Genomic DNA, 57,671 nt, shown 5'->3' on the forward strand with positions numbered 1-57,671 from the left:
AAAACACCCTTCAGTAGTCCGCATCTGCCAACCAAAAAATTCATAAGTTCATGGAGATCGCACAATGAAGCGTCGTAGCTTGATCAAGGCTTTCACACTCTCGGCAAGCATTGCCGCGATGGGCATGACCTGGACCGTCCAGGCCGCCGAGACCATCAAGGTCGGGATTCTGCATTCGTTGTCCGGCACCATGGCGATCTCCGAAACGTCGCTCAAAGACATGGCGTTGATGACCATCGACGAGATCAACGCCAAGGGCGGCGTCAACGGCAAGATGCTGGAACCGGTGGTGGTGGACCCGGCCTCGAACTGGCCGCTGTTCGCCGAAAAGGGCCGGCAGTTGCTGACTCAAGACAAGGTTGCGGTGGTGTTCGGTTGCTGGACGTCGGTGTCGCGTAAATCGGTGTTGCCGGTGTTCGAAGAACTCAACGGCTTGCTGTTCTACCCGGTGCAGTACGAAGGCGAAGAGATGTCGCCAAACGTGTTCTACACCGGCGCCGCGCCGAACCAGCAAGCGATCCCCGCTGTTGAATACCTGATGAGTGAAGAGGGTGGCAGCGCCAAGCGCTACTTCCTGCTCGGCACCGACTACGTCTACCCGCGCACCACCAACAAAATCCTGCGCTCGTTCCTGCATTCCAAAGGCGTGGCGGACAAGGACATCGAAGAGGTCTACACCCCGTTCGGCCACGCCGATTACCAGACCATCGTTGCCAACATCAAAAAATTCTCCGCCGGCGGCAAGACAGCCGTCATCTCGACCGTCAACGGCGACTCCAACGTGCCGTTCTATAAAGAGCTGGCCAACCAGGGTTTGAAAGCCACCGACGTTCCGGTGGTGGCTTTCTCGGTGGGTGAAGAAGAACTGCGCGGCATCGACACCAAACCGCTGGTGGGCAACCTCGCGGCGTGGAACTACTTCGAGTCGGTCGAGAACCCGCAGAACGCGAAATTCGTCGCGGACTGGAAAGCCTACGCCAAGAAACACAACCTGCCGGGCGCCGACAAAGCGGTGACCAACGACCCGATGGAAGCCACCTACGTCGGCATTCACATGTGGGCGCAAGCGGCGGAAAAAGCCAAGTCCACCGACGTCGACAAAGTCCGCGAAGCCCTCGCCGGCCAGACCTTTGCCGCACCGTCCGGCTACACCCTGACCATGGACAAGACCAACCACCACCTGCACAAACCGGTGATGATCGGCGAGATCCAGGCCGACGGTCAGTTCAACGTGGTGTGGCAGACCGAAGGCCCGATCCGCGCCCAGCCGTGGAGCCCGTTTATCGATGGCAACGACAAGAAGCCGGATTATGCGATGAAGAGCAACTAAGCCACTGGATGTCGGGCCTAACACGTCACTCGGGACCGACACATATCCCTGTGGGAGCGGGCTTGCTCGCGAAGACGGCGGCACATCCAACATTAATGTGACTGACACACCGCTTTCGCGAGCAAGCCCGCTCCCACATTTAGTCCGCGCAAGGCCTTACATATGCCCACCGCCCTTTACCGCTTTATCTTTGCACTCGCGCTTTTACTGCCGATGGCCGTACAGGCCAGCGACACCGATGACTTCGTCGCCGCCAACCCAATGCAGCAAGCCAAACTGCTGGAAGCCTGGGCCGCGCAGCCCGAGCCGGCCCGTATCGAGCTGATCAACGCCCTGCAACAAGGCGAACTGAGCGTCGACGGCCAAACCAAAACCCTGCGCCTGAATAACCGCCTGCGCGGCCTGATCGACACCGCGCTGGCCAGCCATCAACTGCTCGCCGTCGACCCAAAAACCCGTGTGGCCGCCGCGCAGCAACTGCAGAAAAGCGCCAAACCCGCACAGCTTAAATTCCTCGACCAGCAACTGGCCGGCGAAAAAGACGACAGCGTCCACGCCGCCCTCAGCCTCGCGCTGGCCAATCTGCAACTGGTCGACACCGACCCCGCCGTGCGCCTCGCCGCGGTGCGTTTGCTCGGTGAAACCGGCGACCCACTCGCCCGCACCCGCCTCGAAAGTTTGCTGGAGCCGGGCGTCGAAGCCGACACCGCCGTGCGCACCGCTGCCGAAACCAGCCTCGCCCAAGTCAAACGCAAACTGTTGATCGGCGAGTTGCTCGGCCAGGCCTTCAGCGGCATGTCGCTCGGCTCGATCCTGCTGCTCGCCGCCCTCGGACTGGCGATCACTTTCGGCCTGCTCGGTGTGATCAACATGGCCCACGGCGAGATGCTGATGCTCGGCGCGTACTCGACGTACGTGGTGCAGATGATGTTCCAGCGCTACGCCCCGCAAGCCATCGAGTTCTACCCGCTGCTCGCGTTGCCGGTAGCGTTTTTCGTCACCGCCGCCATCGGCATGGCGCTGGAGCGCACGGTGATTCGTCACCTCTACGGCCGCCCATTGGAAACCTTGCTCGCCACCTGGGGCATCAGTTTGATGTTGATTCAGCTGGTGCGCCTGGTGTTCGGTGCGCAAAACGTTGAAGTGGCCAACCCGGCGTGGTTGTCAGGCGGGATTCAGGTGCTGCCCAACCTCGTGCTGCCGTACAACCGCATCGTGATCATCGCGTTTGCGCTGTTCGTGGTGGTGCTGACCTGGCTGCTGCTGAACAAGACCCGCCTGGGCCTGAACGTGCGCGCCGTCACCCAGAACCGCAACATGGCCGCCTGCTGCGGCGTGCCGACCGGGCGCGTGGACATGCTCGCCTTCGGCCTCGGCTCGGGCATCGCCGGCCTCGGTGGCGTGGCACTGAGCCAGATCGGCAACGTCGGCCCGGACCTCGGCCAGAGCTACATCATCGACTCGTTCCTGGTGGTCGTACTCGGCGGTGTCGGCCAGTTGGCCGGTAGCGTGCTCGCCGCGTTCGGCCTCGGTATCGCCAACAAAATTCTCGAACCGCAGATCGGCGCCGTGCTCGGCAAGATCCTGATCCTCGCGCTGATCATTCTGTTCATCCAGAAGCGTCCGCAAGGCCTCTTCGCACTGAAAGGACGGGTGATCGACTGATGAACCAGCCCCTGCTCGTTACCGCTACCCAAAAAGCCGGCCCAAAAATCACGATCGCAGTGGGCGCGGTGATTCTCGCGCTGCTGCTGGCGTTGCCGCTGCTGTCGCTGTTATCGCCGATCAGTGTGTTTCACGTCTCGGCCTACACCCTGACGCTGGTCGGCAAGATTCTGTGCTACGCCATCGTCGCTCTGGCGCTGGATCTGGTCTGGGGATACGCCGGTCTGCTGTCCCTAGGTCACGGTCTGTTCTTCGCCCTCGGCGGTTACGCGATGGGCATGTACTTGATGCGCCAGGCCTCGGGCGATGGCTTGCCGGCGTTCATGACCTTCCTGTCGTGGACCGAATTGCCGTGGTACTGGACCGGCACCAGTAGCTTCCTCTGGGCCATGTGCCTGGTGGTATTGGCGCCGGGATTGCTGGCGTTGGTGTTCGGCTTCTTCGCCTTTCGCTCGCGGATCAAGGGCGTGTATTTCTCGATCATGACCCAGGCGCTGACCTTTGCCGGGATGCTGTTGTTCTTCCGCAATGAGACCGGGTTTGGTGGCAACAACGGCTTCACTAACTTCCGCACCATTCTCGGTTTCGGCATCACTGAACCTGGCACCCGCGCCGTGCTGTTTTTCGCCACGGTGGTGTTGCTGGTGGCAAGCCTGTTCATCGGCTGGCGTCTGGCGCAGAGCAAGTTCGGTCGGGTGCTGACCGCGCTGCGTGATGCGGAAAATCGCCTGATGTTCTGCGGCTACGACCCGCGCGGTTTCAAGCTGTTTGTCTGGGTGTTGAGCGCGGTGTTGTGCGGCCTGGCCGGGGCGTTGTACGTGCCGCAAGTCGGGATCATCAACCCGAGCGAAATGTCGCCGACCAACTCGATTGAAGCGGCGGTCTGGGTGGCCCTTGGTGGTCGCGGCACCTTGATCGGCCCGCTGCTCGGCGCCGGCGTGGTCAACGGCATGAAGAGCTGGTTCACCGTGGCGTTCCCGGAATACTGGCTGTTTTTCCTCGGCGCCTTGTTCATCGTCGTGACCTTGTACTTGCCTAAAGGCGTGATCGGCCTGCTGAAAAAAAGAGGTGAACAATGAGAGTCACAGCGACGGCGGAATTCATGCTCGAACCGGCCTTTTTCCCTGTGGAGCCGAATAAAGACGCCGGCACCAGCCGCGACGCCATCAGTCACGGCCAACGCGTCGGCCCCGGCCTCGACACCCGCCACGGCACGATCCTGACTCTGGAAGACATCAGCGTCAGCTTCGATGGCTTCCGGGCGCTGAACAATCTGAACCTGTACATCGGCGTCGGCGAATTGCGCTGCATCATCGGCCCCAATGGCGCGGGCAAGACCACGTTGATGGACGTGATCACCGGCAAGACTCGCCCGAGCCACGGCAAGGCCTGGTTCGGTGAAACGCTGGATTTGACGCAAATGAGCGAAGTGCAGATCGCCCAGGCCGGTATCGGCCGCAAGTTTCAGAAGCCGACGGTGTTCGAAGCGTTGAGCGTGTTTGAGAACCTGGAGCTGGCGCAGAAAACCGACAAGTCGGTGTGGGCCAGCCTGCGGGCGCGCCTGACTGGTGAGCAGAAAGATCGCATCACTGACGTGCTGGAAACCATTCGCCTGACCACGTCGGTCAATCGGCCGGCGGGGTTGTTGTCCCACGGTCAGAAGCAGTTTCTGGAGATCGGCATGCTGCTGATGCAAGACCCGCAACTGCTGCTGCTCGACGAGCCGGTGGCGGGCATGACTGACGCTGAAACCGAATTTACCGCTGAACTGTTCAAGAGCCTGGCCGGCAAGCATTCGTTGATGGTGGTGGAACACGACATGGGGTTTGTCGGTTCGATTGCCGACCACGTCACCGTGTTGCATCAGGGCAGCGTGCTGGCGGAAGGGTCACTGGAACAGGTGCAGGAGAATGAGCGGGTGATTGAGGTGTACCTCGGTCGCTGAGAGCTGCGAACACCTATCCAATGTGGGAGCGGGCTTGCTCGCGAATGCGGGGTATCAGTCGACGGATATGTTGAATGTCAGTCCGCTTTCGCGAGCAAGTCGAATCGTCGCACCGCCGCTCCCACATTAGGGTTGAGGAGAATTTAAGAATGCTGCAAGTCGACAAGCTGCACCAGTACTACGGCGGTAGCCACATCCTGCGCGGCCTGACGTTTGACGTGAAGGTCGGCGAAGTCACCTGCCTGCTCGGGCGCAACGGCGTCGGCAAAACCACCCTGCTCAAATGCCTGATGGGCTTGCTGCCGGCCAAGGAAGGCGCGGTGAACTGGGAAGGCAAACCGATCACCGCGTTCAAGCCACACCAGCGCGTTCATGCCGGGATCGCCTATGTGCCGCAGGGCCGCGAGATTTTCGCTCGACTGACCGTCGAAGAAAATTTGCTGATGGGCCTGTCACGCTTCCCCGGCAGCGAAGCCAAGGAAGTCCCGGCGTTCATCTACGAGCTGTTCCCGGTGCTGCTGCAAATGAAGCAACGGCGCGGCGGTGACTTGTCGGGCGGCCAACAACAGCAACTGGCAATCGGCCGTGCGCTGGCCAGCCGTCCTCGCCTGTTGATCCTCGATGAACCCACCGAAGGTATCCAGCCGTCGGTGATCAAGGAGATCGGCGCGGTGATCAAGAAGCTCGCGGCCCGCGGTGATATGGCGATTCTGCTGGTGGAGCAGTTCTACGATTTCGCCGCCGAACTGGCCGATCAATACCTGGTGATGTCCCGGGGTGAGATCGTGCAGCAAGGTCGCGGTGAAAACATGGAAGCCGAAGGTGTGCGCGGTCTAGTCACGATATAAGGCTACGATCTAACCTGTAGCGTCCTAACGATAATTAAAAATATGAATCTACCGCTTCCTACTGTCCTGTTTACCCCGAGCTGGCACGCCGAGCTGGAGCTGGGCTACGCCCGCTTCGGCGAGAGCACGCGCCCGGTCCAGCGCCGCCACAAAGGCCCGCTGCGGGTGCAGAAGCATCTGTATGCCGAAGGCCCCGAGGTCTGCCAGCACATCATCGTTCACCCGCCGGGCGGAATTGCCGGTGGTGATCGGCTGGACATTTCGGCCAGTGTCGGCACGCATGCCTGGGCGCAAATCACCAGCCCAGGCGCGGCCAAGTGGTATCGCGCGGCAGGCCCGGCCTACCAGCAACTGGATCTGAAAGTAGCGGCTGGCGGAACGCTGGAATGGTTGCCGCAAGAGACGATTATCTTCAGCGATGCGCAGGCTCAGCTGAGCACCTCAATTGAGCTGGAAGGTGATGCGCGGTTGTTCTACTGGGACGTTGTGGCGCTGGGCCGTCCGGCCAGTGGCGAGCGCTTTGACCTCGGGCATTTTCAGGCGCGGCTGGACATTCGCCGCGACGGCCAGTTGCTCTGGCACGAACGCCAGCGCATTGTCGGGAATGACGGGTTGCTGGATTCGCCGATTGGTCTGGACGGGCAACCGGTGTTTGCGACGTTGCTGGTCACCGGGGAGATCGACAGTGAACGGCTGGAAGCCTGTCGGTCGCTGCCCAATGCCGTGCGTGGGGATTTGACTCAATTACCGGGGCTGTTGGTGGCCCGGTGCCTGGCCAGTGAAGCGCTGTTGGCGCGCGGCTGGTTGATTGATTTATGGCGATTGCTCAGGCCGGCATTGCTGGGCCGGGAAGCAGTCCCACCGAGAATATGGAGCACCTGAAACACAATTCAAATGTGGGAGCGGGCTTGCTCGCGAATGCGGTGTGTCATTCAAAATTGATGTGACTGACCCAGCGCATTCGCCAGCAAGCCCGCTCCCACAAGGGGTTTTGTGTTTACAGGTTCAAATACTTTTTATCTGCCCAGATGGATTCCAACGATGGACCTGACACCACGCGAAAAAGACAAGCTGCTGATCTTCACCGCCGGCCTCGTGGCCGAGCGGCGTTTGGCGCGCGGCGTGAAACTCAATTACCCGGAAGCCATGGCCTACATCTCCGCCGCCCTGCTCGAAGGCGCGCGTGATGGCCAGACAGTGGCCGACTTGATGCACTTCGGCACCACGCTGCTGACCCGCGAACACGTCATGGAAGGCATCCCGGAAATGATCCCGGAGATCCAGGTGGAAGCGACGTTCCCCGACGGCACCAAACTGGTCACCGTCCACCAACCCATCGCCTGAGGAGCCGCCATGACTTTTCACATCCGTGACGCGGTCCATGCCGACTTGCCGGCGGTGCGCGACATCTACAACGACGCCGTGCTCAACACCACGGCGATCTGGAATGAACAGGCCGTTGATCTCGGCAATCGCCAGGCCTGGTTCAGCGCCCGGCAAGCCCAGGGTTATCCGATTCTGGTGATCGTCGACGGTGAGAACAACGTGCTGGGCTACGCTTCATTTGGTGACTGGCGGCCGTTCGATGGTTTCCGCCACACCGTCGAGCACTCGGTGTACGTGCGCAGCGACCAGCGCGGCAATGGCCTCGGCCCGCAACTGATGACGGTGCTGATCGAACGCGCCAAAGGTTGCGACAAGCACGTGATGGTCGCCGCCATCGAAAGCGGTAACGCCGCTTCCATTCGCCTGCATGAACGAGCCGGGTTCGTTACCACCGGGCAAATGCCCCAAGTGGGCACCAAGTTCGGTCGCTGGCTGGACCTGACCTTCATGCAACTGACCCTCAATCCTGGCGCGGAGCCGCCTGTCGCCAGCAAGGAGTAACGCCCGATGAACGCCGCCCAACTGCGACGCGTCAATGTTGAAAGCTTTGCGCACTACCGCCAGGGTTTGATTGATTTGCTGCTCGACGCCGTGGGTTATGGCGCCAGCGTCGGCTTTATGGCCAATCTGGACGCGACCCAGGCCCGCGTCTATTTCGATGAAGTCCAGGAGAACCTGAACAAGGGCAACGTGCTGCTGTGGGTGGTGGTTCGCGACGAACAAGTGGAAGCCAGTGTGCAACTGACCCTGTGCCAGAAAGCCAACGGCCTGAACCGCGCCGAAGTGCAAAAACTGCTGGTGCGTGAACACGCGCGTCGTCGCGGTCTGGGGCAACAGTTGATGAGCGCTCTGGAACAGGCCGCGCTCCAGCACAAGCGCGGCATGCTTTTCCTCGACACCGAGGCCGGCTCCCCCGCCGAAGATTTCTACAAGGCATTGGGTTACATCCGGGCGGGCGAGATCCCCGACTACGCCTGCGACCCGAGTGGGCGCTACAAACCGACTGCGCTCTATTACAAGATTCTGCAAGGAGCCCATTGATGATTCCCGGTGAATACCAGATCCAGCCCGGCGACATCGAACTCAACGTTGACCGCCGCACGGTCAGCCTGAAAGTGGCCAACAGCGGCGACCGGCCGATCCAGGTCGGCTCGCATTACCACTTTTTCGAAACCAACGACGCCCTGACCTTCGACCGCGCCGCCAGCCGCGGCATGCGCCTGAACATCCCGGCCGGTACCGCCGTGCGCTTCGAGCCGGGGCAAAGTCGGGAAGTTGAGCTTGTCGACCTGGCCGGGCATCGCCGGGTGTTCGGGTTTGCCGGGCGGATCATGGGTGATCTGTAACTGCGGTGTCTGCACTGGCCCCTTCGCGAGCAAGTCGAATCGTCGCACCGCCGCTCCCACATTGAACCGTGTTTCTTCAATTGGAATGCGGACGAATGTGGGAGCGGGCTTGCTCGCGAATCTGTGAGCGAAGCGAACAGTCTCAAAAACAATTGAATCTCAAGGCGTACACATGAAGATCTCCCGTCAAGCCTACGCCGACATGTTCGGCCCCACCGTCGGCGACAAGGTTCGCCTCGCCGACACCGAACTGTGGATCGAAGTCGAAAAAGACTTCACCACCTACGGCGAAGAAGTGAAATTCGGCGGCGGCAAAGTCATCCGCGATGGCCAGGGCCAGAGCCAACTGTTGGCCGCTGAAGTCGTCGACACGGTGATCACCAACGCGCTGATCATCGACCACTGGGGCATCGTCAAGGCCGACGTCGGCCTCAAGGACGGCCGTGTCGCCGGCATCGGCAAGGCCGGCAACCCGGACGTGCAGCCGAACGTGACCATCGCCATCGGCGCCAGCACCGAAGTCATTGCGGGTGAAGGCATGATCCTCACCGCTGGCGGCATCGACACCCACATCCACTTCATCTGCCCTCAGCAGATCGAAGAGGCGCTGATGAGCGGCGTCACCACCATGATCGGCGGTGGTACCGGCCCGGCGACGGGCACCAACGCGACAACCTGCACCTCCGGGCCCTGGCATCTGGCGCGTATGCTTCAGGCTGCCGACGCGTTCCCGATGAACATCGGCCTCACCGGCAAAGGCAACGCCAGCCTGCCGGAGCCCTTGATCGAACAGGTCAAGGCCGGCGCCATCGGCCTCAAGTTGCACGAAGACTGGGGCACCACCCCAGCGAGCATCGACAACTGCCTGAACGTCGCCGACCAGTACGACGTGCAAGTGGCGATCCACACCGACACGCTCAACGAATCCGGCTTCGTCGAAACCACCCTCGCCGCGTTCAAGGGCCGCACCATCCACACTTACCACACCGAAGGTGCGGGCGGCGGTCATGCCCCGGACATCATCAAGGCCTGCGGCTTTGCCAATGTGCTGCCGAGTTCGACCAACCCGACCCGGCCGTTCACCCGCAACACCATCGACGAACACCTCGATATGCTGATGGTCTGTCACCACCTGGACCCGAGCATTGCCGAAGACGTGGCCTTCGCCGAAAGCCGCATCCGCCGCGAAACGATTGCCGCCGAAGACATCCTCCACGACCTCGGCGCGTTCTCGATGATCAGCTCCGACAGCCAGGCCATGGGCCGCGTCGGCGAAGTCATCACGCGCACCTGGCAAACCGCCGACAAGATGAAAAAACAGCGCGGCCCGCTACCCGGTGATGGCGAGGGCAACGACAACTTCCGCGCCAAACGCTACATCGCCAAGTACACGATCAACCCGGCGATCACCCACGGCATCAGCCATGAAGTGGGTTCGATTGAAGTGGGTAAATGGGCCGATCTGGTGCTGTGGCGACCGGCGTTTTTCGGGGTCAAGCCGACGCTGATCCTCAAGGGCGGCGCCATTGCAGCCAGCCTGATGGGCGATGCCAACGCCTCGATCCCGACGCCGCAACCGGTGCATTACCGCCCGATGTTTGCCAGCTACGGCGGCTCATTGCATGCCACCAGCATGACCTTCATCAGCCAGGCCGCGCAGGAGGCCGGGCTTCCCGAAGCGCTGGGCCTGAAGAAGAAAATCGCCGTGGTCAAAGGCTGTCGCGAGGTGCAGAAAACCGATTTGATCCACAACGACTACCTGCCGACGATCGATGTCGACCCACAGACCTATCAAGTCAAGGCCGATGGCGTGCTGCTCTGGTGTGAGCCCGCGGATGTGCTGCCGATGGCCCAGCGATATTTCCTGTTTTGACGAACTCGAAGAACCTCACTTGCCGGCGAGGGCGATCTTGATGACGCCTTCGCCGGCAAGCCTGGCTCCTACATAAAACTTCAGCAATCAGGTGCTTTTTTCGACCGTAAAGGGAATGTCCACCCTTTGCAGTTTCGCCCGATCCATCGCCTGCTGGGTAAGGGTTTTCAGCAGCGTTTTCATCTCGGTGTCGATCACGTTCAACTCGGCCGCATAGGCCTCGTCGGTCATGACCTGCCCCGGGGCAATTGCGCTTTCAGGTTTACCCAGTTCGGCGGCGAGTACCCTGAGTTCCTGCTTGAGATCGGCTTTCGCCTCAAGCGAAAGATCCGGTTCGGTCGCCCGCCTATCAAGTGCCATGTATAACTCCGTTGTCGCATCGATTCGGCGCCTGAAAACCTTGAACGCGCTTCGATTCGAGCCCTGGATGTAAGTCTCCCAGAAGGGCTGTTCGATGATCGAATCACGCAATAAATCGCCGTTTTCCAGTTCCACGACCCGCTGATACGCACTCTCGATCATCTCGGGAGTCACACCAGTGTGCGTGCGAAACTGCAAATCACGGGACTGCCAGGGCAGGTCCAGCCGCTCGGCCAGATCCGTCATGTACGCCAGGTGGACCTCGACCTCATCGATACTTCCCGAGACTCGGCCGTTTGCATCGAGCACCCTGAATTGCTCACCGTTCGCCAGGCGCTCGGCGACCACTTTACGGGCGATCCGGCTCAACTCATCAAGCCGGGACTTGCCTCTGGCCAACTGCACCAGTTCGGCCTCCACCAGGCCTGGGCTGGCCAACGCGTAGGCCTCATGGATCAGCACCTCTACGCCCATCGCATTGAACAACTGCGCCCCGGCATCAACGCATTGGGTGACCTCATCCCTGCCCATGACAAACAGATTGCGTCGCAGCTCACTGTCCTTGGACATGGCTTCCAGCATTCGCCAGAGCTTTTGGGTCATGTCCACCCTGAAGACTCTGTCGGTCATGAAATGGGTTGATTGAGTGAGCTTCCTGATCTGATTGAAAAAGGGCACCGAGCCGAACTCGTCCTCCACCTCATTCCATATGCCCTGCCGGGCAACCCATTCGGGCCGCGTCAATCCTTCCTCCCAGTCAAGACTGTCACGCACGCCTCGGGGTGGATAAGGTCGATCAGGGTCCAGACCGACGGACCTGATATGGCCTCTTAGCGTGTCCAGATTCTCGGGTGACAGCCATGGCTGCTCACGATTCAATACCGTTCGCGCCACCAGCTCCGCCTCCACAGAGCCGGCCGTAACCTGAGGGATGACCGTCAGCTCATTGCGCTGCAAGTTCAAGTAAAAATGCCTGAATCGGGGTTGAGAAAACAATCCGTCCGGCCAGGTATTGATACCGGTCTCACCCAGCATCACCGTATGCAGCATGCGCATACCGCCGATATCCGGCACTCGCCCTAACGGGTTTCCCTGAAAATCGAGACTTTGAAGTCGGGTAAGCCATCTCAAGTACGAAGCACCCTGCATATCCAGCACAATCCGGTTGTCGCCGAGATACAACTCCGTCAACCCCCGCATTTTCCCCACGGCACGAGGAAATCTCGTCAGCTTGTTACGGGTGAGATTCAGCAGACGGAGCTTTGGGAAATGGTCAAGAAAAGACACCTGTACATCGATCAGTCCGGTGTCAAGCAGGTTCAGGCTGGTGACATGTTCGAAATTGGCTTCAAGAGTGGGCAGGGTCCCCAGATGCCTGTCCAGGGGGATATTGCTCAGGTCCAGCGCCGCACCTTGCAGCTGTCCGAAAGAGTCCACGTCTCTTGGCCCGGTGTGCTGCCAGCACTGCCGAATGGCCTTGTAGAGTTTGTTTCTGGACTGCCATTCGGCAATGCCGGCAGAGCTGAACCTGAACGTTTCGGTCGGCAGTTTCAGCCAGCGCTGGAAGTTGGCGTTAAGGCGGTTGAATTCCGCTTCCAGTGCGCTTGCCCGCTGCTCCGGATCAGCTTCGCTGCCACCACCGTCCAGATAAGCCTGGGCCTCAATCTCCGTCCACCCAGGCCGCACACTCCTGACCCGCTCCTGTGGCGTCAGTCGTCCGGTGAGCTGTCGAATGCCTTGAGTTAACGGCATACCGCCGCGCAACTTCATAGTATCGGGATCATAGACGGGCTTGCGCATCGGGTTGTCCGCCAGCAGCGGGCGCAGCGTGTCTCGCGCCAACGGTGCATTTAGAACGGTGCGCTTGAGTGTCGCGCCTTGATTGATCTCATACCCCAGCGCTTTGCGTTCGGCGTCAGGCAGGGCATGCAAAACCGAGGAAAACAGGTCATCGGCACCCTGCAGATGATGGTCTTCAGCATTGCGCGCTTCATAACCCTCATCCATGCTGACCAGGATTTTGCGTATGGACGCGTCCTCGGCACCAATGCTGTCACGCAGGTGGCCAGTGAACGAATGTTCGCGAATTTCGATGCGCACATCGCTGGGCCAGTTTGGCAAGGTTTCCAGCGTGTGCAGCGCCAGCCTTTCCGTATCTGCAGCCCGCAGGGAATCAAGGAACAGCCCTTCATAGGCTCGCGCCAGGCGCACCTCCAATAAGGCGGTGCGTACCTGTTGCCTGAGGTGCAGGCCAATACGCTTGTGTTCGGCAAGTACTCGCAAATCAGCCGGATCAGCGGCGGCCAACAGCTCCTCGGCGACGCGAGTGGGCAATTGCGCAAAAGTATTCTGAAGCACCAGCACGCCGGCGTTGTTTGAACGAGGCACACCGTTCTCAGGCAGCTTCCCCGCATCCGCCCATGCCTTGAACCGGTCGATTGTGTCGACCAGCAACGCCGGTGGTACTTCGTTTTCGACGTGCAGGCGCCGCAATACGTCGGCTTCGACCCCACTGGTGATGCGGATGCGTTCAAGCGTCGCCTCATCGAACGTTTCGCCCTTCGCACTGAATCGGCGCATGAGTTCGGCAGTGGTCCATTCAACAGGACGGTCGAGTTCGGTGTGCCAGGCACCGGCATTGTTATGCTCGAGTTTCGGCTGGTAAGCCGTCGGGCGCTGCGGATGACGGATTCGCGGTTCGCCCGTGAGTGGATCGTCTTGCACCGCGAAGGCCTTACCGTCGCGCGACAGGAACGCCTGATCGTTGTGCAGGTGAAGGCCTCGTTCGTTTGGCTTCGAATCAGGACTCAAATTGACGGGATGCTCGTAAGCGCTCAGGTCCGGGTTCCAGAGACGGGTGTTGCCGTCAGAGAGCACGACCGGCTTCAACTGGTCGACAAAAGGCGAAGGCTTGACCGCTGCCGCTGCGCCTGCCGGCAACACATGCCCTGCCGCCATGATTGCCAACTGGGCAGCATTGATCAGGACACCGGTCAGGAGTGCCGCCGCCTCTTCCTTGTCACCTTTGCTCCAGTCTTCAATGCCCTCCATGGTTTCAAGCAGCATTTGCCCGACCATGATGCCCAGCATGGCCTCTCCCAGGCCCGGCACCAGCATCGCGCCGAAGTTGAACACGTTCCAGCCGATGTTCAGATAGCTGCTCAGTCGCCTCCAGCGAGCATTGGCATCTTCATCATCAGTGGGAACGGCAATGTGTCGTGCATCCGCGATGACCTTCTCGCAGCGCCATCGACTGAGCTGAGGCCAGAGTGCGCCCTCAATCACATTGGTGATCGGCTCCGCATTGGGGTTTTCAACTGCAGTTTCCCGCCACCAGGGCCCCATGCTCAACGGTTCGCGCTGATGCCAGGTAAAGGTAGTGAAGCGCTCCCTGACGCGAGCGAAAAACACGCCCTTGTCTTTTTGCGGTACGAATCGGCTGAAAAATTGTTGATAGTCCGCCGAGCGAAGCTGGCTCGTCAGCGCCTTCATGAAATCGGTGAAGGAGGCATATTCTTTCAAGGGATGATCGGGGTCGTCGGGCACGTAGGCGATCAAGGTTCCGTCTAGTCGAATTTGTTTGTCGATATCGTCCCTGCGCAGCATCTCATCGACGACACCGGAAGGTCCGTTGGAAAAAAACGCCTTGAGCAGTTTGAACTGATCAAACTCCTGCCCGTGCAAAATAGTCAGTTTGCGCGACCACTCCAGCATGGTTTGTTGATGTGCCGGAGCCAGATCATCGTAAATTTGTTTGATTAGCGATGGATCAGCCACAGCACTGAACAACACAACGCCCGACAGTCTTACACCCAACAGGGACAATCGATGAGTGTGTAACGGGCGATTGTTCAGCGTGATGTTCGCCTGGTTATCCCGCAGTTGCTGTAATTTGCCATACGCATAAGAAGTGATATCGCCCTTCAAATACGCAATCATCGCTGACTCATTGAACGCGGCCTTTTCGGTGCCGATGAAATGCCGCTCGAGGGACGCCTTTGCAGCAACCCCGGCAGGGTCCAGCAAACCGCTAATGTGCCGCTGATATTGCGCACCGAGATCCAGACTACGGCAGAGGCTCGCAAAGCGCTCGATGGTCAACGGATGGCGCTTCAGGGCCCCTTCGCCATCGGTGGTGAAAACACCGGAGCCATCGCGAAAGGCGCCTGCACGGGTTTCAGCCTCCTCGAAGTTGTGCAGCGCAGCCTCCAGCAGGGTGGACTGCCTGAGCCGGCTGGCATGGGTGTCGATACCAAAACCCAGAAGCGCGGGAATATAAAGCCGCACCGTCGTTGCGTGGACATCCAGTGTCAGGTTCAGCTTTTCTTTCAGCGCCTTGACGAGCAAGGGTTCAGCGAAGGCATTGATGTCCTTTTGAAAATCACCCAGGGTGTCATCCAGAGTGTCTTGCAATCGCCAACGCTCACCGATGAGTTCCTTGAGATAGTGACGATCGATACCGCTGGCCTTTACGTACCACTCGGGAAAGTCCGGCTTCAGATCTGCAATCAATACCTGTCTTGCTACAGACTGTTTTTTAATGACAGCGGGGACTTTAGTTGCAAGATAATTCGCATAAACGTTCTCACTGGTGTTTACTTCCGGATAAACATCAACAAGTGGATTTTCTGATAACTCATTCATTGCGCATATCCTTATGCGGCCAAAAGAGCACCCAGCTTAGTCAATACCAACAAAAACAAAAGTTTAAATTACTGCTGGAAAACAGATACAAAACATACAACAACATCCAGATTCAGAATGTAAAAAACAACTAAATACCACCCACACAAAGCGCAGGCATGATCCGGTTTGTCAGCGGTAGTTCTTACCCGTCGGTAAAGGGGATAAGATGCCCAGAATTTCCAGCCAGGTAACGGCCATGCGCTTATCCGAATTCATCAGGCAACACGTGGACCGTATCGTCGATGAATGGGAACAGTTCGCCAGAACGATCACCCCAGCCGCCGAAAACATGGACCGGCTCGCCTTGCGCGATCACGCCAAGGCCATTTTGTTGGCCGCGGCGCGAGACATGACCACTGCGCAAACCGCCAGCGAACAGCGCGCCAAGGCCAAAGGTGAAGGCCCGGAAAAGACCCCGAGCCTGGACGAAGCCGGCGCCAGCCATGGCGAACTGCGGCATACCGTGGGATTTGACCTGGTGCAGATGACCTCGGAATTCCGCCATCTGCGCGCCTGCGTGATCCGTTTGTGGGTCGACACCCTCGAATCACCGGACCTGAATTACTTCCAGGACATGATCCGCTTCAACGAAGCCATCGACGAAGCCCTCGCCGAGTCCACCGCAGCCTATGCCGAACAGGTCAATCACTCACGGGACATCTTCCTGGCGATTCTCGGGCATGACCTGCGCGCGCCCTTGCAAGCGGTGAGCATGTCCACTGAAATGCTGATGCGAAAAATTGCGCTGGAAGGCGAAGCACTGGCCTGTGCGAATAACATAAAGCGTGGCGCCCGGCACATGGCGGTGATGGTCAGCGATTTGCTGGAGCTGGTGCGCAGCCGTTTGGGCAAGAGCCTGCCCATCGAGCCTGCGCCCATGGATTTGGCTGACGCGGCGCACGCGGCGATTGCCGTAGCCTGCGCCGGTAACCCGGAGTGCGATCCCACTGTGAACGTGGTGGGCGATACCCGAGGCGTCTGGGATGCCGGGCGAATTGATCAGTTGCTGCAAAACCTGATTGGCAATGCGTTGCAGCACGGTTTGAACAAACGGGATGTCAACGTCACCGTGAGCGGCGAGTTGGACGCAGTTCGTCTGACGGTGCACAACTTTGGCGTGCCGATTCCCGAGGAGGCCATCGGCACCCTCTTCGACCCGCTGGTGCGCAGCGCTGACGAAGAACTCGGCCAGCCAACGACCAGCCTTGGCCTGGGGTTATTTATCGTCAAGGAAGTGGTGGATGCCCATGGCGGGACGATAGAGGTCAGTTCGAACGAGACTGACGGGACGCTGTTTACGGTGGTGTTGCCCCGCAACGGATAGGCAGGGATACCGCGTTATCGTTCTTCGCGAGCAAGCCCGCTCCCACATTCGACTGCATTCCCACTGGAAGAGCTCGATTGAATGTGGGAGCGGGCTTGCTCGCGAAGAGGCCTTGCCAGGCAATACAAAAACCTCAGAAAACTACTCGACCACCAACCGCCCCAACCGCTGCTTCAACATCCGGTTCTCGGCCCGCAGCTGCTGCACTTCTTCCAACAGGTCCAGCGCCAAAGCAACGCCTTCCCACTCCAGCTCCAGATCGCGCCGCAACTTGGCGGCGCGCTTGGCCAGTGCCAGTTCGTAATCGTTGAAACGCCAATCCTTGGGCTGCTTGCCCTGAGGTTCGAGGATGCCGTGTTCGACGATCTCGATCACGTAGACGTCCGACAGGTCGGTCGCCTCACAGAATTCTGCCAGGTCCAGGTGAACGATCAGGGGGGTGCTCATGATGGGCTACTCCGTCTCGTGGATCAGAAGTTTTCTCTTGGGTTGAACTCGGCTTTTTTCGCCAGTTCCTGCCATAACGCCTTGACCTCATCGTTCGACGCTTTTGGCATGACGGCTTTCAACTGTACGAACAGGAAGCCACGCTCGCCCGCCTTGTTCAGCAGGCCGTGGCCCTTGGCGCGCATGCGCTGGCCGTTCTGGCTGCCGGCCGGGACCTTGAGATTGATCTTACCGGTCAGGGTCGGCACCGCCACTTCGGTACCCAGCGCCAGCTCCCACGGTGCCAGCGGCAACGTGATGATCAGGTTCTCGCCTTCGACGTCGAATTTAGGGTGCGGCGCAAAGCGGATGATCAGGAACAGGTCGCCATTGGCGCCGCCACCAACACCCGGAGCACCCTGCCCCTTGAGGCGTATACGCTCGCCGTCCGCCACACCGGCCGGAATCTTCACGTTCAGGCTTTTAGGGGTGTTGCTCACATGCTGGCCGGCCGCGTTGTATTGCGGTACCTGAAAGGTGACCTTCTTCGATTCGTTCGAGAGGGTTTCTTCGAGAAAAATCCCTAGTTCCATTTCCACGTCTTGCCCTCGACGTCCAGCACTGCGATGCGACTCTGCACCGCCAAAACCAGGCCCACGGTTACCGAAGATCGAACTGAAGAAGTCCGAGAAATCGCCCGTGTCCTGACCACCACCAAAACCACCGGCACCACGCCCCTGCCAACCCGGCGGGCCCTGGAACGGTTGGCCGTGCTGGCCGTATTTGCGCAAGTCGTCGTATTCGGCGCGCTTGTCGGCGCTTTTCAGTGCTTCATAGGCTTCCGAGGCGTCCTTGAACTTGGCCTCGGCGTCCTTTTCCTTGCTGACATCGGGGTGGTATTTGCGCGCCAGCTTGCGATAGGCAGCCTTGATTGCCTTGTCGTCAGCGGTCGGTTCCACACCGAGAATCTTGTAATAGTCTTTGAAGTCCATCTAAGGATCACCATCCGTTATCAATTCGCGCAGCCACGCACAGCATGCTCTTGTTTGCAGCATTTGGATTGACCGATCTCAATTTTGTGACCGGGCGGCGCGTCAGAAGTTTATCGGCAGCGGGCGGCGGTTCTTGCGACCGCCGGTTGGCTACCAGGCCCATGCCAGCAAGTTTGGGGCAAAGCTGAGTGTTTCAAGCGCTAATGCCAGCAAATTAGCGGATAGTCGGCCTTCGATTATTCGTCGCTCTGACATACACTGCGCGGCCGTTTTTTAACCGGAACCTGAAAGTCATGAAAAACGCATCTCCAGCCCGTGCCTGTGGTATCGACTTCGGCACGTCCAACTCCACCGTCGGCTGGCTACGCCCCGGCATGGAAACGCTGATCGCGCTGGAGGACGACAAGATCACCCTGCCCTCGGTGGTCTTCTTCAACATGGAAGAACGCCGCCCGGTTTACGGCCGTCTGGCGCTGCACGAGTACCTGGAAGGCTACGAAGGCCGGTTGATGCGCTCGCTCAAGAGCCTGCTGGGCTCCAAGCTGATCAAGCACGACACCAGCGTTCTCGGTACGGCGATGCCGTTCAAGGACCTGCTTGGGCTGTTTATCGGCCAGCTGAAGAAGCGCGCCGAAACCGCCGCTGGTCGGGAGTTCGAGGAAGTGGTGCTGGGTCGTCCGGTGTTTTTCGTCGATGACGATGAAATGGCCGACCAGGAAGCCGAAAACACCCTGGTCGACGTGGCTCGCGCCATCGGCTTCAAGGATGTGTCGTTCCAGTACGAGCCGATTGCGGCGGCGTTCGACTATGAGTCGACCATCGAAAAAGAAGAGCTGGTGCTGATCGTCGACATCGGCGGTGGTACCTCCGACTTCTCGCTGGTGCGCCTGTCGCCTGAGCGCCGCAACCACGACAACCGTCACGATGACATCCTCGCCACTGGTGGTGTGCACATCGGCGGGACCGATTTCGACAAGCAGCTGAGCCTGCAAGGTTTGATGCCGCTGTTCGGCTACGGCAGCCGCATGAAGAGCGGCGCCTACATGCCGACCAGTCACCACATGAACCTGGCGACCTGGCACACGATCAACTCGGTGTACTCGCAAAAGTCGACCCTGGCCTTGGGCAGCATGCGCTACGACATCGAAGACACCGGCGGCATCGATCGCCTGTTCAAGCTGATCGACCAGCGCGCCGGCCACTGGCTGGCCATGGAAGTGGAAGAAACCAAGATCCAGCTGACCCACGCCGATAGCCGCCATGTGCCGCTGGACCGGATCGAGCCGGGGCTGAGTGTGGAACTGAGCCGCGCCCTGTTCGAATCCGCCATCGAAGCGTTGCTGGAGCGCGTGCGCAACAGCGTGACGCAGATGCTCAACGACGCGAATGTGCGGGTCGATCAGGTGGATACGGTGTTCTTCACCGGCGGTTCGAGCGGGATTCCGGCACTGCGCAACAGTGTTTCGGCGATGTTGCCGAAGGCGCGGCATGTGGAAGGGAACATCTTCGGCAGCATTGGTAGCGGCTTGGCGATTGAAGCGTCGAAGCGTTACGGCTCGATGGACTGATCCAAAAATTGCGGCGCGCCCTTCGCGAGCAAGCCCGCTCCCACTTTTAACCGAGTTCCTCCAGATGGAATACGGTCGAATGTGGGAGCGGGCTTGCTCGCGAAGGCGTCAGTTCAGGCAATACACATCCACCGGATGCCTGATCAAACCATCCCCACCTGCCGCAACTCGCTCTTCAGGTACGCGTAATAAATCGGCCCCGCCACCACCCCCGGCAGGCCGAACGCGGCTTCGAACACCAGCATTGCCAGCAGCAACTCCCACGATTTGGCACTGATCTGCCCGCCAACAATGCGCGCGTTGAGGAAGTACTCAAGCTTGTGGATAAAAATCAGGTAACCCAGCGCCGCCACTGCGACCCAGATCGACAGTGACAGACCGACAATCGTGATCAGCGTGTTCGACATCAGGTTGCCAATCACCGGCAGCAAGCCGAGCAGGAACGTCAGCACGATCAGGGTTTTGGTCAGCGGCAACTTGATGCCGAACATCGGCAAAATCACCGCCAGGAAGATGGCGGTGAAGAAGGTGTTGAGCAGGGAGATCTTGATTTGTGCGAACACGATGTTACGGAAGGCCTGCACCACCAAGTGCAAACGGTCAAACAGCGCAGCGGCCAGCGGTTTTCGTTTGGTCACGTCCGGCACGCGCTGCAAGGCAATGATCGCCCCCAGCACCATGCCGATCAGCAGCGTCACGAACATGTGCGCCGCATCCTTGCCGACCAGTTGCAGGTCGCTCAAGTGCTTGCTGATCCATTCGCCGATGGCCACGCGAAACTCACCGGCACTGGCGGGCAGATAGGCGTCGATGAACGGCGGCAGTTGCCCCCGCGCCTTGTCGACCACGTGCATGAATTTATCGAGGGACGCGCCGGGGTTTTCCGCTTCGTGCAGCAGGAAACTGATGGCGCCGGCAAAGATCAGCGCCAGCACACTCACCACCAGGGTCCCGAGCAGCGCCACCGCCAGCCAGCGCGCGCGCCGGCCTTCGATCAGCCGCTGCAATTGCGGCGTGAGCATATTGACCAGCTCGAACACCAGCAGACCCGCCAACAGGCTAGGCAACAAGCGCAGCGGGATCACCAGCAGCAAACCACCAAAAATGATGACCCAACTGATCAGTAGCAAAACGTGGCGTTGAGAAAACGTTGGCATACAGCCTCAAAACGAACGGCGTAAAAAGGATTGGCAGTCTGCCAGCGTTCCGGTGGCAGCACTAGGAATTGTGTAGGTCGACTTTGGTCGGGGCTCGGGCGATTTTTTGCGGCGCCCCGACGGGCCTCTTCGCGAGCAGGCTCGCTCCCACATGGATCTATGTTCACAGGACCAATGTGGGAGCGGGCTTGCCCGCGAAGAGGCCCTCTCAGCCCCCACACCTTCTGGATCAGAACCTATTTTTTCTTCAGGCAATCACTCATGAACGCCTTGCGCTCATCGCCCTTCAGCGCCTTGGTCGCGGCATCGGCGTTGCAGGCCTTCATCTTCTCTTGCTGAGGGGTCATGGCTTTCACGTCAGTGGCGGCCGGCGTGGCTTTGAGGCAGTTACTCATGAATGTTTTGCGCTCATCACCTTTGAGCGACTTGGTGGCGGCATCGGCGTTGCAGGTTTTCATCTTCTCCTGCTGCGGGGTCATGGCCTTCATTTCAGCGGCGGCTGGGGTCGCCGGCGCGGCTTTGAGGCAGGTACTCATGAATGTATTGCGCTCATCGCCCTTGAGGCTTTTAGCCGTCGCATCGGCATTGCAGGTTGTCATCTTGTCCTGCTGGGCAGTGGCCGCGAAGCTCTGGGAACAGAGCAGCAAACCGATCATCAACAAAGGGACACGCAACATCTTCATGGAGTTTTCTCCTTGTTGCCGCACCGATGGGTACGGCCTCATGCTGGAGTGTAGACAACCCCTGTTACACCTTCCTGTTCTCCAGGTGACTGCGTCGATACTGCTCCGGCGTACACGCGGCCTGACGCTGAAACATTGCGATAAAAGCCGAACCGGTGCTGTAACCCATGTCGAAGGCGATGTCCTGAACACTGCGATGGCTGTCCAGCGCCTCGATCGCCGCCAGGAAGCGCAAGCGCTGGCGCCATTCACCAAAACTCATGCCCAGTTCGCGAACGAACTGCCGTGCCAAGGTGCGTTCGCTGACGTGGATCTGCGCAGCCCAGTCTGCCAGGGGCCGGTTATCGCCCGGTTCGGCTTGCAAGGCTTCCAGTATCCCGAGCAACCCCGGACTGCTGGCGTAGGGCAAATAGCATTCATGCACCGGCGCCAGTTGCAGCTGATCCACCAACACCTGGCCTAGACGAACGTCCGCCTCGTACTCGGGAATTTTCACGTCCCGCACCGCGAAGTCCTTGAGGATCGCTTTGAGAATGTCGCTGATCGCCAGCGTGCAGGCCTGTTGCGGCAACTCGCGGCACAACGACGGCGCCAGGCACACCGCGCGATAGTTGATCGGCTGATTGCTATAGAAGCTGTGCTCGGTCTCGGGCGGCACCCACACCGCGTATTGCGGCGGTGACATGAAACGGCTGTTGCCAATTTCCATGTGCAGCACGCCATTTGCCGAATACTCGAGGGTGCCCCAAGGGTGGCGGTGAGCCGAGGCGTATTCGTGGGTGTTGAAGTCGGCGTAGCGGAAGTAAATCGGGGCCGGCAGTTCGCTGAAATCCAGCAGGTCGATGTGTTTACTGGTCATGCTGTCCGTCATCAAGAGCCGATTGTCTGGATCGAAGTATAGGCCTGCATCCAGACAAGTGGATAATTGCCCCTCATTAACGTTCTGGTTTTTTTCCGATGCAATACGCTTATCCCCTGCTGGCCATTTTCATTTGGGCTGGCAACACCGTGATCACCAAAATGTCGGCCGGGGCCATCTTCCCCGCCGAGATCGGTTTCTACCGCTGGCTGCTGGCCGGGATGCTGTTCACGCCGTTCATGCTCAAACCGGTGATCGCGCATTGGCCGCAGATTCGTCCGAACCTGGGCAAGATTTTCGTCCTCGGTGTGCTGGGCATGGCGGTCTACCAGAGCCTGGCCTACTTCGCCGCGGCGCTGACCTCGGCCACCAACATGGGGATCATTCTGTCGCTGATGCCATTGATGTCGCTGGCCATGGCTATTGTCAGTCTCGGCCAACGCCTGACCGTCGGCGCCTTGGCCGGTGCGGTGCTGTCGTTTGCCGGCGTATTGGTGGTGGTGTCGTCCGGCAGTCTCGGTGCGTTACTTGAACACGGCGTGAACATGGGTGATGCGATGATGTTGATCGCCACGCTGGCCTACGCGATTTACAGCACGTTGCTGAAAAAATGGCAGCTGCGTTTGCCGCCGCTGGTGTTGTTGTATTTGCAGGTATGGGTGGCGGTGGTGGTGCTGTTTCCACTGTTTGCGGTTTCACCGAAAACCGGCCTTACCCTGCAGAACATTCCATTGGTGCTTTACGCCTGTCTGTTGGCTTCGATGCTAGCGCCACTGGCGTGGATGCAGGCGGTGGTGCGGTTGGGGCCGAGCCGAACCACGCTGTTTTTCAATTTGCTGCCGGTGATTACGGCGCTGATTGCGGCGGCGGTGCTGCATGAGCAGTTGGCGATGTACCACCTGGTGGGCGGGCTGTTGACGCTGGGTGGGGTGGTGCTTTCGGAGCGCTGGACCACGGTGATTGGCCATAAGGTCCGGGTTGCCTGATCTGGCGCCTTCGCGAGCAAGCCCGCTCCCACAGTTGATCGGCGTTGCCTGGATGAACGCGGTCAAATGTGGGAGCGGGCTTGCTCGCGAAGAACGATTACTCGGTGTACCTGTTAAACACCAGCCGCTTTAAGTCGCGCTGCATGCTCGACAAACAACCGGATCGGCTCGGCGCCCTTCCCCACCAATCCCAGCGACTGATTGACGATGTCGAAGTGATCCAGCGGATACTCATCGCCAATGACCGTCCCCAAGTGCGAGCTGTACCGCCCGACCATCCCGTCGCAATGCCCGACCTCCTTCACAAAGGTTTTGGCAAACAACCGGCAACTGCGATTGGTCCCGTCCAACAGGTTGCGCCCGCGGTCCGTAATGCCGGGCTGCAGCGTCCCGGACCACGAGTAATAACGCACGCCGTTGACCTCCTCCGGCCCGTGCCCGCCCCAAGTTTCAGGCAAGCCCTGTGGATAACGCTGATTGAACAGCGCCACGCCTTCAGTGGTGAGCGAGTGATGGGAAGCATGGACATCCACCGGCAGCTTCGGCCCGCGATAACCTGTTTCGAGCAGGCTCATCAACGCAGCAATCATCCGAACCAGAAAGCTCAGTAACCGGCCCTTGGCGCTGTCATGCGGGTAGTGTTTGTGCAGGTAGTCGGCCAGCTCCGAGCCGTGATTCGGCCCGGCCACCGAGGTCACCGACGCCACAAGGTCCGGGCGTTTGGCGGCCGCGTACCGGGCTGTGAGCGAACCCTGGCTGTGCCCGAACAGGTTGACCTTCTCGGCCCCGGTCTCGCGCAGGATTTCCTCGATCCGCGCCAAGAGCTGCTCGCCTCGCACTTCGCAGGAATTGAGCGGCGAGACTTGCACCGCAAACACGGTTGCCCCACCTTGGCGCAACGCCGAGACGATGCCGTACCAATAGGGGTAGAGCACCAGCCGGACAAACCCGAGCATTCCCGGGACCAAAACCAACGGGTAACGCGTGGCGAAACCTTGCGACATGGGCGAACGTCCTTGTGGTCGGTGAAATGAAGCAAGACGCGATGCAAGACGTCAGCCAAGCATCGTCACCGAAGATGACAACTCGACGACCAGTCTATGACAGCCGCCCCACTTCAGCGCTACTTCAACCCAACCACACCCGCCACGATGAGCCCGACCGACACCAGTTTGATCGCCGTCAGGCTTTCACCCAACAGCGCGAACCCCAGAAACACCGTGCCCAGTGATCCGATGGCGGTCCAGATCGGATACGCGATGCTCACCGGCAACTCGCGCATGGCCAGGGTCAGGAAGTAAATCCCGCCCACAGCGGCCACGATGGTGATCAGCGACGGCCACAGCCGGGTGAAGCCTTCGGCGTACTTCATGCCCATGGCGAAGGTGACTTCGAACCCGGCGGCGATCAGCAGAAACAGCCAGGCCATCTAAAACTCCCTGGCCAGCGCCAACAGGCGCTGCTCGGCCTCGGCGGCGGAGACCTGAAAGGTGCGCGCTTCGGACTCTTCGCCCTCGGCGGCGACCACCGTGATGTCGGTGATGCCAATGAACCCCAGTGCCGTGCGCAGCAATGGATCAGCGTGATTCATGGCTTCCAGCTCACCACCCGGGCCGAAACCGAAGCCGCCGCGGCTGGTGACAATCAAGGCTTTTTTGCCCTGTACCAGCGGCTCATATTGGCCACGCCGTTGTCCAGGGTGTGATTGAACGTCAGCCCGAGCCGCACAATCTGATCGATCCAGGCCTTGAGGCCGCTGGGTACGCTGAAGTTGTGCATCGGCGTGGAAATCACCAGCAGGTGGTGGCCGAGCAGTTCGCTCACCAATTCATCGCTGAAGGCCAGGTCGGCTTGCATCGACAGCGGTCGCGCCTCCGGCTCTGGGTAAAACGCGGCGGCGATAAAGGCTTCGTTGACCGTTGGGATTAGCGCCCGGCCGACTTCACGACGTGTCAATTGCGCATGAGGATTACGGACCTGCCATGCGGAAAGAAACACTTCGGCCAAACGGCGGGAGTGAGAGCGGTCGCCACGGGGGCTGGCGTGAATGGCAAGAATTTTACTCATCTGAATCTCCTTGGGATTACACTCGAGCGGCTTGTGGATTGCAGCTTGATGCTCCCAGCCAACCGCTTCAAATGAGCAGAAATCAGTCGGGATGAATCCATTTCATCCATGGAGTCTTGAATGTTTGCCTCGTTGCCGCTGACCGCCCTGCGCGCCTTTGAGTCCGCCTCCCGCTTGTTGAGCTTCAAGGCTGCCGCCGAAGAACTCTCGGTGACGCCGACCGCGGTGTCCCATCAGATTCGTTCACTGGAAACCTGGCTCGGTGTACCGCTGTTCGAGCGTTTACCCAGGCAAGTACGCCTGACCGACGGCGGCGAACGATTGTTTCACAGCCTGCACGGTGCCTTTCTGGATGTGGCGCAAAGCGTCGACACCTTGCGCCCGCAGCGCAACGGCGCCAGCCTGACGGTTTCCACCACCGCCGCCTTTGCGGCGTTGTGGCTGGTGCCGCGCCTCGGGCGCTTTTATGCGCGCCATCCCGGCATCAGCCTGCGCCTGGACACCCACTGTGAAGTGATCGATCTGCATCAGGACGCCAGCGTCGATCTGGTGCTGCGCTACAGTCTCGATACCTACCCCAACCTTTATGGCTTGTGCCTGTTCGATGAGTCCTTTGGCGTCTACGGCTCGCCCGAGCAAGTCGCGCTGGCCGCCACTCACACGCCGACGCTGATCAGCGTGCGCTGGCACAACTCCAAGTTGTACGCCCACGGCTGGGCGGCGTGGTGTGCACAGTCGGGCGAGTCATGGCTGGCAGGCAAACCGGCGGTTCGTGAATACGACGAAGAGCATTACGCCCTGCAAGCGGCGATTGCCGGGCAAGGCCTGGTGCTGGCGAGCAATATTCTGGTGTCGGAAAGCGTGGCCAGCGGGTTGCTGGTGGCGTATCGCGGCGAGATTCAGGTCGATGGCGCCGGCTATAGCGCGCTGTGCGTGCCGGGTCGCGAGCGGCACCCGCCGGTCCGCGCTTTTTTTGCGTGGTTGCGCGAGGAGGCGTTGCTGTCCGGGCATGCGTTGGCGTGATGCCGTCGATTACAAATTACATCAAACTTTTCGCCGCACGCATGACTCACAACTGTCGTAGCGATCACTTCTCTAGAGGGTGACGCCCACCGGATTAGCCTCCAGGAGAACGAGATGAGTGACATGCATTTGTCTGATGTAACCACGCTTCGCGAACGGGCTCGGCAGAATGTCGAGAATGGCGCGGTCACTGAAAGCTACAGCGCCGACCTTGATGAGGTACTGCGCCTGCTCAACGCGTCGTTGGCCACTGAACTGGTCTGCGTGTTGCGCTACAAGCGTCACTACTTCATGGCCAACGGCTTGAAAGCCCATGTGGCGGCCGGTGAGTTTCTCGAACACGCGACCCAGGAAGCCGAACACGCCGACCGTCTGGCCGAGCGTATTGTGCAACTTGGCGGGGAACCGGAGTTCAACCCTGATCTGTTGTCGAAAAATTCCCATGCCCAATACGTGGCGGGGAACAATCTCAAGGAGATGGTCTACGAGGATCTGGTTGCCGAGCGCATCGCCATCGACAGCTATCGCGAGATCATTCAGTACATAGGCGAGAAAGACCCGACGACGCGGCGGATCTTTGAGGACATCCTGGCTCAGGAAGAAGAGCATGCGGATGACATGGCTGACATTCTGAAAGATTTGTAGCGCCTGACAGACCGCCTTCGCGAGCAAGCCCGCTCCCACATTAAACCGAGTTCCTGAAGATGGAATACGGTCGAATGTGGGAGCGGGCTTGCTCGCGAAGGGGCCAGCATGAACAACCCATTACTTTGTGGGCTTGACGGTCACCGGTGCCTTGCCCGCCTTCATCTGCTCCAGCAACGGCGCACACTGGTTCGGCTCACCACCACTGGGCGCCACCAGCGCCAGCAACCCGGCCGCCGGCGCTGCAATCACGCCCAACGCCACCATCCCCGCCCCGCGCAGCATCAGCGGCACCGCTTTAACCCCCGCGTCTGGCTTGATGAATTTGCCCCGCACGTACAGCGGCGAGCGCAGTGAAATCAAGCGCCAGCCTTTAGACTCCGGCGTAATGGCCAGGTCCAGTTGTTCGGTCGCCATGTTCGCGGTGCCATCGATGTAGATGATCGCGTTCTCGGTATCGAAGACGAACAGGCGCGTGGTCGCCAGCCCGGTCTTGATATCGAAGTCGGCCGCCGCGCAATTGATCTTCACTTCCTTGTCGCCGAAGATTTTGCCGACCACGTAGTTACCAACGTTGAGCCCGGCCAGTTCCATCAGCTCGCGGCTGATCGCGCCGTCATTGATCAGCAACTTCAGATTGCCGTTGGCGCTGCCCAACAGCTTGGCCACCGAGTTACCGCGCCCCGAGATGTCGGCATCGCCATTGAGCTCGCCGAAACTGGTTTTCATCGGTTCGAAGGTCGGGAACAGTTGCTTGAGTTTGAACTTGCGCGCAGTGAGTTTGGCCTGCCCTTCCAGCGGTTCAGTCCGGCCATTCAAGCGAATCTGCGCTTCCAGAGTGCCGCCCGCCACGCCAAAACGCAGGGGTTCGAGGCTGAGTTGGCCGTCGGTCAACACCAGGTGCGTATAGAGGTCGGTGAACGGTAGCTTCTCGCTGTGGACAATGCGCTTGCCGGTTAATTCGACGTCGGCGTCCATGTCACGCCAGCGCTCGGTCTTGAACTCTTCGACCGGCAACACTTTGTCCGCAGGCTGCTGGCTGTCAGCGCCGCGGGCCTTTTGCTTGGCATTGGAGTCGGCGCCAATCAGCGGCGCCAAGTCTGCGAACAGCAATTGATTGGAAAGCAGCGAACCACTGAGTTTGGGCCTTGGCTGACTGGCGACGTAAGCCAGGCTGCCATGAATGTCACTCTCGCCGATCTTGCCGTTGAACTCCTCATAGCGGAACACCGCGCCACCGGGCTCATGCAGCTTGGCAATCAAATGGCCGTCGGTGGCGTATGGCGGCGTGTCCGGTAGCGTCACGCCGGTCAACGGATACAGATTGCCGAGGCTGGTCCCGGCCAGTTTCAGTCGCAAATCCAGCGCGCCGAGGTTCAGCGGATCGGTCAGGGTGCCGGCCAGTTCGACGCTGGTATCGGCAATCTTTACCTGGGCCTGCAGCGGGAACGGCTTGGCCGCATCCTGCAGGGCCAACAAGCCGCCAATCTTGCCGGAGCCTTCGAGTTTCTGCGCGTGGTATTGGCCTTTAACCTTGAGGGCGAAGGCGTAATCCTGTGGCGCAGCACCCTTTTCAAGGGCGGTTTTCGCAGCTTTGTCACCGACGATGTCGCTGAACGGAATCGGTTTGCCCAGCGGATCGATCAGCACGTCGAGTTGAGTCTTCAGGTTCTGATCGTCAAGGGTGACATGGCCCTTGTCGAAACCGATGGCGCCAATGTCGACCACCCAATTCGACGGTTCGGCGTTCGGGTCTTTCGGGTCGAATTTGAAGGTCCAGTTGGCGCGGCCGTCGGCCAGACGCTGGAGCTGGGCGTACGGTTCGGTCAGGTCGATGCGCGGAATCACCACCCGCTGCGCCAGCAGGGCCAGCGGCGAAATACGCAGCTCAACGCGCTTGAGGGTGACCATTTGCGGCTGCTTCGACCAATCCGGATTGCCGAGGCTCAGGTCTTCGGCCACCACATGCGGCCACGGCACCCAGGCCCGCCAGCCACCCTCGTCAGGCTCGCGCTGCCAGACCACCGCGAGGTTGCCATTAATAGCAAACGCTCGGTGCAGCTCTTCGGAGACTTTGGTGTTGATCGTGGGTTTGATCCGGTTCCAATCGAAGAACACGATGATCAGCACGAGTATCGCCAGCAGAACAACCAGGCTGGCAAAGACCCAGGCAAAAATTTTGGGGGGGCGCGTCATTGCACAGAACTCCTGAATACGACTGAACGCCCTGACAGCGACGCACGTGTGAAACGTTAGGCCAGAACCGGCCTGCCATGACAGCTAGGACTGGGAAAAGCCGCGCAGGTTTAACCGAAAAGCCTATTAACGTTCAAATAATCGGCCGCGATCACTCTGCGCGCTCCAAACGGTGTTACCGCCACCCGCACTGTTGTGCGGCACGAGTGAGTCGAAACTTCCCACTCCAGTGCAAAAACACCTGCCGGAAAGGCCCGTTCTAGAGCGCTCCAGCAGAACAATCAATTCTGTTGATTATTACCATTGCGTTTATGAACTTTCATATCGACTTATCGAGAGTAGCATTGCCCTCGTACCCACTTTATCGCCCTCCCAAGGAGCAACCCATCATGAAACGCCAATTACTGCTTAGCCTGACCCTCTCGATGCTAGCCAGCACCGCTTTCGCTCTGCCAGCCGCTGATCAGGCCACCCCGCAAGTCAAAGACAACCACTCGGTGTTCAGCCAAACCGTTGCCGCCGATGGTGCCGACCGCACTCCACAAGGCCAGACCCTTGCCGAAGGCGGTAACGATCGCCTGAAAGAAAAAGGCTTGATCACTCAAGATGGCTCGGATCGCACCCCACAAGGCCAGACCCTGGCTGCCGATGGTTCCGATCGCACTCCACAAGGTCAAACCCTGGCTGCTGACGGTTCCGACCGTACTCCACAAGGCCAAACCCTCGCTGAAGGTGGTTCCGACCGTACCCCACAAGGCCAAACCCTTGCCGAAGGTGGTGGTGACCGTGTGATCGAACGCAACAGCGCTCTGAGCTAAGCCTCATGGCCGCCCTGAAAAAAAGCCCAATCACCGGATTGGGCTTTTGACTTATAGAGAAGCCGCGTTTCCCCGCCTTATCCCCCGATAGTCGTTCGACGCCAGCGAAGCCGATTTGCTAGAGTGCGCCGCTGTCCTGTCCAGAAAACACCCTTGCGATGCTGCCCCGCGCCGAACAGAAACAACAAACCCGCAACGCCCTGATGGACGCTGCTCGTCACCTGATGGAATGTGGCCGAGGATTCGGCAGCCTCAGCTTGCGCGAAGTGGCGAAAACCGCCGGCATTGTGCCCACCGGCTTTTACCGGCATTTCGCCGATATGGATGAACTGGGCCTGGTGCTGGTCAGCGAAGTCGGCCAGACCTTCCGCGAAACCATTCGCCTGGTGCGCCATAACGAATTCGTCATGGGCGGCATTATCGATGCGTCGGTGCGGATCTTTCTCGACGTGGTCAGTGCCAATCGTTCGCAATTTCTGTTTCTTGCCCGCGAGCAATACGGCGGATCGCTGCCAGTGCGGTTGGCGATCGGGCGGTTGCGTGAGGACATCAGCTCGGATCTGGCGGCTGACTTGTCGTTGATGCCAAAGCTTCAGCACCTGGACATTGCCGGGTTGAGCGTGATGGCGGACCTGATTGTAAAAAGTGTGTTCGCGACACTGCCCGACATCATCGATCCGCCCGCCGAAGCGCTACCGGAGCATCTGACGCCGCAAGCGAAGATCACCCAGCAACTGCGCTTCATTTTCATCGGCCTAAAACACTGGCAAGGCCTCGGCAGTACCGAATAATTCCACATTGGTGCGTGAAAACTTTCCGCGCACCAATTTGATCCAAAATCCTGCAACATTCAGAAACACCCACTGCGCTCCGACAGGTATTTCCTACGTATCCCCCGATTGGCAAGCCCCTTGCTCTAGCCTGAGCATTGCCCATTGCTGGAAGCCTTCCGATGCTGGTGATTCATCGCAGAATCGACCCTCAACCCGTCTGGGCCGCTGAATTGCACCTGACCTTCGAAGCCCGGAGCAAAAGCCGTGTGCGCTGTTTCAGTGCCGAAGGCGAAGACGTCGGGTTGTTTTTGGAGCGCGGTCAGCCGCCCCTGTATGACGGTGAGTGTCTGCAAGCCGAAGACGGGCGCATCGTGCGCGTCTGCGCCCGTCCCGAACAATTGCTGCACGTTACCTGCGCCAATGCCTTCGAGCTGACCCGCGCCGCCTATCACCTCGGCAACCGTCATGTTGCCCTGCAAATCGGTGATGGCTGGTTGCGCCTGCTCGACGATTACGTGCTCAAAGCCATGCTTGAACAGCTAGAGGCCAAGGTCGACAACATCGAAGCGCCGTTCCAGCCGGAACACGGCGCCTATGGCGGCGGTCATCACCATTCGCGGCAGGGTGACGAAGACTTCAACTACCCGCCGAAACTGCACCAGTTCGGCGTCCGCTTATGAACCCGGCCTGGGCGCTGCTGCGCCTGGCCAGTCCGCAGCTGCCGATTGGCGGCTACAGCTATTCCCAGGGTCTGGAAATGGCGGTGGATAACGGTCGGGTGAGCGACGCAGACGGCGCACGACGCTGGATCAGCGATCAATTGTTGCTGAACCTGGCGCGGTTCGAAGCGCCGCTGTTGCTCGCCCATTGCATAGCCGCAGCGGAGGAAAACTGGGCCGAATTGCAGCAACGCTGCGAAGAACACCGGGCCAGTCGGGAAACCCGAGAGGTGTATCAAGAGAGCCGGCAGATGGGCTACTCCTTGCAACAACTGCTCGCCGGTTTACCTGAGCTGGATGCGCCTGCCCGCGCCTTCCTCGAACAACGCCCCGAACCGCATCTCGCCCTCGGCTGGGCGCTGGCCGCCCGGGCCTGGGGGATCAGTCCACAGGATGCGCTGGCTGCGTGGCTTTGGAGCTGGCTGGAAAACCAATTGGCGGTGCTGATGAAAACCCTGCCGCTGGGCCAGCAAGCCGCGCAACGCCTGACCAGCGAACTGCTGCCGCTGCTGCAACAAGCCCGGCAGGACGCCACCCGAATCAACCCCGAACACACTGGCAGCGCCGCGTTTGGCCTGTCCCTGGCCTGCATGGCCCATGAGCGCCAGTACAGCCGTCTGTTCCGTTCCTAGGGCCTTTAAATTTGGAGAAGCACATGAACACACAACCCCTGCGCGTCGGCATCGGCGGCCCGGTCGGTTCCGGTAAAACAGCCCTGACCCTGGCCCTGTGCCTGGCCCTGCGCGAGCGCTACAACCTGGCCGTCGTCACCAACGACATTTACACCCGCGAAGACGCCGACTTTCTGGTGCGCAACGAAGCCTTGGCCCCGGAGCGGATCATCGGCGTGGAAACCGGCGGCTGCCCGCACACGGCGATCCGCGAAGACGCCTCGATCAACCTCGAAGCCGTGGATCAACTGAACCGTCGCTTTCCGGGGCTGGACCTGATTCTGGTGGAATCCGGTGGCGACAATCTCTCGGCAACGTTCAGCCCTGAACTGTCCGACCTGACGATCTATGTAATCGACGTTTCGGCCGGCGACAAACTCCCGCGCAAGGGCGGCCCCGGCATCTGCAAATCCGATCTGCTGGTGATCAACAAAGTCGACCTCGCGCCATTGGTGGGTGCGTCGCTGGAGATGATGGACAGCGACACCAAACGCATGCGCAACGGCAAACCATTTGTGTTCAGCAACCAGAAAACCGGTCTGGGCCTTGAAGAAATCATCGCTTTCATCGAACGCCAGGGCCTGCTGACAGCGGCCTGATCCCGACTTATCAACAAGGAAGCTTATCCATGACACTGAAACGCATCCTGGGCGCCGTGGCCCTGCTGCTGACCCCAGCCATCGCCTTCGCCCATCCGGGACACGGCGACAACGGTTTGATCGCCGGCATCAGCCATCCGATGGGCGGCCTCGATCACTTGCTGGCGATGGTGGCCGTCGGCTTGTGGGCGGCGCAGCAAAAAGGCGCGGCGCGCTGGGCGCTGCCGTGTACGTTTGTTGGCACGATGCTGATTGGCGGGTTGCTGGGGTTTGAAGGGCTGAACCTGCCGGCACTGGAAGGCGGGATTGCCGCGTCGGTACTCGCGTTGGGCTTGGCCGTGGCGCTGGCGGTGCGTCCGCCATTGAGCGTAGCGGTGGCGGCGACGGCGTTGTTTGCGCTGTTCCATGGTGTGGCGCATGGGCTGGAGTTGCCGGAGATGTCGAGCCCTTGGGCGTATGCGGCCGGGTTCGTGGCGGCGACGGCGGCGTTGCATGCAGTGGGTTATGCGCTCGTTCGCGTGTTGCCGCAAGCGGCGGCTCCGCTGGTTCGGCTGGCGGGTGCGGCTTCTGCAGCGACTGGGGTCTGGTTGTTGGCGAACTGATTTTTTTATCGCCAGTAATGGCCTCTTCGCGAGCAAGCCCGCTCCCACATTTGTTCTGTGTACACAGTTCCAGTGTGGGAGCGGGCTTGCTCGCGAAGGCGGCCTGACAGACACCGCATCTCTCAGGCCTGCTAACATGTCGCGCAATCAACCCTGCCGTGACGACGCCAGCCAATGCCGCCTGTTTCCTGCTCCGACTCCCAGCCTGAACTGACCGCCCTGTTCGCCTCGGTGCAACAGCACTTCCAGGACGTGATCGTGCCGCTCTGGCAAGGCCCTGGCTGGAATGCCGACATGGCGCTGCCGTATGAAGCACTGGATGCGCAGCATCAGCCGCTGCCGCCTCAACGCTACCGGGCCATGGCCTGCGCACGGCAGCTGTATCTGTTTTCCAGCCTGATAGGCCAGGTGCCGGGCGCCAAAGAGCGTGCCGCCGCGCTGTTCCGTTCCCTGCAGCAGCACTTCCACGATGCCGAACACGGCGGCTGGTTCTACAGCATCGACCCGCAAGGCGCGCCTCTCGACCCGCGCAAAGACCTCTATACCCACGCGTTCATCCTGTTCGCCTGCGCCCATTACTGGGACAAGGTCCGCGAACCGCTAGTGGAGTCGGTGCTCAATGCTGCGCTGGAAGTGATCGCTCAGCGTTTCGCCACAGGCGACGGCCTGTATGAAGCCAGCCTCAATCGTGACTGGTCCTCGCTGAATTCCGGGCCGCTGCAAAATCCCTTGATGCACTTGGCCGAAGCCTTCCTCGCCACCCTATCGGTGCGTGAAGACGCCGCTGTGCAACGTGCGCTCATCGACTTATGCAAAGCGATGCAGAAGCACTTCATCGACCCGCAACAGAGCGTGCTGATGGAGAAACCGCTGGGCGCTGTGGATAACTGGTTTGAACCGGGGCATCAGTTCGAGTGGTATTTCCTGCTGGAGTCTTCGCCGTTGCTACGGGGCTCGGCATTACATACTTCGCTTGATTGTGCATTTACGCTGACCGAGCAGATGGGGGTTGATCCGCAGACAGGCGCCGTTTTGGCAATGCTCAATCTGAATGGCTTAGCGAAGGATGCCACCCAGCGCATCTGGGCCCAGGCTGAATACCTGCGCGCCCTGACCTTGCGGCCCGACAGCGAGGCCTCTGTGCTGCGTCAATTGCAGGCGCTGCAACAGCGTTTCCTGCATGCGCGCGGTTGGTATGAGTGTCGTGATGAGCAAGGTGAAGTGAGCCGCAAGGACATGCCGTCGACGACGCCTTATCACTTGGCGACCTGCTATCGCGGGTTGGCCGACTTTCTCGAATAGGTCTCATGTGGCGAGGGAGCTTGCTCCCGCTGGACTGCGCAGCAGTCCCTTCCTTAAATATAAGGGGGCCGCTTCGCGGCCCAACGGGAGCAAGCTCCCTCGCCACAATTACGCCTTGGCATTACGCTCGATGGAAAAACCAGCCCAAGTCTGGCTCACCGGCATCAACTCCAGGCTGTTGATGTTGATATGCGCCGGCGCATTCATCACCCAGAAAATAGTCTCGGCGATATCCTGCGGCTGGATCGGCTCGGCACCCGCATACGTCGCGTTATAACGCTCCTGATCACCGGCAAAACGCACCAGTGAGAACTCGCTCTCACACAGGCCCGGCTCAATGTTGCTGACGCGCACGCCAGTGCCTTGCAGGTCGCAACGCAGGTTCAGCGAGAACTGTTTGACGAACGCCTTGCTCGCGCCATACACGTGGCTGCCCGGATATGGATAGTTGCCGGCGATAGAGCCAAGGTTGACGATGCCGGCGCCACGACCATGGGCAATCAGGCGCGGCAGCAGCAAACGGGTGCTGTACATCAGGCCTTTGATGTTGGTGTCGACCATGGTGTCCCAATCGTCGAGATCGCACTTCGGTGCCGGGTCCACACCGAGCGCCAGCCCGGCGTTGTTGATCAGCCCGCGCAATTTGGCGAAGGACGGCGGCAGGTTGGCAATCGCTTCCTCCATGGCTTTGCGATCACGCACGTCGAGCACCAGGCCATGCACTTCGGTCTGCTTCGACAACTCGGCGCACAGGGCATTCAGGCGCTCTTCACGACGACCTGTCAGCACCAGTTTCCAGCCAGCCTCGGCAAAACGGCGGGCACAGGCTTCACCAAAACCGGAGGTCGCGCCGGTAATAAACAGGGTGTTGGACATCGTGTTCTCCTTGCTTCGGCTGACGGACAGCCCTTGGAATAGAAAATCAGCTGGCAGCATGCCCGGCCTTGCTAACAGCGGCAACCACCGCAAAGCTGTACAAAAAACAACCAAACCGGTCAACACCTTACGCACCGTGGCTTGCAGCCATGTACGCGCACGTTATCCACAGGCCGGTCCACAGTTTCCGGGGGCAAGTGGAAAAGCTGGAAGCCGCTGTGTACAAGGCTTTGCGGGGCGTTTTGAAAGTTTTTAGCTTGACCCTCGAATGCTCGCGGTGTAGCGCAGGGCATTTTGCACGATTGATCCTACAAAGCAGCGATGGCGCCAAGCCAGTAACTACGGCCCTCAGCCGAGTCTTTCCAGAGTTTAATCACAGACTTATCCACAGGCTGGCCCCGCCCGTTTTACCCCTCTTTTGTTCCCAATAAAAAGATTGACAACGTCGGTTCTCCCCCACGCAAATACGCCTGATCAAAAAATAACCATAGCGCTACAAGCCACGTATTCAAAGGCGCTCAGCCAGCTACTCCCACGTTATTCACAGCCAGTTCCACAGCAAACGGGGACAAGTCAAAACCGTGACAAAACAACTATTTGCAGCGGCTTTATGTCGCGCTTTCAGAGCTTGTGAATATTGTTTTCCACAATTTCAAGAAAGCACACGACGCCCCCCCCTGAGCGAGTCGGTTGCCCCACAGGGAATGGTGATGAATTGGGAAACAATCAGGAGGCGATTTATATCCGCCCTCCTGATTACATCCGGGATGACGAAGGCTTCGTGGGGGGATATTCGCTGGCCGGCAATCGGTTCTTGAGAACCAGGCCAGCGAAACACTCAACCAGCTATGTCCGTCAAACTAACGGACTCACAAAACGGTAATAACGCTCGCCGGCATTAAAACACCGACAAGCGCCTCAGGTTTATGACGACATCACTCAGAACAGTTTCTTAATTTCCTCTGTAAAACTGGAAGCTTTTTTCTCTGGGTTCTTTTTACACCGCTTTACATATTCAGGAAGAATTTCTGTTTTAAGTTTTTCTTTAGTGAAAGATCCCCCATTAGAATTGATATTTTCGTCGACTGAATACCAAAGTGCGATTGTGGCTTGGGATAGCGGAGGCGTTACAAGGAACTCCTTGCACGTCATATCATCGGGATTAGCCGACGCGGCATAAACACCGCTGACGGATGCGAGCATCACGCTAGCAAGGGCCATTTTGCAAAAAAACTTATGAGTCATTTTAAGCGTCTCCACAGACTTGGATAACACCTCTCTATATAAGAGGCCATATCATGCATTGATTTGCGCTAAAAATAGAACTTAAGTGTAGCGTCATTACAAGCACACGCCGGGTAAGTATAGACGCTTTCCCGCAGTGTCAAGTCTATTTTTAGTACATAACTATGACACCTACAACAACCAATAGCTGTTGCAATCAAGATTGAGCTTACTAGATCAAATTAGAGCCAATTTATAATTTAACTTTCTAATATCAGATTTGCGCGAGCCAGTGCCTGAATATTTCGAACTCAACCAACGCTTCTCTTTCCACCATAAAAAAGCCCCGGCGATTGCGCGCCGGGGCTTGTGCATAACAACGCAGACTCAATGACCGCCGAGATAAGCGTTACGCACTTCCTCGTTCACCAGCAGCTCCTTGCCGGTGCCCGTGAGGCGGATCTCGCCGTTGACCATCACGTACGCCCGGTCCGACAGCTTGAGCGCGTGGTTGGCGTTCTGCTCGACCAGGAAGATGGTCATGCCGGTTTTGGCGAGTTCCCGCAAGGTCGAGAAGATCTGTTTCACCACAATCGGCGCCAACCCCAGGCTCGGCTCGTCGAGCAACAGCAGTTTCGGCCGGCTCATCAACGCACGGGCGATGGCGAGCATTTGCTGCTCGCCGCCGGACATGGTCATCGCCCGCTGATTGCGCCGCTCTTCAAGTCGCGGGAAGAGCTCGAACATGCGTTGCATGTCTTCCTTGGCGTACTTGTCACCGATAGGGATGGTGCCCATCAGCAGGTTTTCCTCGACGGTCATGTCGGGGAACACCCGCCGCCCTTCCGGCGATTGCGCGATACCGTTGGACGCGATGTAGTGGGACGACTTGTGGGTGATGTCCACGCCCTGATAGATGATCTGCCCGTCTGCCGCACGCGGCTGGCCGAAGATCGACATCAGCAGGGTCGACTTGCCGGCACCGTTGGAGCCGATCAGGCTGACGGTTTCACCTTCATTGATGTGCAGCGAGACTTTCTTCAGGGCCTGGATCGGCCCGTAGAACACATCCAGGTCCTTGAGTTCGAGGATCGGTTGACTCATAACACCACTTCCTCTTCATCAGCGCCCAGGTAGGCCGCAATCACTTTCGGGTCGTTGCGGATCGCATCGGGGCCGCCCTCGGCGATGACGACGCCGTGGTCCAGCACCACGATGTGGTCGGAAATACTCATCACCATGCCCATGTCGTGTTCGATCAACACCACGGTCAGATCGTGCTCGTCGCGCAGCAGCCGGATCATCGCACTCAGCGCTTCGGTTTCCTGAGGGTTGAGGCCGGCGGCCGGTTCGTCCAGGCAGATAATCTGCGGACGGGTGCACATGGCCCGGGCGATTTCCAGACGGCGTTGTTGGCCGTAGGACAGTTCGCCGGCGAGACGGTTGGCGCAATCCACCAGGTCCACCACTTCCAGCCAGTAGAAGGCATGGTCCAGCGCATCACTTTCAGCCTTGCGGTAGCCCTTGGTGTTGAGGATGCCCGCCAGCATGTTGCGGTTGACCCACATGTGTTGGGCCACCAGCAGGTTTTCCAGCACCGACATTTCCTTGAACAGGCGAATGTTCTGGAAGGTCCGCGCCAGCCCGGCACGGTTCACCAGGTGGGTGCCGCCGAACGCTTTGTAGAACAGCCGACTGGCGAAGGATTTAGGCGAGACGAAATCGGTCGGTTTGAACGATTCGCCCAACAGCTTGATGACGTTGGTTTTCTCGCCACGCACGTTGAGTTCGATTTTGCCGCCGGAGGCCTTGTAGAACCCGGTCAGGCAGTTGAACACCGTGGTCTTGCCGGCGCCGTTGGGGCCGATCAGGGCGAAGATCGAATTGCGCTTGACCTGCAGGCTGACATCATTCAACGCCTTGATGCCGCCAAAGTGCATCATCAGCTTCTCGACCGAGAGTACGACTTCGCTCATGGCGCTACTCCTTTACGCGGGGTCACACCGGTACGGCTGATCCGAATCAGGCCGCGCGGTCGCCAGATCATCATCAACACCATCAGGATGCCGAACAGCAGCACGCGGTATTCCGCGAAGCCACGCAGCAGCTCCGGGGCGACGGTCAGCACGAAGGCTGCAATCACCACGCCGATGGTCGAACCCATGCCGCCGAGTACCACGATGGCAAGGATCAGGGCCGATTCAAAGAAGGTAAACGAGGTCGGGTTGACGAAGCCTTGATAGGTGGCGAAAAACACGCCAGCCAGACCGGCCGTCGACGCGCCAATGGTGAACGCCGAGAGCTTCACCAGGACATGGTTCAGACCCATGGAGCGGCAGGCGATTTCGTCTTCACGCAAGGCTTCCCAGGCACGGCCAACCGGCATACGGGTCAAGCGATGCTTGATGTACAAAACCGCCAGCACGACCATGAACAACACCGCGTAAATGAAGTAGTACTTCACGTCGGGGTTGTAAGCGATGCCGAAGAACTCGTGGAACGGTATGCCACCGTCTTTCGCCCGTTTGCCGAACTCCAGACCGAAGAACGTTGGCAGCGGTGCCGGCATGCCGTTCGGGCCACCGGTCAGCGACAGCCAGTTGTTGAGGATCAAGCGGATGATTTCACCGAAGCCCAGGGTCACGATCGCCAGGTAGTCACCGTGCAGACGCAACACCGGGAAACCGAGGATGCAACCGGCTAGCCCGGCAGTGATTGCCGCCAGCGGCAGCACCGTCCAGAAGCCCAGGCCGAGGTACTGGTAACCGAGCGCCAGGCCATAGGCGCCGATGGCGTAGAACGCCACGTAACCCAGGTCGAGCAGGCCGGCCAGGCCAACCACGATGTTCAACCCCAGGCCGAGCAGCACGTAGATCAACCCGAGGATAACCACGCCCAGCAGGTAGGAGTTGGAGAAAAACGGAAACACCACGGCAATGACGATCATCAGCGGGATGATCCAGCGCAGCCGGGATTTGTAATCGGGCGGCAGTACATGAACCCCGGAGCCGGTGGTTTCAAACCCTTCGAGAATTTTCAGACCCTTGGGTGTTTGCAGGAACAGGCTCAGGGCAAAACGGCCCGCCATGACGATGGCGACAATCCACGCCACGCGTGTGGGTTGCAGGTTGAAGCCATAGCCGTCGAGGACAATGCCGACAATCGGACCAAATACGATGAGCGCTACAAGGCCGGCAAGTATCGCGTCAACCAGGCTTCTTTTGAGATCAATGGTTTTTTTAGTGGTTGAAGACATCGCTTACACCTTCGACACAAGAGGACGGCCGAGCAGGCCTTGAGGCCGAAAGACCAGAACGAGAACGAGCAGCGAGAAGCTGAAAACGTCTTTGTAGTCGGAGTTGACCAGACCAGAGAACAGCGACTCGGAAATACCGAGAATAATCCCGCCAAGCATCGCGCCCGGCAACGAGCCGATCCCGCCGAGTACCGCTGCGGTGAACGCTTTGATGCCGATGACGAAACCTGCGTAGAAGTCGAACGTGCCGTAGTTCATGGTGATCAGCACGCCGGCCAGGGCCGCCATCGCTGCACCGATGATGAACACGTAGGAAATCACGCGGTCAGTGTTGATCCCCAGGATCGAGGCCATCTTGCGGTCTTGCTGGGTCGCGCGGCACATGCGGCCGAGCTTGGTGTACTTGATGACGTAGGTCAGCAGGCCCATCCCGACAAACGCGGCGACCAGAATGAAGATCTTGGTGTAGGTGAGCTGGACGAAGCCTGTGCCTACTTCAACGCGCCATGCACCGGTCAGCAGTGTCGGAACGCCTTGTTGACGGGCGCCCTGAGCAATCTGTGCATAGTTTTGCAGGATCAGGGAAATACCGATGGCGCTGATCAGCGGTGCCAGTCGGGTGGAGTTACGCAGCGGTTTGTAGGCGACGCGCTCGATGACCCAGCCATACACCGCCGTGACGATGATGGTGAAGACCAGTGTGCCGAGCATCAGCAGAGGGAAGGATTCAATACCGAAGTAAGCCAGCAGAGCCAGACTGATTGCCGCCAGGTAAGCAGAAATCATGTAAACCTCGCCATGGGCGAAGTTGATCATGCCGATGATGCCATAGACCATTGTGTAGCCGATGGCGATCAGGCCATAGACCGACCCGAGGGTCAGGCCGTTGACCAGTTGCTGCAGGAAAATACCATCCATAACGCAATCTCACGCATTTGAGAGACTGCACAGAAGCCGGGTGCGACGGACCGGGGTTCAGCCGCCGACGCAAACCGGTTGTGTGCAGCTCTACGAGAAAAGACAGGTACTGCACGGACATGTTCTATGAGTGCCCGGCGCACAAGGCGCCGGGCACTCAGCAGGTCATATCACTTCTGTTTTTCCAGCTGGTGGTATTTGCCGTCCTTGTCCCACTCGTAAACCACGTAGTCGGAGACTTTCAGGTCGCCCTTGGCGTCCCAGGTCTTCTCGCCCATCACGGTTTTGACCGGGTGTGCTTTCAGCCATTTGGCAGCGTCTTCGCCCTTGTTGGACTTGGCGCCATTGAAGCCAGCGGCCAGAGCCTGGACTGTTGCGTAAGCATAGAGGGTGTAGCCTTCAGGCTCGGTGCCGGCCTTGCGGAAAGCGTCTACCACGGTCTTGCTGTCTGGCAGCAGGCGCGGGTCGGCGCCGAAGGTCATCAGCACGCCGTCAACGTACTGCGCGCCACCGGCGGTGGTCACAAGTTCGTCGGTCACGATGCCGTCATCGGACATGAATTTCACGTCTTTCAGGCCTTCGGTACGCAGTTGTTTAACCAGTGGACCGGCTTCCGGGTGCAGACCGCCGAAGTAGACGACGTCAGCGCCAGCAGCGCGGATTTTGGTGACCAGGGCGCTGAAGTCTTTTTCGCCACGGGTCAGGCCTTCGTAGATAACCGGAGTCACGCCACGCTTGATCAACTGAGCCTTGGTGGCATCTGCCAGACCTTGGCCGTAGGTGTCTTTATCGTGGATGACCGCGACTTTCTTGCCCTTGAGCACGTCGACGATGTAGTCGCCGGCCACGATGCCTTGCTGGTCGTCACGCCCGCACATACGGAACATGGCGCTCAGGCCGCGCTCGGTAACGGCCGGGTTGGTTGAACCTGGAGTCATTACGATGATGCCTGCTTCGTCGTAGATCTCGGAGGCCGGAATCGTCGAGGAGGAGCAGAAGTGACCGACCACGCCGGCGACTTTCTGGTTGGTCAGGTCCTTGGCGACCGTCACAGCCTGTTTCGGTTCGCAGGCGTCATCGCCCTTGACCAGTACGATTTTTTCCCCGTTAACGCCACCCGATGCGTTGACCGCGTCGGCTGCAGCCTGTGCACCCTTCATGTACTGCTCGCCAAATGCCGCGTTAGCGCCCGTCATTGGACCCGCCACACCGATTTTCACATCAGCTTGAGCAAACGCAGAAACACCCAACGCAGTAGCCACTGCGAGGGCCAGAAAGCCTTTCTTGTAAAACGTCTGGGACATGAGGTGGTGCTCCAAGGTTTTTTTTTAGTTGGCACTGCGATTTCACTGATTGCTCAGAGCAAGGGCCGTGCCATCGGTTTTTTATTCTGAAAAAAGTCGCTGCTTTATTGTTTTTTCGACTGTTTCGTTCCCATTTTCATTGGGCGTGCAACCGTCTAAACCGCGGAAGGTGAAACCATTTATTTTTAAAGGCGCAACCCGCATGCGCCATCATTGCAACCGCGGCGTTAAACGACGTGCAACCAGCCTGTAACAACGTGCGTCACCGAAGTGCACACTGCTGGTGCGGGACTGCTACAACCCGCACCATTACAGGCTAGTCGCTGCGCCGAAAAGCGCCGCTTCCAGCAACAAATTTCAACAATCAGATGACGATCCGCAAGCACTGGCCTGCGTGATACAGCGAGAATCCAGCTTCATACAGACAGCTGCGCAACCCTACTCCCGCCAGGGGCTGCATCGGGGCGAACGGAATCGGTAGCGCTTGAGGATTTCCGTTACACAAATAATCGGCAAAGGCTTTGCCGACGACTGTCCCCGTGGTCACGCCCCGGCCGTTGTAACCGGTGACTGCCACTAGACCGGGCGCCGGTTCGAACAGACGCATCAAATGATCGGGCGTAAACGCGATGCAACCGGTCCAGGTGCATTCCCATTCCACCGGTTTGAGGTAGGGGAAATAGTGCTGCTGAACGCGATCGGCCCAGGCTTTGAGGAACCAGGCCGGTTTCTGATTGCCATTACCCAGGCTTCCAAGCAGCAGACGCCCATCCTTGTCGCGACGAATGCTGCTGAGCACCTGACGAGTGTCCCAGGAACCCTGGCCACCGGGCAGAATCTGTTGCGCGGCGTCTTCGGTCAGCGGGACCGAAGCCACTTGGTAGTAGTAACCGGGGAAAAAGTTCTTCCGCAGTTCGGTCCAGTCGCCTTCGGTGTAAGCGTTGGAAGCGATCACGACTTTCTCGGCCATGACCGAACCCTGAGCGGTTTGCACCGACCAGCGCTGGCCCTGACGTTCGAGTCGGGTCACCGGGGAATGGTCGAACAATTGCCCGCCAAGGCCGATGGCCGCTTTGGCCAGCCCGGTGGTATACGCCATCGGATTGAGGGTGCCGGCACGTCGATCGAGCAACGCGGCGGCAATTTTTTTAGTGCCCGTCGCCTGCTCGCAGGCCTGGCCGGTCAACAGTTCGACCGGCGCCCCGCGACGTTTCCATTGTTCTTCACGACTGCGCAAATCCGCTTCGCCGCGGGCGTTGTGCGCCATGTGCAGCGTGCCTTCGCGGCGCAGCTGGCAATCAATGTTGTATTTATCCACAAGGCTGAACACCAGGGACGGCGCCGCGCCGAGCATGCGGTTGAGCTGGCTGCCCACCGCTTCGCCGAATCCGGCTTCGATGTCGTCCGGTGGAATCCACATACCGGCGTTGACCAGGCCGACATTGCGCCCCGAGCCACCATGGCCGGCGCGATGAGCTTCCAGCACACACACCGATTTACCTTGTTCCAGCAGATGCACCGCTGCGGACAGACCGGTGAACCCGGCGCCGACGACGCAGACATCGACTGTCACTTCACCCTTGAGCGCCGCGTTGTCGGGCCTTTGCGGCGTCAGTTTTTCCCACAGACACTCTTCGCGTAACGGCATTGCCAGACTCCAACAGAAACCTAACCAACACACCATTCAAGTGTGGGAGGGAACTATGTGGCGAGGGGGCTTGCCCCCGTTCGGCTGCGAAGCAGTCGTAAAACCATTGCATTCGGTGTACTTGATACACCGGGATCGCAGGTTTTAGGGCCGCTTCGCGACCCAACGGGGGCAAGCCCCCTCACCACAAGGGCTCGCTCCCACAAGGGGATTGCTTTTCGACTTGAGAGTTAGTCGAAGGTAATCCCTTGAGCCAACGGCAATTCCAGCGAGTAGTTCACGGTATTGGTCTGGCGACGCATGTAGCCGCGCCATGCGTCAGAGCCCGATTCACGGCCACCGCCGGTTTCTTTCTCGCCACCAAACGCGCCACCGATTTCTGCGCCGCTCGGGCCGATGTTGACGTTGGCGATGCCGCAGTCGCTGCCGACCGCCGACATGAATTGCTCGGCTTCACGCACGTCAGTGGTGAAGATGCACGACGACAGGCCTTGTGGCACGGCGTTGTTCAGGCGCAGGGCTTCGTCGAAATCCTTGTAACCGATCACGTACAGAATCGGCGCGAACGTTTCGTGGCACACCACTTCGCTCTGCTCCGGCATTTCAACAATGGCCGGTGCGACGTAGTAAGCGTCAGGGAATTTGTCTTCCAGTTGACGCTTGCCGCCGAATACACGACCGCCTTCGCTCAAGGCCTGCTCCAGCGCATCCTGCATGTTTTCGAAACTTTGTTTATCGATCAGCGGGCCGATCAGATTACCTTCCAGCGGATGGCCGATGCGCACTTTGGAATACGCGGTTTTCAGGCGGGTGACGATCTCCTCCTTCACCGATTCGTGCGCAATCAGACGACGCAGGGTCGTGCAACGCTGACCGGCGGTGCCGACGGCGCTGAACAGAATGGCCCGTACGGCCATGTCCAGGTCGGCGCTTGGGCCGAGGATCATCGCGTTGTTGCCGCCCAATTCCAGAATGCTGCGAGCGAAACGCGCGGCGATTTTCGGTGCCACTTCGCGGCCCATGCGGGTGCTGCCGGTGGCGCTGATCAGCGCGACACGCGGGTCATCAACCAGCGCTTCGCCAGCGTCGCGGCCGCCGATGATCACTTGGCTCAGGTGCGGTGGTGCATCGCTGAAGTTTTTCAGGACGCGATCGAACAGCGCTTGGCAGGCCAGCGCTGTCAGTGGGGTTTTCTCGGACGGTTTCCAGATCACCGGGTTGCCGCAGACCAGCGCCAGCGTGGTGTTCCAGGCCCAAACCGCTACCGGGAAGTTGAACGCACTGATCACGCCGACGACGCCCAGTGGGTGCCAGGTTTCGCGCATGTGGTGGCCAGGACGCTCGGAAGCGATGGTCAAACCGTACAACTGACGGGACAGACCGACGGCGAAATCGCAGATGTCGATCATTTCCTGAACTTCGCCCAAGCCTTCCTGAGTGATCTTGCCCGCTTCCCAGGAGACCAGCTCACCGAGGTCGGCCTTATATTCTCGCAGGATGTCGCCCAATTGGCGCACCAGCTCGCCACGGCGCGGCGCCGGGACCTTGCGCCACAATTCGAACGCATGATCGGCGCGACTGATGTGCTGCTCGACTTCAGCAGCGCCTTCCCAGTTCACGGCAGCAATCTGGCTGCCATCGATCGGCGAATGCACCGGCACTTTGCCGTTCTGGTACAGGGCCGGGTTTACACCAAGACGATCGAGCAATGCGGCAACCATGGGTCACTCCTCAAGCGAAAAACATAAAGGGCGCAGCCGGAGTAATCACGGCTGATAAGACCTGTAGTTTTAGCTCCCCGGAGGTTACCCAACAAACGACCTTTAAGAGCGATATCATTCCGTTTATTCATGCTGCGAATTGCTGGTAAGAAAGAAACAAGAAAAAGGACTACCCATGCTGAATAAACGCTACCTGCCGTCGATCACAGCACTGCAGTGTTTCGAGGCCGTGACCCGGCATTTAAGCTTCACTCGGGCCGCCGAAGAGCTGAACCTGACCCAGAGCGCGGTCAGTAAACAGGTCGCGCAACTTGAAGAATTGTTGCAGCACCTGTTGTTCCGCCGTGTGCGCCGCCGCCTGCAAATGACCCCGGCCGGTGATTTGTACCTGGTTGAAGTCAGAAAAATCCTCACCCAAGTCGAGATGTCGACCCATTACCTGCGCTCCTACGGCGGTGAAACCGAAGTCTTGCGCGTTTCGACCCCGCCGACGTTCGGTGCACGCTGGCTGGTGCCCCGCTTGAAAGGCTGGCGCCTGCGCCATCCTTCGATCCATCTGGACCTGTGCAGCGAGCAGGAAGCCGACGATTTATTGCAAGGTCGCAGCGACCTGGCGTTCTATTTCGGCCAAGGCTCACGGCCCGGCACCGAATGCCTGAAGCTGTTCGGCGAGGAACTGGTGCCGGTTTGCGCGCCTGGGAGCCTCCCCGACAAGCCGTTCACCGACCCGACGCAACTCACCGACCTGGTCCTGCTGCAAAACGCTTCCCGCCCGCAGGCCTGGCACGACTGGTTCGACAGTCAGGGCTACCACACCGAACACAGCTACCACGGCCCGCGTTTTGAAACCTTCTACATGTGCATCCGCGCCGCTCAGGTCGGATGCGGTGTGGCGCTCCTGCCAAGGTTTTTGGTGGAAGAGGAATTGGCCGACGGCAAACTGGTCATCCCCTGGAAACATGCGATGCCGAGCTCGGATGCCTATTACCTGGCGTATCCCGAGCATTCGGCGGAAGTGCCCAAGGTGCGGGATTTTGTGAAATGGATGCTGGAGCAGATTGATAGCCCGGACCTGTCATAGCATTGAGCCATGCGCCATCCCTGTGGCGAGGGGGCTTGTCGGAATGCCGCATCACCCCGTCGGGTCGCACAGCGGCCCTTTAAACGGCCAACCCGGTTTTCCAGGCTCATTGCGGCCTTACGAAATAACAAAGAGCCCGTCAACAACGCGGGTCTGCGCGAGGCGCCCGCGTAGATCATCATCTATGACGGGATCATCCTTACTGTAAAGCCGCACCTTGCGAAACGCATCGATTCGATTGACCTCCTGACCGAGATATTCCCAAACAACACGCGAACATGCCGGAGTGCGGTGGTCTGCAGCGGAAACGCCCATTTTCAAACCGTTGAGTCGAGTAATGCAGCTTTTGAAGCTAGGAATAAGGATGGTTTGGCTGATTTCGTTGGACGTCAGAGACTCATAATCGATGAGAAACATTCGATCCTGTAAATAGTAGGCGACCCCCACATACCGATACTGCTCATATTCCTCTTCCACGCCGGCTATTTGTAAACGTTCATTCCGCTCGTACACAAACTGCTGATCTTCTTCATATACATGTACCAAAGCGCAAATAATAGAACCAGGCTCTGTCATCGCGTGGTAATACTCGTAGTAGTACCCGGTGTAGGCTTTTAGATGGGAGGAGGACTGTTGACGAAGGTGTTGAATTATTCGTTCCGGCGCCGACACCTCGCGCGAAGGGGTCACCAGCCTTGTCTTGCCACCAATAAGACTGACGAACTGATCTGTTGGCAACCCAATTTCGAATTCCTCCACTCCGAAAAAATCACAAATCCGCTTCAGATTAAAAGCCGTGGGAATGTTACTCCCACACAGGTATTTGTTGAATTGCCCACGATTAATCCGAAGCTTCCTACAGACTTCAGCGACAGATCGGTAGTGACTACACAGCAGCCTTAAGTTAGCAGGTAGAAAATCACGCATATCAATCCATTAAAACAGCGTCAGAAGGCGCAACCATAGCAGCTACTCGCATCACATTTAAGCAACTTGCGAAATTGCGCAAAATGATAGATGACCTGATATTACGAGTCCTGAAGGACTTCAGGATGTAACCCGCATCGATTCGCTAGCACTCTTAAAACAGCAAGGAGCTTTGAATGCTTGACGTCATCAATGACTTTCTCTCTGGAAAGGTTTTGATACCTTTGGTTCTCGGACTTGGAACCTACTTCACCATCCGGTCGCGATTTGTACAGCTTCGATACTTTGCGCACATGATCACTGTGTTACGTGGCAGTTCGCACACTGGCGACAACCATTTGAGCTCATTGCAGGCGCTGACGCTCAGCCTGGCTGGACGGGTCGGAACCGGTAATATTGTGGGCGTCGGCATTGCAGTCAGCATGGGCGGTCCCGGTGCGGTGTTCTGGATGTGGATGACAGCCCTGCTGGGAATGTCGAGCAGCTTTTTCGAATGCTCACTGGGTCAACTCTACAAACGCTGCGATGCAAATGGGCAATATCGTGGTGGCCCGTCCTGGTACATCCAGCATGGGCTGGGCAAACGCTGGCTCGGAACGATTGCTGCGGTCCTGCTGTTGGTGACTTTTGGGTTTGCTATCAATGGCCTTGAGTCTCATGCCGTATCGCACTCTCTCAACAATGCCTTTGGCTTATCTACGACTTGGTCTGGACTAACGCTGTCGTTGTTGCTGTGCATAGTGTTTGTAGGCGGTATAAAGCGGATCGCGAAGGTAGCCGATCTATTAGTTCCGCTTAAAGTCATCGCCTACATCTGCGTGACGCTTTACGTCATCCTGTTGCAAATCGACCAGGTCCCCGGCGTGCTGATCAGTATTGTCAAAAGCGCTTTCGGATTGGATCAAGCTTTGGGCGGGCTCGTCGGCAGCGCAATCATTATGGGGGTCAGGCGCGGTGTGTTCTCCAATGAAGCAGGACTGGGCAGTGCGCCTAACGTCGCTTCCACGGCGAAGATTGCCCATCCGGTGGCTCAAGGCGTAGTGCAGGCGTTCAGTGTCTTCATCGATACCATCGTTATTTGCACGTGTACTGCGCTGATCATTTTGCTATCCGGTTTTTATACTCCCGGCTTCGAAGGTGACGGCATAGCGTTGGCACAAAATTCGCTGGCGGCGGTAGTAGGTGATTGGGGCCGGATGTTTATCAGTGTGGTACTTGCACTGTTCGTGTTCACGGCAATGCTTTACAACTACTACTTGGGAGAAAACAGCTTACGATTCATCATTTCCGCACCTCGTAAATCATTAATTGCGTACCGCATCCTGGTTTTGATACTTGTCTTTTGGGGTTCGGTTGAAGACCTCACTACGGTGCTCGCGTTTGCCGACATCACCATGACACTTCTGGCGTTGGTCAACCTCGTAGCGATGACATTGCTATTCAAAGTCTGTATGCGAATCTTGACCGATTACGATGACCAACGTCGCGCAGGAATCAAAAAGCCCGTTTTTGACTCAAGTAAATTCACCGATCTGGACCTCGATTTTATGGCTTGGCCTGCGATAACGAATCCACTGCAACCGAAGAGCCCTGCCTGTACGGACCGGGGCCCAGCTAAATCTCAGGTCGCGTAAATTCCGAATGAACTCTGAGCCATTGCGTTTCAGCGGTGGTTCAGCCGTTAAGCAATGCCCTGACACCATAATCTCCCACTAATAAAAAACTCGCGCCTTTAACCCCTCGCGCGCTCTAGGAGTTCGTCTGTGAATCGCTATCAACCGCTTAAAGCCAGCGCATCAACCACCCCAATTTTTTATATAGACACGCATGCCGCCCCCCATCTGTTGTTTGAAGATGCCTGCTTCAGAATACGTGCTGCCACTGGTCTTTTAGAGGCGCTGACGTCTGTAACCGTTAAACATACTAATGATGCTGACTTTTTCCGGTTGATACTTCCAGCCTACTTATTGCTACAGGACGGTGTCGACGCGCTGGATCAAATAACATTTAAAGGACTGTAGATCATGGCCAGATCAGCGACCCCTGAAATGATAAAAGCAGCCTTGATAAAAGCGATTGAAACAGGGCTTATTCCTCGTCACTCCCACCTTGACGCCTATTTAAAAAGTTGGGATAACCTGGCGCTCGTCATCCAGGCAGCGCTTGAGGCAACTGACAAATCACTGGTGCTTGTTTTAAAGGCTGGTCACCAGTGATTGATCCGTCATGAACAGAAAAAACTGGTAATCCCCACCCTTGTTATGCGCCACTAGCCCCATTCATTGAAACAGCTGCAACGTCGCCGCCAAGGGGCGCGGCCAGCCCGGAGAACCCCGTTATGAGCGAGAGCGTGTTTGGCGATCGCATCGTGCAGAACCTGCTCGACACCGACTTCTACAAACTGACGATGATGCAGGCGGTGCTGCACAACTACCCGAACGTCGAAGTCGAATGGGAGTTTCGTTGCCGCAACAGTGAAGATTTGCGCCCGTACCTGGCGGAGGTCCGTTTCCAGATCGAGCGCCTGGCGGAGCTGAGCCTGAGCGCTGATCAGTTGGGTTTTCTGGAGCGCATCAGCTTTCTGAAGCCGGATTTCCTGCGGTTTCTCGGGCTGTTCCGCTTCAACCTACGCTACATCCACACCGGCATCGAAAACGGCGAGTTGTTCATCCGCCTGCGCGGACCGTGGCTGCATGTGATTCTGTTCGAAGTGCCGCTGCTGGCGATTGTCAGTGAAGTGCGCAACCGTTATCGCTACCGGGAAATCGTCCTGGAACAGGCGCGCGAACAGCTGTACCGCAAGTTCGACTGGCTGACCGCCAACGCCAGCAGCGACGAATTGTCCGAGTTGCAGGTCGCCGATTTCGGCACGCGCCGTCGCTTTTCGTACCGCGTGCAGGAAGAAGTGGTGAACGTGCTCAAGCACGACTTCCCCGGGCGCTTCGTCGGCACCAGCAACGTGCACCTGTCCCGGGAACTGGACATGAAACCGCTGGGCACCATGGCCCACGAATGGATCATGGCCCACCAGCAACTGGGGCCGCGGCTGATCGACAGTCAAATTGCCGCGCTCGACTGCTGGGTGCGTGAGTACCGTGGCCTGCTGGGGATCGCCCTGACAGACTGCATCACCATGGATGCCTTCCTCGGTGATTTCGATCTGTTTTTCGCCAAGCTTTTCGACGGCCTGCGCCATGATTAGTTATCCCCATCTCAACTCCTAAAAATCCATGAAATAGCCTTCCCTTTTTTTTAAGAAGAAATATCCCTCTCAAAATTCGCTCAAAAAAAATCCAGCAAAATCTCAACTGCAGTCTAGAGTTACCCCTGCCAAGTACAAAAACTCTAAGAGTTCGTGTCGGGGTCTCATGAGAATCTTCTTTGAATCATCTCATCGCGAATACAGAACGATCATCGGTAATGCGACAGGGCTGTTAGCTGTGTTGCCTGTGGTGATCACAGATCATGGTTTACTCGATCAGTTCGTCCGCTACATTTATCTCAACCGGCGCAAGAGCCGCTCATGGCAAGATGCTGCCGTGCTTTCGATTCAATTGCTGCTCGATTTTATGGTGGCGAATCAAGGCTTCTTCGAGAAGCCGCAAGCGCTGTTCACAGAGTTTTCGAATGCTCTTTTTACAGGGACGGTCGAAGGTCGTCGTGATCCATCAGGACTGTACTGGCAGGCAAGACAACCAGTCGACGCCCAGAAAATAATCGGCCACATCACCCGATTTACGGACTGGCTCGCAAAGGTTAATGATAAATCCGACCTTCAGCTCAACCCTTGGCGAGAGGCGACGCGACATGAGCAGCGGCTGAATTGGGCTGCTTATTCGCATCGCAGAGACAACGCCTTTCTCTCTCACCTGTTCCGTGAAGATCCTCAAACCGATCAGTCCAGAGAGGTTCGGGTTCTAGGCTTACCAACGGAAGATCAGACCCCGCCTAAAACCTTTCCTGAAGAAAAATTGAGCTTGTTACTCAATGATGGTTTTCGCAGGAAGACCAGGGATGGGCGCGGGCCGATAAATCTTCGCAATGTCCTCATAACATGGCTAATGCATTACGGAAGTTTGCGTCTTTGTGAAGCACTTTCGCTGTGGAGTGACGACGTTAAACTTGAGAACGGTGAAGTCATCGTGCGTGTCTATCACCCGGAAAACGGGCTAGCCCCTGACGAAAAGTCCAATCGAGCGGTTTACCTACAAAATCGCTTTGGATTGCTACCTCGCAACCGGCTGGTCAAAGCAACTGACCCACTTTTTCTCGGATGGAAAAACCCGCTCATCACCGATAAAGCTCGCAACTGCTTCGAGGTATATTTCTTTCCGCGTGAAGCTGGGTTGATGTTCGCTCAACTCTGGCGCGACTATCACTTGAAACAGCGGGTTAAACCGAAACCAGGCACCGAGCATCCATACGCGTTCACTAACCAACATGGCCAGCCCTACTCACATCGAATGTTTCGCAAAGCACATGAGCTTGCGGTCAACCGGATTGGTCTGGCGTATGGAAAAATCCTTGGTACTACTCCGCACGGTCACCGTCATGCATATGGACGGCGCATGGAAGCGGCTGGAGCTTCAAAAATCCAAATCAAAAATGGCATGCACCACAAGTCTCTTTCGTCGAGCGACGTATACACGCAACCGACATCTACAGACATCCGCAATCGCATGACCGAACTAGAAGCGCGGCTTGATGAAAAGCACAGGGTCGTCCAGATTCTAGACCTCGGAGTGAGTGAGAGTGATGGTTAGGAAGAACACAACGCTTTACACCTACCCCGAAGCTAAGGTAGCTGTCCTGGCACTTGGCGTCGAAGACAGTAGAGACTACAGAGTTCGTCGTCGGGAAGACCCGAGATTACCTTACGCCCCCTTTAAATACTACGCAGGCATCGGTTGGACGAACTGGTTCGAATTTCTCGGAAAGAATAAGCCCGATCTATATTCAACCTACGTCGAAGCTCAGATAGCTGTCCTTGCACTGGGAATCAAGGACTCGCCTGATTACAAAACTCGCCATGGGCAAGACCCTCGGCTGCCTACAATGCCCTCTATATTCTATGCCGATGTCGGTTGGACTGATTGGTTCGATTTTCTGGGGAAGAAAAAGCCCGATCTATATTCAATCTATGTCGATGCGCGGGCGGCGGCGCAGGAATTGGGCATTAAAACCCAGTCTGAGTACTACTCTCGCTATCGGGAAGACCCGAGATTACCTTCCGCGCCCGAAGAACGCTACGCCGAGGTCGGCTGGACGAACTGGTTCGATTTTCTGGGAAAGAAAAAGCCCGCCCCATATGCAACCTATAACGATGCGCGAACGGCGGCGCAGGAATTGGCCATTAAACATCAAACGGAGTACACCTCTCGCTATCGGGAAGACCCGAGACTGCCTTTTGCTCCCTCTCAATGCTACGCCGGTGTCGGCTGGACGAACTGGATCGAGTTTCTGGGAGAGAAAAAGCCCGATCCATATTCAACCTATATTGAAGCGCGGGCGGCGGCTCGAGAATTGGGCATTAAACATAAAACCGACTACAAAAATCGCCATCGGCAAGACCAGAGATTGCCTTCCGCTCCCGCTCAATGCTACGAAGGTGTCGGTTGGACGAACTGGTTAGATTTTTTGGGGAGTAATACACCCAACCTCTACCCGACCTACGCCGAAGCTCAGGCGGCCGTCCTGGCACTTGGCATTAATGAGTCCCGTGACTACCAAACTCGCCATCGGCAAGACCCGAGACTGCCTACATTTCCCCATAACTTCTATGTCGGTGTCGGTTGGACTGACTGGTTCGAGTTTCTGGGGAAAGAAAAGCCCGAACCATATTCAACCTATGCTGAAGCGCGGGCGGCGGTCAAGCAGTTGGGTATCAAACATCAAATTGACTACATAAATCGCCATCGGCAAGACCCGAGACTGCCTTCCGCCCCTTTACAACGCTACGCCGCTATCGGCTGGACGAGCTGGTTCGAGTTTTTAGGGGGGAGCACACCCGACATCTACCCGACCTACGACGAAGCTAAGGCAGCTGTCCTGGCACTTTGCATCAACGACGGTAGAGACTACAAAACTCGCCGTCGGCAAGACCCGAGGTTGCCTGCCGTACCCTATCAGTTCTATGCCAATAAAGGCTGGAAGGATTGGTACGATTTTCTGGGAAACAAGTCTTTTTATACCTACGAGGAGGCACAGGCAGCAGCCCAAGGGCTTGGCATCAAATCCGGCAACGAATATTTTTCTCGTTATAGAGAAGATCCGAGGCTGCCCTCCACCCCCAAAAAAATCTATGCCCATGCAGGTTGGACTGACTGGCACCAGTTCCTCGATAAGGCAAATCACACCTACACCTACGCCGAGGCGCAGGAGGTTTGTCGGGCGCTGGGTTTAAAGTCTAGTGTTGATTACACCGCACGCTATCGGGAAGATCCGAAATTACCTGGCAGCCCTCACCATTTCTACGGAAAAGCAGGTTGGACAGACTGGTATGAATTTTTAGGTAAGGAAAAGTCGCCTTGGCATACTTATGCCGAGGCGCGATCAGTGTGTCAGGATCTAGGCATAAAAACTGTGAAGGAATATAGCGCCCGCTATCGTGAAGACTCAAGGCTATATTCTAACCCTGAACAGTTATATGCCAATTCTGGCTGGACAGACTGGTATACATTCTTGGGTTCTGATAAGCCTACAGACTGTTCATCAGACTACCCGAATATATTAGCCGATGTTGAACGCTGGCTGAAGACACAAACGGCAATCCCAAACAAAAGAACGGCCATCAAAATCTTCTTGAATGGCTATGTTAACCCTCTGGAGTTACCCGACAACTCTAAATTTTTTTTACTTCGAACCAATCCTTTTAGCACCACAGTCTACACCCAACTGATCGAAAGCCTGGCCCCTTCCAGCAAACAGACCACTCACAGCTCACTCGAGGGATTCTTTCAATGGTTGCTGGATGCAGATTGCACTGATGAGGACAATGACGAGCGCATCGTACTCCAAGAATATCGCAATCCCTTATCGACTATCCTGGCTGGGTACTCAGACAGTCTACAAAGAGATCGGCCCTCTCAGTCAACCAAGCCTCCGCTTGGTTACGAATACATCCTCCGCGCACGAAATTTTTTAGTGCCCAACAGTGAAGCTGCCTTGCTGACAAGGCCAACGTTGAGTGATTTGCCCCACCTCCAAGACTTCTTCGACTCCCGCATTGATTGGATGAATGTTGATGAGTCGAAAATTGATCGCAGCGATACGAATTGCATCTGGCGTAAAGTTCAAACAAGTGAACCAACTCCCGACGGTAAGCGTCAACCGATTGAGCAATACCAAATTTGGTCGCCTGCACGTTTTATCGCCCTCTACACCTTGTTGCGCTTTCCACTACGAGGGCAACAAATTTTGTGGCTCGACAGCGGGGAGGCGGATAGCGAAATTGCAGCCCTAAACGCCGATGGTTCGATTCGGTGGGAGAAGAATACAGGCCCTATGGTACGTAGGGTGAGAAAGACACGACGCCCCCCACAAGCAGCTGTCCAGCGTGGTAACAAAGATGCCCCTAAACTTTTTGTAACTACCAACAAAACAGGCCGCACCGCAGGCGGGTATCACGTCGACTGGATTCCGGACGATCTAATGTATTGGTTCTTGCTTCTGCGCGATTGGCAGGCCAAATACAATACCCTTACCGACCCAACGCCATGGACAGAGATTACTCTTCCTGCGGAGACAAATGAAAAAATCCTTAAGGCACGTGGAACACAATGTTTTCTTTTTCGTGCAGACGCTTCGGGCCAGCCGTTACTTACTAAATCTGTCTTTATCCACCTATTACCGGCGTTACTTTATAAAATTCAACGAGACGGTGAGGATTTAGCCACAAAAAGTGATAATAATACGTTTCGCTTTATAAGTCCTTACACCCCACACAGCTTGCGCGTAAGTTTGATTACTGCGTTTATTGCTGATGGGGACGCACCGATTCATGTGATCTCTAAGCTAGTCGGCCACACTTCCCTGGTGATGACCATCTACTACACCAAACTGAACAATGAGCAGATGCGCGTGCCCATGGGTGAGATTGAGAAACGCGCAGCACAAAGATCAGCAGAGCGCTGCGCCGAGGCCCTAAGACTCGGCGGACTTGATGCGCTGAGCGGTCAGCTGATTGCTACTGATGGAAACCGCTGGCTGATCGAATCTGATGTACCGAGCACGGCTTGTGTGGTGTTCGATTGCGGCATCTGTCCAAGATCAGCAGCTGCCTGCCACATTGGCGGAAAAGTCGTCGTCGAGCGAAAGGCCGAGACGTATCACAGCCCTGTTGAGGCCGGTTACCTTGGCCAGAAGAACTGCCCTCGTTGTCGATTCTTCATCACCGGCATCCCGTTCCTCGGCGGGTTAGTGGCGCTCGCGAATGAAATAGCGTTGGAAATTAATACAGAAAGCGCTCGCTACCAAGGGTACACGACAGAGTTGGATGCACTAGAACAGGAACACTACGACGTCTGCCGTGAGGGTAAACCCTTTCTCCACGAGATGGAGCGTAAACGAGCCGTGTCCAACCAGCAGCAAAGCGCGGGTAAGCTCGACGTATTGCTAGGTGATTACTCAGCGCTCAATGGCCATATCCAAAGCTGTCTGAAACTGATCAACGAGAAGGGGGCAGATTCGAGTGGTGACGTTAGGCTGATCGTTCCGGGAGACATCCATGACTTAGACGTCGTTTTTCAAGAGTCAGAGTCGAACTACCACCTGCTCGCCGAAATTTGCCAGAACGCGGCAATTTACCAATCTGCCAACCCTTCGCGGGCCATACCTCTTATTGCCCAAGCTATCGACCGAATGGCAGAAAACAACGGTTTGCCGCCAGCCATGTTCAGGCTAAGCGATGAACAGAAGATAATCGTAGCTAATGAATTGAGCAGGCTTTTGCTCCAACGATTGGGATCTTGGGAAAAGATCGACGATCTGTTTTCTGGTGATTTGATGCTGCTCGATATTGACACTCATGAGCCGGAACTAACGCAAATTTCCGCCGAAGTACGGAACCTCCTATCTAATCCCAATAGCGCTCGACCGCTGCCTCATGAGGTTCCACCGTATGAGTGAACAACTAGCTTCGCCTCACGAAACCTATGAACGATTGATAAACGAGGCTAGCGATGCGCGCCGCAAGCGGAGCCTGGAGGCATTGAATCAGGTTTGCCAGCTGCTGCATGAGCGCGGTTCTTCGGACTTCACGTATAAGAGCATCATTAACCTCGGCCAAGATCGCGGTCTGCCGATACCTGGTGAGAAATCCATCGTCAATGCTACGGGTGCCCATTACCGAGAGTTAATCCAGTCGTGGAAACTGATCTCGGTTCCTAGCAAGGAAAGTAAAGTGTCAACCGCCAGTGACTGGATCGAGATGATTGATGATCCGGTGCTGCGTCTGAGCGTAACGTTGCTGGCCAAAGAGTTACGCGCCATCAAATCCAAGATCGCCAGGCAGGAAAAAGCCAGCGGAGCGCCGATCTATCTGGGTGCACTTGAAGGCGAAGGCCAGAGCATCCCCCTACAGTTAAAACTAAACGATGCTGAACTGGCCGCTCTTAAGGCAGCGATTGATCCACAAGTTCTTTCGCAACTAGGTTTTTCCTTCGGAAGTCGTGGTGAAGTTATGGATGCTAAGGGTAGGAAAATTTACAAGCCTGGATTTCGTGACGCCGTTGAGAAAATTCTTTCTCTGCAGGTGAAATAGCGAGAGCAAGCAGGAGCTCACTGATGGCGAACGGACAACATATTGCAAAACAGAATTTCGCTGCCTTCCTCGCGTGGTCGGTATCGAAAACAGACGACGACTTTCGC

50 protein-coding genes and 2 pseudogenes (1 of these 52 only partly in view) are annotated in these 57,671 nt (G+C 57.8%); 32 read left to right on the top strand and 20 right to left on the bottom strand.

Annotated features, from left to right (window positions below; all coding sequences use genetic code 11):
• The first annotated feature begins 64 nt into the window (after nt 1–64).
• The 11 genes from urtA (at nt 65) to ureC (ending at nt 10,393) form a co-directional block, all read left to right on the top strand.
• Complete coding sequence (gene urtA, locus EAH78_RS23530) at nt 65–1,330, top strand: urea ABC transporter substrate-binding protein (RefSeq protein ID WP_027921927.1); 1,266 nt, start codon at nt 65–67, stop codon at nt 1,328–1,330.
• A gap of 162 nt (nt 1,331–1,492) precedes the next feature.
• Complete coding sequence (gene urtB, locus EAH78_RS23535) at nt 1,493–2,995, top strand: urea ABC transporter permease subunit UrtB (RefSeq protein WP_140669658.1); 1,503 nt, start codon at nt 1,493–1,495, stop codon at nt 2,993–2,995.
• Entirely contained in the window at nt 2,995–4,074 is a 1,080-nt protein-coding gene (gene urtC, locus EAH78_RS23540) for an urea ABC transporter permease subunit UrtC (RefSeq protein WP_140669659.1), read from the top strand. The genes urtB and urtC overlap by 1 nt, the downstream gene beginning before the upstream one ends.
• Complete coding sequence (gene urtD, locus EAH78_RS23545; protein WP_140669660.1) at nt 4,071–4,940, top strand: urea ABC transporter ATP-binding protein UrtD; 870 nt, start codon at nt 4,071–4,073, stop codon at nt 4,938–4,940. The genes urtC and urtD overlap by 4 nt, the downstream gene beginning before the upstream one ends.
• A 149-nt stretch (nt 4,941–5,089) precedes the next feature.
• Complete coding sequence (urtE, locus tag EAH78_RS23550; RefSeq protein ID WP_140669661.1) at nt 5,090–5,788, top strand: urea ABC transporter ATP-binding subunit UrtE; 699 nt, start codon at nt 5,090–5,092, stop codon at nt 5,786–5,788.
• 42 nt (nt 5,789–5,830) lie between these two features.
• Nucleotides 5,831–6,670 (top strand): urease accessory protein UreD, encoded by an 840-nt coding sequence (locus EAH78_RS23555; RefSeq protein WP_140669662.1) that lies wholly within the window; start codon nt 5,831–5,833, stop codon nt 6,668–6,670.
• A 159-nt stretch (nt 6,671–6,829) separates the two neighbouring features.
• Nucleotides 6,830–7,132, top strand: coding sequence for an urease subunit gamma (locus tag EAH78_RS23560; RefSeq protein WP_140669663.1), 303 nt, complete (start codon nt 6,830–6,832; stop codon nt 7,130–7,132).
• A gap of 9 nt (nt 7,133–7,141) precedes the next feature.
• Nucleotides 7,142–7,675 (top strand): GNAT family N-acetyltransferase, encoded by a 534-nt coding sequence (locus EAH78_RS23565; protein ID WP_140669664.1) that lies wholly within the window; start codon nt 7,142–7,144, stop codon nt 7,673–7,675.
• Between the two features lie 6 nt (nt 7,676–7,681).
• On the top strand, nt 7,682–8,215 hold the full coding sequence (locus EAH78_RS23570) for a GNAT family N-acetyltransferase (protein WP_140669665.1): 534 nt from the start codon (nt 7,682–7,684) through the stop codon (nt 8,213–8,215).
• A complete protein-coding gene (locus EAH78_RS23575) occupies nt 8,215–8,520 on the top strand; it encodes an urease subunit beta (RefSeq protein ID WP_140669666.1) in 306 nt (101 codons plus the stop codon). The genes EAH78_RS23570 and EAH78_RS23575 overlap by 1 nt, the downstream gene beginning before the upstream one ends.
• A 172-nt stretch (nt 8,521–8,692) precedes the next feature.
• The gene (ureC, locus tag EAH78_RS23580; RefSeq protein WP_140669667.1) at nt 8,693–10,393 is read left to right on the top strand and encodes an urease subunit alpha; all 1,701 of its coding nucleotides are present in this window, start codon (nt 8,693–8,695) and stop codon (nt 10,391–10,393) included.
• Nucleotides 10,394–10,480: 87 nt separating this feature from the next.
• Here ureC and EAH78_RS23585 read toward each other — a convergent pair whose 3' ends face one another.
• Nucleotides 10,481–15,397: a dermonecrotic toxin domain-containing protein gene (locus EAH78_RS23585; protein ID WP_170219160.1), complete on the bottom strand. Its 4,917-nt coding sequence runs from the start codon at nt 15,395–15,397 to the stop codon at nt 10,481–10,483.
• Between the two features lie 238 nt (nt 15,398–15,635).
• Between EAH78_RS23585 and EAH78_RS23590 the strand changes: the two genes are divergently transcribed.
• Nucleotides 15,636–16,763, top strand: a complete 1,128-nt coding sequence (locus EAH78_RS23590; protein ID WP_140669668.1) for a sensor histidine kinase — start codon at nt 15,636–15,638, stop codon at nt 16,761–16,763.
• A gap of 141 nt (nt 16,764–16,904) precedes the next feature.
• Here the strand turns inward: EAH78_RS23590 and EAH78_RS23595 are convergent, their stop codons facing one another.
• Both EAH78_RS23595 and EAH78_RS23600 read right to left on the bottom strand, forming a co-directional pair.
• Nucleotides 16,905–17,210: a chaperone modulator CbpM gene (locus EAH78_RS23595; RefSeq protein WP_140669669.1), complete on the bottom strand. Its 306-nt coding sequence runs from the start codon at nt 17,208–17,210 to the stop codon at nt 16,905–16,907.
• A 23-nt stretch (nt 17,211–17,233) separates the two neighbouring features.
• Nucleotides 17,234–18,181, bottom strand: a complete 948-nt coding sequence (locus tag EAH78_RS23600; protein ID WP_140669670.1) for a DnaJ C-terminal domain-containing protein — start codon at nt 18,179–18,181, stop codon at nt 17,234–17,236.
• A gap of 293 nt (nt 18,182–18,474) precedes the next feature.
• On the opposite strand from EAH78_RS23600, the gene EAH78_RS23605 reads away from it, so the two are divergent.
• Nucleotides 18,475–19,749, top strand: coding sequence for an Hsp70 family protein (locus tag EAH78_RS23605; protein ID WP_140669671.1), 1,275 nt, complete (start codon nt 18,475–18,477; stop codon nt 19,747–19,749).
• Between the two features lie 143 nt (nt 19,750–19,892).
• On the opposite strand, the gene EAH78_RS23610 is transcribed toward EAH78_RS23605, so the two are convergent.
• The 3 genes from EAH78_RS23610 to EAH78_RS23620 form a co-directional block, all read right to left on the bottom strand.
• The gene (locus tag EAH78_RS23610; RefSeq protein ID WP_140669672.1) at nt 19,893–20,906 is read right to left on the bottom strand and encodes an AI-2E family transporter; all 1,014 of its coding nucleotides are present in this window, start codon (nt 20,904–20,906) and stop codon (nt 19,893–19,895) included.
• A 236-nt stretch (nt 20,907–21,142) separates the two neighbouring features.
• Entirely contained in the window at nt 21,143–21,589 is a 447-nt protein-coding gene (locus EAH78_RS33160; RefSeq protein WP_170219161.1) for a PsiF family protein, read from the bottom strand.
• A 64-nt stretch (nt 21,590–21,653) separates the two neighbouring features.
• Nucleotides 21,654–22,448, bottom strand: a complete 795-nt coding sequence (locus EAH78_RS23620) for an AraC family transcriptional regulator (protein ID WP_193560098.1) — start codon at nt 22,446–22,448, stop codon at nt 21,654–21,656.
• A gap of 98 nt (nt 22,449–22,546) precedes the next feature.
• On the opposite strand from EAH78_RS23620, the gene EAH78_RS23625 reads away from it, so the two are divergent.
• Nucleotides 22,547–23,434 (top strand): DMT family transporter, encoded by an 888-nt coding sequence (locus EAH78_RS23625; RefSeq protein ID WP_140669674.1) that lies wholly within the window; start codon nt 22,547–22,549, stop codon nt 23,432–23,434.
• A 113-nt stretch (nt 23,435–23,547) separates the two neighbouring features.
• On the opposite strand, the gene EAH78_RS23630 is transcribed toward EAH78_RS23625, so the two are convergent.
• The 3 genes and pseudogenes from EAH78_RS23630 to EAH78_RS23640 all read right to left on the bottom strand — a co-directional run bounded on the left by EAH78_RS23630 (nt 23,548) and on the right by EAH78_RS23640 (nt 25,501).
• On the bottom strand, nt 23,548–24,438 hold the full coding sequence (locus EAH78_RS23630) for an esterase/lipase family protein (RefSeq protein ID WP_140669675.1): 891 nt from the start codon (nt 24,436–24,438) through the stop codon (nt 23,548–23,550).
• A gap of 119 nt (nt 24,439–24,557) precedes the next feature.
• The gene (locus EAH78_RS23635) at nt 24,558–24,863 is read right to left on the bottom strand and encodes a DMT family transporter (protein WP_140669676.1); all 306 of its coding nucleotides are present in this window, start codon (nt 24,861–24,863) and stop codon (nt 24,558–24,560) included.
• Nucleotides 24,864–25,501, bottom strand: a pseudogene (locus EAH78_RS23640) (FMN-dependent NADH-azoreductase).
• Nucleotides 25,502–25,621: 120 nt separating this feature from the next.
• Here EAH78_RS23640 and EAH78_RS23645 point away from each other — a divergent pair.
• Both EAH78_RS23645 and EAH78_RS23650 read left to right on the top strand, forming a co-directional pair.
• Nucleotides 25,622–26,524 (top strand): LysR substrate-binding domain-containing protein, encoded by a 903-nt coding sequence (locus EAH78_RS23645; RefSeq protein ID WP_140669677.1) that lies wholly within the window; start codon nt 25,622–25,624, stop codon nt 26,522–26,524.
• A gap of 114 nt (nt 26,525–26,638) precedes the next feature.
• A complete protein-coding gene (locus EAH78_RS23650) occupies nt 26,639–27,169 on the top strand; it encodes a ferritin-like domain-containing protein (protein WP_140669678.1) in 531 nt (176 codons plus the stop codon).
• Between the two features lie 120 nt (nt 27,170–27,289).
• Here the strand turns inward: EAH78_RS23650 and EAH78_RS23655 are convergent, their stop codons facing one another.
• Complete coding sequence (locus EAH78_RS23655; protein ID WP_140669679.1) at nt 27,290–29,365, bottom strand: AsmA family protein; 2,076 nt, start codon at nt 29,363–29,365, stop codon at nt 27,290–27,292.
• A 389-nt stretch (nt 29,366–29,754) separates the two neighbouring features.
• Here EAH78_RS23655 and EAH78_RS23660 point away from each other — a divergent pair, with 389 nt between their 5' ends.
• The 7 genes from EAH78_RS23660 (at nt 29,755) to EAH78_RS23690 (ending at nt 34,849) form a co-directional block, all read left to right on the top strand.
• A complete protein-coding gene (locus tag EAH78_RS23660; protein ID WP_140669680.1) occupies nt 29,755–30,183 on the top strand; it encodes a hypothetical protein in 429 nt (142 codons plus the stop codon).
• 158 nt (nt 30,184–30,341) lie between these two features.
• Nucleotides 30,342–30,974 (top strand): TetR family transcriptional regulator, encoded by a 633-nt coding sequence (locus EAH78_RS23665; RefSeq protein WP_027921952.1) that lies wholly within the window; start codon nt 30,342–30,344, stop codon nt 30,972–30,974.
• Nucleotides 30,975–31,135: 161 nt separating this feature from the next.
• Complete coding sequence (gene ureE, locus EAH78_RS23670; RefSeq protein WP_140669681.1) at nt 31,136–31,636, top strand: urease accessory protein UreE; 501 nt, start codon at nt 31,136–31,138, stop codon at nt 31,634–31,636.
• Complete coding sequence (locus EAH78_RS23675; RefSeq protein WP_140669682.1) at nt 31,633–32,307, top strand: urease accessory protein UreF; 675 nt, start codon at nt 31,633–31,635, stop codon at nt 32,305–32,307. Before ureE ends, EAH78_RS23675 begins: the two co-directional genes overlap by 4 nt.
• Nucleotides 32,308–32,330: 23 nt before the next feature.
• Complete coding sequence (gene ureG / locus EAH78_RS23680; RefSeq protein WP_007947546.1) at nt 32,331–32,945, top strand: urease accessory protein UreG; 615 nt, start codon at nt 32,331–32,333, stop codon at nt 32,943–32,945.
• A gap of 29 nt (nt 32,946–32,974) precedes the next feature.
• On the top strand, nt 32,975–33,547 hold the full coding sequence (locus EAH78_RS23685) for a HupE/UreJ family protein (protein WP_140669683.1): 573 nt from the start codon (nt 32,975–32,977) through the stop codon (nt 33,545–33,547).
• 174 nt (nt 33,548–33,721) lie between these two features.
• Nucleotides 33,722–34,849: an AGE family epimerase/isomerase gene (locus EAH78_RS23690; RefSeq protein WP_140669684.1), complete on the top strand. Its 1,128-nt coding sequence runs from the start codon at nt 33,722–33,724 to the stop codon at nt 34,847–34,849.
• Between the two features lie 108 nt (nt 34,850–34,957).
• On the opposite strand, the gene EAH78_RS23695 is transcribed toward EAH78_RS23690, so the two are convergent.
• From EAH78_RS23695 to amaB, 9 genes are all read right to left on the bottom strand, one after another.
• Complete coding sequence (locus EAH78_RS23695) at nt 34,958–35,725, bottom strand: SDR family oxidoreductase (RefSeq protein ID WP_027921957.1); 768 nt, start codon at nt 35,723–35,725, stop codon at nt 34,958–34,960.
• 939 nt (nt 35,726–36,664) lie between these two features.
• Nucleotides 36,665–36,970 (bottom strand): HdeA/HdeB family chaperone, encoded by a 306-nt coding sequence (locus tag EAH78_RS23705; RefSeq protein ID WP_140669685.1) that lies wholly within the window; start codon nt 36,968–36,970, stop codon nt 36,665–36,667.
• A 366-nt stretch (nt 36,971–37,336) separates the two neighbouring features.
• Nucleotides 37,337–38,053 (bottom strand): ABC transporter ATP-binding protein, encoded by a 717-nt coding sequence (locus EAH78_RS23710; RefSeq protein WP_140669686.1) that lies wholly within the window; start codon nt 38,051–38,053, stop codon nt 37,337–37,339.
• Entirely contained in the window at nt 38,050–38,925 is an 876-nt protein-coding gene (locus EAH78_RS23715; RefSeq protein ID WP_140669687.1) for an ABC transporter ATP-binding protein, read from the bottom strand. The genes EAH78_RS23710 and EAH78_RS23715 overlap by 4 nt, the downstream gene beginning before the upstream one ends.
• Nucleotides 38,922–40,205, bottom strand: a complete 1,284-nt coding sequence (livM, locus tag EAH78_RS23720) for a high-affinity branched-chain amino acid ABC transporter permease LivM (RefSeq protein ID WP_027921960.1) — start codon at nt 40,203–40,205, stop codon at nt 38,922–38,924. Before livM ends, EAH78_RS23715 begins: the two co-directional genes overlap by 4 nt.
• A 3-nt stretch (nt 40,206–40,208) precedes the next feature.
• A complete protein-coding gene (locus EAH78_RS23725; protein WP_054044085.1) occupies nt 40,209–41,123 on the bottom strand; it encodes an ABC transporter permease subunit in 915 nt (304 codons plus the stop codon).
• Nucleotides 41,124–41,293: 170 nt separating this feature from the next.
• Nucleotides 41,294–42,427 carry an ABC transporter substrate-binding protein gene (locus EAH78_RS23730; protein WP_140669688.1) on the bottom strand — a complete coding sequence of 378 codons (1,134 nt, stop codon included), beginning with the start codon at nt 42,425–42,427 and terminating at the stop codon, nt 41,294–41,296.
• Nucleotides 42,428–42,791: 364 nt separating this feature from the next.
• Nucleotides 42,792–44,075, bottom strand: coding sequence for an L-pipecolate oxidase (amaA, locus tag EAH78_RS23735; RefSeq protein WP_140669689.1), 1,284 nt, complete (start codon nt 44,073–44,075; stop codon nt 42,792–42,794).
• 230 nt (nt 44,076–44,305) lie between these two features.
• Nucleotides 44,306–45,796, bottom strand: a complete 1,491-nt coding sequence (gene amaB / locus EAH78_RS23740) for an L-piperidine-6-carboxylate dehydrogenase (protein ID WP_140669690.1) — start codon at nt 45,794–45,796, stop codon at nt 44,306–44,308.
• Between the two features lie 175 nt (nt 45,797–45,971).
• Here amaB and EAH78_RS23745 point away from each other — a divergent pair, with 175 nt between their 5' ends.
• On the top strand, nt 45,972–46,877 hold the full coding sequence (locus EAH78_RS23745) for a LysR family transcriptional regulator (protein ID WP_140669691.1): 906 nt from the start codon (nt 45,972–45,974) through the stop codon (nt 46,875–46,877).
• A gap of 117 nt (nt 46,878–46,994) precedes the next feature.
• Here EAH78_RS23745 and EAH78_RS23750 read toward each other — a convergent pair whose 3' ends face one another.
• Nucleotides 46,995–47,804 (bottom strand): helix-turn-helix domain-containing protein, encoded by an 810-nt coding sequence (locus tag EAH78_RS23750; RefSeq protein WP_140669692.1) that lies wholly within the window; start codon nt 47,802–47,804, stop codon nt 46,995–46,997.
• A gap of 176 nt (nt 47,805–47,980) precedes the next feature.
• On the opposite strand from EAH78_RS23750, the gene EAH78_RS23755 reads away from it, so the two are divergent.
• The 8 genes and pseudogenes from EAH78_RS23755 to EAH78_RS23790 all read left to right on the top strand — a co-directional run.
• Nucleotides 47,981–49,438: an alanine/glycine:cation symporter family protein gene (locus EAH78_RS23755; RefSeq protein WP_140669693.1), complete on the top strand. Its 1,458-nt coding sequence runs from the start codon at nt 47,981–47,983 to the stop codon at nt 49,436–49,438.
• A 129-nt stretch (nt 49,439–49,567) separates the two neighbouring features.
• A complete protein-coding gene (locus EAH78_RS23760) occupies nt 49,568–49,825 on the top strand; it encodes a hypothetical protein (protein ID WP_140669694.1) in 258 nt (85 codons plus the stop codon).
• A gap of 3 nt (nt 49,826–49,828) precedes the next feature.
• The gene (locus EAH78_RS23765; protein WP_140669695.1) at nt 49,829–50,020 is read left to right on the top strand and encodes a hypothetical protein; all 192 of its coding nucleotides are present in this window, start codon (nt 49,829–49,831) and stop codon (nt 50,018–50,020) included.
• Between the two features lie 122 nt (nt 50,021–50,142).
• Nucleotides 50,143–51,003, top strand: a pseudogene (gene pncB / locus EAH78_RS23770) (nicotinate phosphoribosyltransferase); the annotation flags it as partial.
• 169 nt (nt 51,004–51,172) lie between these two features.
• Nucleotides 51,173–52,567, top strand: a complete 1,395-nt coding sequence (gmtY, locus tag EAH78_RS23775) for a gamma-mobile-trio recombinase GmtY (protein WP_140669696.1) — start codon at nt 51,173–51,175, stop codon at nt 52,565–52,567.
• Complete coding sequence (locus EAH78_RS23780) at nt 52,560–56,930, top strand: VPA1269 family protein (RefSeq protein WP_140669697.1); 4,371 nt, start codon at nt 52,560–52,562, stop codon at nt 56,928–56,930. Before gmtY ends, EAH78_RS23780 begins: the two co-directional genes overlap by 8 nt.
• Nucleotides 56,923–57,564 (top strand): gamma-mobile-trio protein GmtX, encoded by a 642-nt coding sequence (gene gmtX / locus EAH78_RS23785; RefSeq protein ID WP_140669698.1) that lies wholly within the window; start codon nt 56,923–56,925, stop codon nt 57,562–57,564. The genes EAH78_RS23780 and gmtX overlap by 8 nt, the downstream gene beginning before the upstream one ends.
• A 23-nt stretch (nt 57,565–57,587) precedes the next feature.
• On the top strand, nt 57,588–57,671 hold the start of the coding sequence (locus tag EAH78_RS23790; protein ID WP_140669699.1) for a VPA1267 family protein. The gene runs 357 nt beyond the window's last position; only the first 84 of its 441 coding nucleotides appear in the window; its start codon is at nt 57,588–57,590; its stop codon lies beyond the right edge, outside the window.

The organism is Pseudomonas arsenicoxydans, assembly GCF_006438915.1.
Lineage (GTDB): Bacteria > Pseudomonadota > Gammaproteobacteria > Pseudomonadales > Pseudomonadaceae > Aquipseudomonas > Aquipseudomonas arsenicoxydans_A.

What these genes read in the sequence shown, in the direction of transcription:
- urtA (WP_027921927.1), top strand. Translation starts at nt 65, where the DNA reads ATGAAGCGTCGTAGCTTGATCAAGGCTTTCACACTCTCGGCAAGCATT.
- urtB (WP_140669658.1), top strand. Translation starts at nt 1,493, where the DNA reads ATGCCCACCGCCCTTTACCGCTTTATCTTTGCACTCGCGCTTTTACTG.
- urtC (WP_140669659.1), top strand. Translation starts at nt 2,995, where the DNA reads ATGAACCAGCCCCTGCTCGTTACCGCTACCCAAAAAGCCGGCCCAAAA.
- urtD (WP_140669660.1), top strand. Translation starts at nt 4,071, where the DNA reads ATGAGAGTCACAGCGACGGCGGAATTCATGCTCGAACCGGCCTTTTTC.
- urtE (WP_140669661.1), top strand. Translation starts at nt 5,090, where the DNA reads ATGCTGCAAGTCGACAAGCTGCACCAGTACTACGGCGGTAGCCACATC.
- EAH78_RS23555 (WP_140669662.1), top strand. Translation starts at nt 5,831, where the DNA reads ATGAATCTACCGCTTCCTACTGTCCTGTTTACCCCGAGCTGGCACGCC.
- EAH78_RS23560 (WP_140669663.1), top strand. Translation starts at nt 6,830, where the DNA reads ATGGACCTGACACCACGCGAAAAAGACAAGCTGCTGATCTTCACCGCC.
- EAH78_RS23565 (WP_140669664.1), top strand. Translation starts at nt 7,142, where the DNA reads ATGACTTTTCACATCCGTGACGCGGTCCATGCCGACTTGCCGGCGGTG.
- EAH78_RS23570 (WP_140669665.1), top strand. Translation starts at nt 7,682, where the DNA reads ATGAACGCCGCCCAACTGCGACGCGTCAATGTTGAAAGCTTTGCGCAC.
- EAH78_RS23575 (WP_140669666.1), top strand. Translation starts at nt 8,215, where the DNA reads ATGATTCCCGGTGAATACCAGATCCAGCCCGGCGACATCGAACTCAAC.
- ureC (WP_140669667.1), top strand. Translation starts at nt 8,693, where the DNA reads ATGAAGATCTCCCGTCAAGCCTACGCCGACATGTTCGGCCCCACCGTC.
- EAH78_RS23585 (WP_170219160.1), bottom strand. Translation starts at nt 15,397, where the DNA reads ATGAATGAGTTATCAGAAAATCCACTTGTTGATGTTTATCCGGAAGTA.
- EAH78_RS23590 (WP_140669668.1), top strand. Translation starts at nt 15,636, where the DNA reads ATGCGCTTATCCGAATTCATCAGGCAACACGTGGACCGTATCGTCGAT.
- EAH78_RS23595 (WP_140669669.1), bottom strand. Translation starts at nt 17,210, where the DNA reads ATGAGCACCCCCCTGATCGTTCACCTGGACCTGGCAGAATTCTGTGAG.
- EAH78_RS23600 (WP_140669670.1), bottom strand. Translation starts at nt 18,181, where the DNA reads ATGGACTTCAAAGACTATTACAAGATTCTCGGTGTGGAACCGACCGCT.
- EAH78_RS23605 (WP_140669671.1), top strand. Translation starts at nt 18,475, where the DNA reads ATGAAAAACGCATCTCCAGCCCGTGCCTGTGGTATCGACTTCGGCACG.
- EAH78_RS23610 (WP_140669672.1), bottom strand. Translation starts at nt 20,906, where the DNA reads ATGCCAACGTTTTCTCAACGCCACGTTTTGCTACTGATCAGTTGGGTC.
- EAH78_RS33160 (WP_170219161.1), bottom strand. Translation starts at nt 21,589, where the DNA reads ATGAAGATGTTGCGTGTCCCTTTGTTGATGATCGGTTTGCTGCTCTGT.
- EAH78_RS23620 (WP_193560098.1), bottom strand. Translation starts at nt 22,448, where the DNA reads ATGACCAGTAAACACATCGACCTGCTGGATTTCAGCGAACTGCCGGCC.
- EAH78_RS23625 (WP_140669674.1), top strand. Translation starts at nt 22,547, where the DNA reads ATGCAATACGCTTATCCCCTGCTGGCCATTTTCATTTGGGCTGGCAAC.
- EAH78_RS23630 (WP_140669675.1), bottom strand. Translation starts at nt 24,438, where the DNA reads ATGTCGCAAGGTTTCGCCACGCGTTACCCGTTGGTTTTGGTCCCGGGA.
- EAH78_RS23635 (WP_140669676.1), bottom strand. Translation starts at nt 24,863, where the DNA reads ATGGCCTGGCTGTTTCTGCTGATCGCCGCCGGGTTCGAAGTCACCTTC.
- EAH78_RS23645 (WP_140669677.1), top strand. Translation starts at nt 25,622, where the DNA reads ATGTTTGCCTCGTTGCCGCTGACCGCCCTGCGCGCCTTTGAGTCCGCC.
- EAH78_RS23650 (WP_140669678.1), top strand. Translation starts at nt 26,639, where the DNA reads ATGAGTGACATGCATTTGTCTGATGTAACCACGCTTCGCGAACGGGCT.
- EAH78_RS23655 (WP_140669679.1), bottom strand. Translation starts at nt 29,365, where the DNA reads ATGACGCGCCCCCCCAAAATTTTTGCCTGGGTCTTTGCCAGCCTGGTT.
- EAH78_RS23660 (WP_140669680.1), top strand. Translation starts at nt 29,755, where the DNA reads ATGAAACGCCAATTACTGCTTAGCCTGACCCTCTCGATGCTAGCCAGC.
- EAH78_RS23665 (WP_027921952.1), top strand. Translation starts at nt 30,342, where the DNA reads ATGCTGCCCCGCGCCGAACAGAAACAACAAACCCGCAACGCCCTGATG.
- ureE (WP_140669681.1), top strand. Translation starts at nt 31,136, where the DNA reads ATGCTGGTGATTCATCGCAGAATCGACCCTCAACCCGTCTGGGCCGCT.
- EAH78_RS23675 (WP_140669682.1), top strand. Translation starts at nt 31,633, where the DNA reads ATGAACCCGGCCTGGGCGCTGCTGCGCCTGGCCAGTCCGCAGCTGCCG.
- ureG (WP_007947546.1), top strand. Translation starts at nt 32,331, where the DNA reads ATGAACACACAACCCCTGCGCGTCGGCATCGGCGGCCCGGTCGGTTCC.
- EAH78_RS23685 (WP_140669683.1), top strand. Translation starts at nt 32,975, where the DNA reads ATGACACTGAAACGCATCCTGGGCGCCGTGGCCCTGCTGCTGACCCCA.
- EAH78_RS23690 (WP_140669684.1), top strand. Translation starts at nt 33,722, where the DNA reads ATGCCGCCTGTTTCCTGCTCCGACTCCCAGCCTGAACTGACCGCCCTG.
- EAH78_RS23695 (WP_027921957.1), bottom strand. Translation starts at nt 35,725, where the DNA reads ATGTCCAACACCCTGTTTATTACCGGCGCGACCTCCGGTTTTGGTGAA.
- EAH78_RS23705 (WP_140669685.1), bottom strand. Translation starts at nt 36,970, where the DNA reads ATGACTCATAAGTTTTTTTGCAAAATGGCCCTTGCTAGCGTGATGCTC.
- EAH78_RS23710 (WP_140669686.1), bottom strand. Translation starts at nt 38,053, where the DNA reads ATGAGTCAACCGATCCTCGAACTCAAGGACCTGGATGTGTTCTACGGG.
- EAH78_RS23715 (WP_140669687.1), bottom strand. Translation starts at nt 38,925, where the DNA reads ATGAGCGAAGTCGTACTCTCGGTCGAGAAGCTGATGATGCACTTTGGC.
- livM (WP_027921960.1), bottom strand. Translation starts at nt 40,205, where the DNA reads ATGTCTTCAACCACTAAAAAAACCATTGATCTCAAAAGAAGCCTGGTT.
- EAH78_RS23725 (WP_054044085.1), bottom strand. Translation starts at nt 41,123, where the DNA reads ATGGATGGTATTTTCCTGCAGCAACTGGTCAACGGCCTGACCCTCGGG.
- EAH78_RS23730 (WP_140669688.1), bottom strand. Translation starts at nt 42,427, where the DNA reads ATGTCCCAGACGTTTTACAAGAAAGGCTTTCTGGCCCTCGCAGTGGCT.
- amaA (WP_140669689.1), bottom strand. Translation starts at nt 44,075, where the DNA reads ATGCCGTTACGCGAAGAGTGTCTGTGGGAAAAACTGACGCCGCAAAGG.
- amaB (WP_140669690.1), bottom strand. Translation starts at nt 45,796, where the DNA reads ATGGTTGCCGCATTGCTCGATCGTCTTGGTGTAAACCCGGCCCTGTAC.
- EAH78_RS23745 (WP_140669691.1), top strand. Translation starts at nt 45,972, where the DNA reads ATGCTGAATAAACGCTACCTGCCGTCGATCACAGCACTGCAGTGTTTC.
- EAH78_RS23750 (WP_140669692.1), bottom strand. Translation starts at nt 47,804, where the DNA reads ATGCGTGATTTTCTACCTGCTAACTTAAGGCTGCTGTGTAGTCACTAC.
- EAH78_RS23755 (WP_140669693.1), top strand. Translation starts at nt 47,981, where the DNA reads ATGCTTGACGTCATCAATGACTTTCTCTCTGGAAAGGTTTTGATACCT.
- EAH78_RS23765 (WP_140669695.1), top strand. Translation starts at nt 49,829, where the DNA reads ATGGCCAGATCAGCGACCCCTGAAATGATAAAAGCAGCCTTGATAAAA.
- gmtY (WP_140669696.1), top strand. Translation starts at nt 51,173, where the DNA reads ATGAGAATCTTCTTTGAATCATCTCATCGCGAATACAGAACGATCATC.
- EAH78_RS23780 (WP_140669697.1), top strand. Translation starts at nt 52,560, where the DNA reads ATGGTTAGGAAGAACACAACGCTTTACACCTACCCCGAAGCTAAGGTA.
- gmtX (WP_140669698.1), top strand. Translation starts at nt 56,923, where the DNA reads ATGAGTGAACAACTAGCTTCGCCTCACGAAACCTATGAACGATTGATA.